Genomic DNA, 57,671 nt, shown 5'->3' with positions numbered 1-57,671 from the left:
ACACTGTAAAAGCAGGTGAAACTTTCCACGTAACATTGTCCGTTGGTAAAGACATTGCACATCCTAACACTGTAGAACATCACATTGAATGGATCAAATTGTACTTCGTAGCTGAAGGTACTCAATTGCCATTCGAAGTTGGTGAAATTTCCTTCAACGTACATGGTGACGGTGCAACTGCAAACGAAGGCCCTGTACATGCAATCTCTGAAGGTTCTTTGGCAGTTTCCTTGAACAAATCTGGTAAATTGATTGCTGTATCCTACTGCAACATCCACGGTTTGTGGGAATCCGAAAAAGAAATTACAGTTGCTTAATTAACTTAATCAACTAATAAAGACCAGCCTTAGGGCTGGTCTTTTTGTATGTAATTTTTTATAATTAACTAATTATTTTAGAGAAAAAACTTGTCCGCACTCAAAAGAGTTTTGTTTTTATATAGTGGATAGATTGCCTTATATCCCTTTACAGTGCTATTTGTTTATGGTAAAGTATATGCATATTGATTTTTAGTAGAATAAGTTAAATGAGGGATTATTGTGGCCTTAATCGTTAAAAAGTTTGGTGGCAGTTCCGTAGCTACACCAGAAAAAATATTTAATATTGTTGATCGCGTCCTTCGTGAGAAGAAAGAAGACGATAAAATCGTTATTGTTGTATCTGCTATGGGCGATACAACAGATGACTTAGTAGCATTGGCTAAAGAGGTAACATCTAAGCCTTATGGTCGTGAAATGGACCGCTTGTTATCTACAGGTGAGCAAGTAACGATTGCATTGATGGCGATGGCTTTCAACGAACGTGGTCATAAAGCGATGTCCTTAACAGGTGACCAAGCAGGTATTACAAGTAGTGATACATTTAATAAAGGCCGTATTTTGGGCGTTGATCCAAATCGCGTGTTTGAAGCTTTAGATGAAGGCAATATCGTAGTTGTGGCAGGTTTCCAAGGTATTACTGAATATGGTGACATGGTTACTTTAGGTCGTGGTGGCTCCGATACAACTGCTGTTGCGTTGGCAGGTGCTATGAAAGCTGATGTGTGTGAAATCTTCACAGACGTTGAAGGCGTTTACTCTACAGACCCTCGCGTTGCAAAAGAGGCTTTCAAATTAGAAGAAGTAACATATGGCGAAATGCTTGAGATGGCACGTCTTGGTGCAGGTGTAATGCAACCTCGCGCCGTAGAAATGGGTTTCCGTTATGGTGTACCTATTCACGTACGTTCAACATTTAGTGACAATACAGGTACTATTATTCGGGAGGATTATACTGTGGAAGCAAATAAACACGTAATTACTGGCGTAGCTGACGATACTAATACAGCAAAAGTAGCCCTTGTAGGCGTTGAAAATAAACCAGGTGTGGCAGCAACTGTATTTAAAGCATTGGCTGCAAAAAATGTGGACGTTGATATGATTGTTCAATCTATCCGTGCCGTAGGCGAACCAAAAACTGACCTTATCTTTACGGTAGCGATGGATGATGTTGTACTCGCTCGTGAAGTATTAGAAGAATTACAAAAAACTGTTGGCATTGAAGCTGTAAATATTGACGAAAGAATGGCTAAGGTTTCTATCATCGGTGCAGGTATGTTAGGTCAACCTGGCGTAGCTGCTCAAATGTTTGATATCTTGAGCCAAGAAGGCATCAACATTGAAATCATTTCTACTTCTGAAATTAGTATTTCTTGCCTTGTTGCTGAAGACCGCGTTAAAGATGCGGTTCGTGTAATTCACAACGGCTTATTGTTAGACCAAAGAGGTTAATCAATTCATGGATAGTCTACGTAGTTTTATGGATGAAATGCTTAATGACCAAGGTCGTAAGGAAGGTTTCATTAGTGATCTACTAGGAAATCTTAAAAATCAGCCTATTCCAACATTGGAGCAAGCTCAAACCGGTTATACTACTGTGAGTAATTTACATGGCATATTTTATGATTATGATAAGGCCGAAGTTACTATTTCTTATAAGGTAGTACCGGATATGTATCCACCATATACATTGAGTTTTGTACAATTCCAAGCTGTGTTAGAAGGCTTATTAACCTTGCGCCGCAATCAAAAGTGGCAAATGCAACATAATAAATAAAATGAACCCCATAGGCGGTAATGCCTGTGGGGTTTTGCGTTTCGATAATTATTCTTAACATCTATATATGGGGTCGTCGATATGTTATAATTAATTGTTAGCATGAAATTAATTATATTTATATAGAAAGAAGGGACAGCATGGAAATAAATAAGGTTTATTCTGGCTTTCGCCTTGACCGTATTGAGCGCATTGATGAAATCAATGGTACCGCTTATGAAATGAAGCACGAAAAATCTGGTGCTCGTTTAATTTATATTGATTCACCAGATTCTAATAAAGTATTCAATATTGCTTTTAGAACAACACCTCATAATAGCACAGGTGTAGCACATATTATGGAGCACTCTGTTCTATGTGGTTCTCGCAAATTCCCATTAAAAGAGCCATTTGTTGAACTTGTAAAAGGGTCTTTAAATACGTTCCTAAATGCTATGACATATCCGGATAAAACAATGTATCCTGTAGCAAGTAAGAACGATAAAGACTTCCATAATTTGATGGACGTATATCTTGATGCTGTATTCTACCCACGTGTTCGTGAAGATGCAGAAATCGTAATGCAAGAGGGTTGGCATTATGAGCTCGAAAATGCAGACGATGAACTTACCTACAAAGGTGTTGTGTTCAATGAGATGAAGGGTGTTTACTCATCTCCTGACTCTGTATTAGAACGCCAAATGATGCGTGAGCTTTTCCCAGATACAACATATGGCGTTGACTCTGGTGGGGATCCTGATTATATTACAGATTTAACATATGAAGAATTCCAAGAGTTCTACCGTGTTCACTATCATCCATCTAATAGTTATATCTTCTTGTATGGTGATATGAATATTGAAGAGCAATTAGTATTCTTGAATGATGAGTACTTAAGTCATTTTGATGCTATCGATGTTCATACGGAGGTAGCGTTACAAGCTCCATTTAGAGAAGGTAAAGTAGTGAGCTATCCGTATAGCGTAGGTTCTGAGGAGCCAACAGATAATCGTACATTGCATTCCTTTGCGTATGTATTGCCTGATGTAACACCTGAACATAGCTTGGCATTTGAAGTGTTAACACATGCTTTGTTAACATCTCCTGCAGCACCTCTTAAACAGGCGTTGGTGAAAGCTGGTATCGGTTCTGACGTAAGTGGCTATTACTTAGATAGCATTCGTCAACCTATGTGGACAGTACAAGCTACAGGTTCTAATCTAGATAAACAAGCTGACTTGCAACGTATTGTAGAGTCTACATTACAAGAGTTATGTGATAAGGGCTTAGATAAAGAGTTATTAGAAGCTTCTTTAAATAGCATTGAATTTGCTCTTCGTGAAAGCGATTTTGGTGGTCGTCCTATCGGTTTAGCCTATATTATTCGTATGATGGATAATTGGCTATACGATAATGATCCATTGGAACTATTACACTATGAAGAAGCATTAGCTAATATTCGAAAGGGCTTAGCTGGTACATACTTTGAAGATTTAATTCGTCATTCCATCTTGAATAATAACCATAAAGTTCTTGTATCTATTTATCCTGAACGTGGTCTTCAAGAACGTAAAGATGAAGAGGTTAAAGAACATTTAGCTACTGTAAAAGCTAATATGACTTCTGAAGAGATTGACGCAATTGTAGAGCAAACAAAACGCCTTAAAATTCGTCAAGAAACTCCAGATAGTGACGAAGCGCTGGCGTCTATTCCTTTGCTCGAATTATCTGATTTAAACCCTAATATTGAAGCCGTAGAACGCCGTGAAAGTAAAATTGGTAATACTACAGTACATTTTGTACCTACTTTCACAAAAGGTATCAATTATGTAGGATTGTACTTTAAATTGAACTGCCTCACTGAGGAGGAACTATTCTACGCTGATATTTTAAGTGATATCCTCGGTCGTATTGATACATCTGAACGCGGTTATGAAGCTCTGGCTAAAGATATTAATATGAATTTAGGTGGATTGAGTTCTGACATTACGGCCATTAGTAAAGATGGTAAGCGTGACGAATTTACGCCTCTTATGATTGTGCGTGCGAAAGCATTACATTCTAAACTACCTGATTTATGCCGCTTGATTAATGAAGTAGTTCAAAAAGCAGATTATAGCGATGATCAACGTTTGACTGAACTTGTTCAAGAAAGCAAAGCTATTTGGGATAATGAAGCATTCCGCCGTGGTAATTCCATCGTAAGTCAACGCGTTATGGCTCAAGTTTCTGCAGTTGGCAAGTTTAGAGATAATGGTAATTTAGGATATTATCAAAAAATCAGTGAACTAGCATCTAATCCTGCAGCATTGCCACTTTTACCAGAGAAATTAGCTGAAGTGGCTCGTAAAATTTTCCGCGCTAACAATGTAGATATTATGTTTGTTGGGGAAGAAGGCGAATTAGAAGCCTTTGAAAACCTAATGAAACCATTGGTGGAAACTTGGGATACTACTGAGTTAAGCAATGATGTATTACAAATCACTCGTCTATCTGGCAATGATGGTATCGTTACTGCTGGTAAGGTTCAATACGTAGCACAAGGTGGTAATTTTATCGATCATGGTTTCAAACATGTTGGTCCAATGAGTGTTCTAGAAACGATTTTACGTTATGAATACCTTTGGATTCGTATTCGTGTACAAGGTGGTGCTTACGGAGCATTTGCTAATTTCTATGACGATGGCAATATGATTTTCTGCAGTTATCGCGATCCTAACTTGTTAGAAACTTTGAATGTATATAAAGAGTTGCCTCAATACCTTCGTGACTTCACATTGACTGATCGTGAAATGCGTAAGTATATTATCGGTACTATGAGTTCTTTAGACTTGCCAATGACACCTGCATTGCGTGGACCACGTGCAATGGGGATGTACTTCAGCGGTGCTAAATTAGAGGACAAAGTAGAGTTCCGTAAACAAGTAATCGCATGTAAGCCAGAAGATATTGTTGCACTAGCAGATGTGGTAGAACCTGTATTGAATGATAATCACATTTGCACAATGGGTAACGAACAAAAAATTAGAGATGCTGGTAATGTGTTTGATAACATTGTGTCTTTAGGATAAATAAGTTTATAACTATAGATGTTATTGCTTTATTGCTTTAGATTCTACTTTGACATATCTTCGGATCTATAAGTGGCATATTCATAATGGATATGCCACTTGTTTTCTACTATAGGAGAGTTCTAATGAAAGGTAGATTTGCGCCTAGTCCAACAGGATATATTCATCTCGGTAACGTGTGGATAGCACTTTTATCATATATCTCCACACGCCAACAAAAAGGAACGTATGTTGTACGTATGGAGGATATAGACCTACAACGGTCAAAACGAGAGCTAGGGGAAGCTTTACTAGATGATTTAGAATGGCTTGGCTTTGAATGGGATGAAGGTCCACGTGTAGGTGGACCAGAAGTATCCTATTGGCAAAGTGAAAGACAAACATATTATGCAGACATATTAGAATATCTCGCATTAGAAAAACTAATTTACCCTTGCTTTTGTAATAGAGCGAGACTACAATCTATAGCTTCTGCACCTCATGTAGGCGAAGTGGTGCATCGTTATGATGGAAAATGTCGACATTTACGTGATTTTGAAATACAAGCGTTATGTAATAGCAAAGATCCATCCTTACGTTTAGCGGTGAATACTTGTGATTTAAATTTTGATGATCGATGGCAAGGCAAGCAGCATATTCATTTGGAATGTGAACTAGATGATTATGTATTACGTCGTGGTGATGGCATGTACGCATATAATTTAGCAGTCGTATTAGATGATATAGCTATGGGAATAAGTGAAGTGATTCGAGGCGATGATTTACTCGATACAACAGGGCAGCAATTATATTTATATAACATATTACAACAATGCTATCCCTATAAACATATAGAAGTTCCTAAGTATGGTCATGCCCCACTTTTAGTGGATACAGATGGCCATAGACTTTCTAAGCGTCAAAAGAGTATTACAATCCGTGAATTACGAGAACAACAATGGTCAGCCTCTAGAATTTTAGGGGAATTAGCTGTTGCAGGGGGTCTTATAGATGGTGCTAAGTATAGTCATCCACAAATAAGCCTTTCTGATCTAATAGATTTAGACTTATCGGTTCCCAGTTTGAGGCAAAAAATAATTGTTATTGAATGATAATAGATACATTGATTTTAGTTCTAAAATGTTTGCTAAAAGAGTATAATTTGATAACTATAAATTTCGATACATTACATTGACAAAATTCGATATTTATTTATAATAGTATATAAGAGGTGGTCGAAATGACAATTCAACAAGCTTTAGATCAAAAGGTGTGGGCCGTTATTGGAGCCACTGATAAGACCGAAAAGTTCGGCTATAAGATTTATAAATGTCTTAAAGATCACGGATATGAAGTATATCCAGTTAATCCTAATATTGCAGAAATAGAAGGAGACACATGTTACTCTAGTCTTTCTGCACTTCCTGTTGTACCAGCTGTTGTGGATTTTGTTGTACCAGAATCAGCGGGATTGGCTGCACTTGATGAATGTAAAGAACTTGGCATTCCAACTGTGTGGTTACAACCGGGAGCGGATAAACCATCTGTTGTTGAAAAAGCACATGCTTTAAACTTGCATGTCATTCAAGATTGTGTATTAGTTCAATTGCCGTAGGAGGGTATAATGAGCGAATTAAAAGAATTAAAAACTGCTGAATATCAAGATTTAGTAAATCAAGGTGGCGTTACTGTTATTGATTTCTGGGCTCCATGGTGCGGTTATTGCGTACGTATGATGCCAATCATCGAAGAAATTGCAGGTGAGCTTGAAGGTAAAGCTAACTTTGTAAAAGTAAATGCTGACGAAGAACCAGAATTAGCTCGTAATTTACAAGTTGAAGTATTGCCTACATTTGTTATCCTAAAAGATGGCGAAGTAGTAGACCGTAAAATTGGCTTCTTGCCAAAAGGCGATCTTCAAGGTGCTATTGAATCTAAATTCTAATAATCGGAATAAATCTATATAATAGAGTAAAAAAAACCTCATCAATGTATGTTAAATACATTGATGAGGTTTTTTTCATATTTTCTATAGAAGCAAATAAAAAGTATCGTATAAATATAAAATTAATTTAAAATATAAAATTTCATTTTACATAATTCAATATTATTAATAACTTAGTATTTAAGCTGATTGAGAGATATTTTTAAATGAGTAAAAAATGAAACATAAGTTTAACTTATTAATTTTTTTATGGAAGTTTAAAATAATATATGGTAGTATTATGTTAAATATTGTGAATATTTAGTGAAAAAGAGTGCAATATTTAATTTATTTCTTCATTGTGGGGTGAGAGCCACAAATGTTGGGAGGGAACTTAATATGAATAAGGTATTCAAAGTTGTTTGGAGTGCAACTAAGCACGCTTATGTCGTAACGTCTGAGTTGGCTAAGTCACATCAAAAATCTGCAACTACAATTGTAGCTGCAGTTATTTTGGCGGCTAGCTTTTCTGGAGGTGTTGCTAATGCATCCAGCCCTGAGGATTGGGCTAGAGCTGATCTTATTGGTAGCCAAAGATGGTTAACACCTGATCAAAATGCTTGGGGTCATATGCAAGATCAACATCAAGTTGATCCACAACAATTAGACCAACAGCAACAACAACAGCAGCAACAATGGCAACAACAAGAGCCACAGCAGCAACAGCAACAACAGCAACAACGACGTCAACGTCCTCAAGTGCCACAACAACAGCAACAATGGCAACAACAAGTGCCACAACAACAGCAGCAACAACAAATCCCTAAAAAAGGCGGTTCCACTGGTAATACAGTAATTAATAACTACTATACAGTTGTAACTACTGATGTTGAAAATGTTAAGAAAAATACACATAACATTAACGTTGTAAATAAAAAGGTAGATATCAATACTACTAATATTAATACTGTTAATAATAAGGTTGAGAGTGTAAAAACTGACATTAATAAAATCAATGCTAATATTACAAATATCAATGCTAAAGTTGATAAAAATAGCAAAGATATTGAAGGATTAAAAGGTAAAGTCGGCACTCAAATCACTAACATTCAACAAGACATCACAAATATTAACAATAATATTGATGCTAAATTTACTAAAATTAATAACGATATTGATGTAAAAATTGATAATAAAATTACTAATATCACAAATAATGTTGTTAATAATGTAAATACTAACATTGATGCTAGTGTAAAAAAACATATTGAAGCTAATAATACTAATATTATTAATCAAGTAAATCAAAATATTAATACTGCAGTTCAAAATAATAACACTACAATTTTGAACAAAGTTGATGAGAAGATTGAAAATAACAACACTACTATTATTAATAATGTTAATAAGGATGTAGATGTTAAGATTAATGATATTAAAACAAATATTAATAATACGAAAAATGAGTTGAACACTAACATTTCTAATGTTAAAAATGAACTCAATCAAAATATCAACAATGTTGATATTAAAGTTAACAACAATAAAAAAGCAATTGATAATCTAACTGTTAATGTTAACAATAATAGTAAATCTATTGCTGATTTAACTGCTAAAGTTGAAACTAACACACAAAATATTGATGCTAATAATACTTTCATCATGGAAAACCGTAAATTTATCGGTGATAACAAAAAAGCTATCAACGATAACAAAAAAGCCATCGATGAATTGAAAGGTAAAGTTGGCACAACAATCAATAATATTAACACTACAATTGATAATAAGATTAATGAAAATAATACTAAGATTATCAACGAAGTTAATCACAATGTAGATGTTAAAATCAACGATAGCAAAACTAACATTATTAGTGAAGTTAACAAAACAATTAATTCTAAAATTGAAGCTAACAACACAACTATTATTAATAAAGTAAACAATGATGTTGATACTAAGATCAATGCCGTTAAAACTGATATTACAAATATTAATAATACTGTAAATAATGTAAGCGCAAAAGTTGATGCTAATACTACTAACATCACTAATAACACTACAAATATCAATAAAAATGCGACTGCAATTACTGAATTAAAAACTAAAGTTGATAATCAAGGTAAAGTTTTAGTTGATCATGAAGGTCGCATCCAGGCGCTTGAACAAGACAATAAAACTATTAAAACTGATGTAGCTAACACTCAAAATCAAGTTAATATCAACACTAAAGATATTGCTGATTTGAAAGGTAAAGTTGGTCAAAATATTGGTAATGTTCAAGTAGATATTAAAGATATTAAAAACAATATCACTAATATCAATAGTAAAGTTGAAGCGAATGCAACTGCAATTAATAATGTTAATGTAAAAGTTGACGGTGTTAAAGGCGACTTGGATGGTCTTAAAGGTCGTGTAGATCGCCATGATCAACGTTTAGACTACTTGCAAGACAACATTGCAGATAACTCCACAAGAATCTCTATTGTTGAAGATGGTGTAAAAGCTAATACAAAAGACATTAATGTAGTTGGCACAATTGCAATGGAAAACCGCACACTTATCGGTGCAAACCAAAAAGCTATCGATGAGTTAAAAGGTCATGTTGGCACACAAATTACCAATATTGAAACTACAATCAATAAGAAGATTGAAGCTAATAATACTACAATCATTAACAAAGTAGATGGTAATATTGATGCTAAGATTGAAAAAAATAACACAGTTATTAACAATAACATTAATAATGTAAATGCTAAGACTGAAGTTAATGCTAAAGCGATTGCAGATAATAGTAAACGTATCGAAGCTAACTCTACTCGTATTTCCAACAATGAAAAAGCAATCAACGAGTTAAAAGGCCATGTTGGTACACAAATCACTAACATCGAAAATACAATTACTAATAAGATTAATGAAAACAACACAGTAATCAACAAAAATATCGATGCTAAGATTGAAACTAATAACACTACAATTCTTAATAAAGTAGACAATAACATCGATGTTAAGATTAATGCTAATAACATTAAAGTTAATCAAAAAATTGATGGTGTTAAGGGCGATTTAGATGGTCTTACTAAACGCGTTGATCAAAATACTAAAGACATCAACGTAGCAGGCACAATTGCTATCGAAAACCGTACACTTATCGGTGCTAACAAAAAAGCTATTGATGAATTAAAAGGTCATGTTGGCAATCAAATCACAAATATCGAAAATACAATTACTAATAAAATCAACGAAAACAATACAGTAATTAATAAAACTATCGATAATAAGATTGAAGCTAACAACACTGTTATCAACCAAAATATTGATAATAAAATCAATAGCAATAACACAACAATCATTAATAAAGTAGATCAAAACATTGACGCTAAAATCAATGCTAATAACACTACAATCATTAACAAAGTTGATAAAAATATTGATATAAAGATCAATGAAAATAACACTCAAATCAACAATACAATCAACAAAAAAGTTGGCGATGTAAATGTTAAGATTGATGGCGTTAAAGGTGATGTAGCTGGTCTTACTGCACGTGTAGATCGTCATGATCAACGTTTAGATTACTTACAAGGCAACATTGTAGATAACTCTACACGTATTAGTGCTAATGAAGATGCTATCAAAGCATTAAAAGGTCAAGTTGGTACTACAATTAAAAATATCGAAACTACAATTAATAACAAGATTACAGAAAATAATGTAACTATTAATAAAAATATCGATACTAAGATTGAAGCTAACAACACTGTTATCAACCAAAATATTGATAATAAAATCAACAGCAATAATACAACAATCATTAATAAAGTAGATCAAAACATTGATGCTAAAATCAATGCTAATAACACTACAATTATTAACAAAGTTGATAAAAACATCGATGTAAAAATCAATGAAAATAACAAACAAATCAACAACACAATCAATAATAAGATTGGTGATGTAAATGTTAAGATTGATGGCGTTAAAGGTGACTTGAATGGTCTTAAAGGTCGTGTAGATCGTCATGACCAACGTTTAGACTACTTACAAGATAATATTGCTGATAACTCTACACGTATCTCCGTAGTTGAAGATGGTGTGAAAGCTAATGCAAAAGATATTAATGTAGTTGGTACAATTGCAATGGAAAACCGTCAATTCATTGGCGATAATAAAGTTGCTATTGCTAACAACACTAAAAACATCAACATCAATGCTAAAGCTATCGATGAGTTAAAAGGTCAAGTAGGTCAATCTTCTACAGTTATCAACGATATTAAGAAACAAATTACTAATATCAATGGTAAAGTAGAAAATAATACTACAAATATTGCTAATAACACAACTAATATTGCTAACAATACAACAGCAATCAACAATGTAAATGTAAAAGTTGACGGCGTTAAAGGTGACTTGAAAGATCTTACTGCTAAAGTTGATAAAAACACTAAAGACATCAACGTAGCTGGTACAATTGCAATTGAAAACCGTAAATTTATCGGCGACAATAAAAAAGCTATCGATGAATTAAAAGGTCAAGTTGGTAATACAGTTAAGAATATCGAAACTACTATTAATAACAAAATTACTGAAAACAATGTAGTTATTAATAAAAATATCGATGCTAAGATTGAAGCTAACAATACTGTAATTAATCAAAATATCACAAATGCAATTACTGAAAATAACAAGGAAATTAACAATACAATTAACAATGTAAATGTTAAAGTTGATGGTATTAAAGGTGATATTGATGGCTTGAAAGGTCGCGTAGATCGTCATGATCAACGTTTAGACTACTTACAAGATAACATTGTAGATAACTCTACACGTATTACTGCAGTAGAAGATAGTGTTAAACTAAATACTACAAATATTGCGAACAATACAACAGCAATCAACAATGTAAATGTTAAAGTTGACGGCATTAAAGGTGACTTAGATGGTCTTACTAAACGTGTTGATCAAAACGAAAAAGACATCAATGTAGCTGGTACAATCGCTATTGAAAACCGTACATTGATTGGCAATAACAAAGCTGCTATCGACAAGAATGCAAAAGCTATTGCTGAATTGAACGGTAAAGTTGGTACTACTATCACTAATATCGAATCTACTATTAATAACAAGATTGAAGCTAACAACACAGTAATTAGAAACGATATCAACACTGCTATTACTAATAACAACACTGTTATTAATAAAAACATTACAAATGCAATCAACGAAAATAACAAAACAATCATTAACAAAGTTGATAAATCTGTAGATGTTAAGATTGCTGAAAACAATAAAACTATTAATAACACTATCAACAAGGTAAATGTAAAAGTTGATGGCATTAAAGGTGATATTGATGGTTTGAAAGGTCGCGTAGATCGTCATGATCAACGTTTAGATTACTTACAAGGCAACATTGTAGATAACTCTACACGTATTAGTGCTAATGAAGATGCTATCAAAGCATTAAAAGGCCAAGTTGGTACAACTGTTACTAATGTTGAAAACACAATCAATGCTAAGATTGAAGCTAACAATACAGTAATTAATAACACAATTAACAACAAAGTTAATGAAGTAAATGTTAAGGTTGATGCTAACGCAAAAGCAATTGTTGATAATAGCAAAGCTATTACTGACATTAAAGCTAATGTGACAAATATCAGCAATAAAGTAGATGTTAACACTGCAGATATCAAAGCTATCCGCACAGATGTAACTAACAACACTACTAACATTGCTAATAACACTGCAGCTATTGCTAATGTAAGCAAACAAGTTACAAATAACACAACTAACATTGCTAACAATGCAACAGCTATTGCAAACATTAGTAAACAAGTTGCTGGTAATACAGCTAACATTACAGATGTAACTGCTAAAGTAAATGCTAATACTGGTCGTATTGAATCTAATACAACTGCTATTAATAACTTAACTGGCAAAGTTGATGCTAACTCTCAAGCTATTGAATCCTTGAAAGGTCAAGTTGGTAAAGGCAATACTACAATCGTTAATGTAGCTCAAAAAGTAGAAAATATTACTCAAAACATTAACGCTCAAAATAGCAACATCCAAGCTAATACTGTAAACATTCAAAATAATACTTCCAATATTAATAACATTAAAGCTAATGTTGTTAACGTTGAAAAGAATGTAAACAATATTAAAGCTGATGTAACAGTAGTAAAAGCTGATATCACAAACATCAATGCTAAAGTTGATCAAAAAATCAATATTGTAAACAACAATATTACTAACGTTAAAAACGATGTGAAGAATATTGATGCTAAAGTTACAAATATTGATAACAAAGTTACTAATATTAACAATAAAGTAACTAATATCGATAGCAGAGTAACTAATATTGATAGCAAGGTAAATGATATTGACGTAAAAGTTAATAACCAAAATACTGTAATCAACAATATCAAAACTGATGTATCTGGCTTGAAAGATCAAGTTGGCAAAAATACTGAAGCAATTAAGAACTTGCAAAATGTAAGTTCTGATGTAAACAAAGTGAAAGAACAAGTTAATGCTAATACTCAAAAAGCAAATGCTAACGAAGAACGTATTAAAAATGTTCAAAGCCAAGTTTCTGTTAATACTGAAGCAATCAAACATAATACTGAAAACATCAATATTAACAAAGCAGCGATCAAGCAAAATGCTGAAGCAATTCAAAATACTAATGTAACTGTACAAAAAGTAATCAACAAAGTTGATGAACATAGCAAAGTTATTAACGACGTATCTAAACAAGTTAATACTAATACAACTAATATTGCTAATATCAATAATGTTGTTAACCAAAATACAACTAATATTACAAATGTAACTAACCAAGTTAATACAAACACAAGTAATATTAGTAAAGTAACTAACCAAGTTAATACAAATACTACAAACATCAACACTCTAAATGCTAAAGTAGATACTAATGTTACAAATATTACTAAAGTAGATAATCGTGTAACTGAAGTAGCTAAACAAGTTAATGAAAATGCACAATTAACTAAAGCTGTTGGTACTCTAGCATTAGAAAATCATGAAAAGGTTAGTGTATTAGGTTTACAAGTAAATAAAAATACTCAAGACATTGCTGATGTAAACACTAAAGTTGATGAAAATGTTACATTAACTAAGAACATTGGTGCTATTGCATTAGAAAACAATGAAAAAGTTAATGTATTGGGCTTGCAAGTAAATAAAAATACTCAAGATATCAGTACATTAGCAGAAGCTGCAAATTATAGCTTGAAAGCTTCCAACATTGCATTACAAGATCATGCAACACTTGTTCAACATGATGCACAAATCGCAGAAAACTCTCGCCGCATTAGCAGCGTAGAACGCGATGTTAAAGTTGTAGGTGCTAATGCAGCAGCATTAGCAGCATTGAAACCTATCGAATACCACGAAGGTCAAAAAGCTCAAATTATGGCGGCTGTTGGTACTTACAAAGGTAAAACATCTACTGCATTGGGTGTAGCACATTATGCAAATCCTGATTTATTAATCCATGCTGGTGCCGCTTATGGTGGTGACCATAGCGTAATGGCAAATGCTGGTGTAACAATCGGTATTGGTAATGCTCCTACAGCTCCTAAAGCATCCCCTGCAACTGTAAAAGTTCTTGAGGATCAAGTGGCTGATTTGCAAGCACAAAACAAAGAAATTCGTGAACTTCTTGATAAAGTGATTGCACAACAACCACAACAAGCGCCAAAAACAGCTGTAAAAACAACTAAATAATATGCCTCCCAACCGATGGGTTAGACTATAATCTATCGTAGGTATAGAAACCGCGTAGCAGAAATGCTACGCGGTTTTCTTTTTGTGTGGATTTGTGGTGATTATATTCCTATATATCGTTTGATTTGAGTGTTATAGAGCTTATGGGGATATTGTGGTGGGGATTGGATACAGATAAAACTAAAATTTGGCTCCTGGTGGTGGGGAGTGGTTTTTATGATTTGATTATTATTTAATTTCGAACATATGTATCTAAGAAAAGAAGAGAAAAATAGAGATTATGAAAGAAAAATATAAAAAAGTGGGATAAAAATGGATTTTTTATTGTGATTGGTGGGGAATTGTGGTAGAATTTACCATATAGTGGTGGATAAGGAATAGTAAAGGGCGGTGATACGTATGTTCATGGGAGAATATAATCACACCATTGATACAAAAGGGCGGATGATTATACCCGCGAAAATACGTGAACAACTAGGCGAAGTATGTATTGTTACTAAGGGCCTAGATAACTGCTTAGCTATTTATACCGAAGAAGCGTGGAAGAAAATTTCTGCAGCTTTACAATCACAATCCTCCACTAAAGCTAGCGTACGTGCCTTGAAACGTTTTGTTTTTGGTAGTGCCGCTGAGCTTGAATATGATAAACAAGGTCGTGTCCTCATTCCTGTACCACTACGTGAATATGCGAGCCTTGATAAACAGGCCGTTATTGTCGGTGCTGGGGATCACGTTGAAATTTGGAGCCGCGAAAAATATGATTACTATGATGCTCAAGTGGCTGAAAGTATGGAAGAATTAGTTGAAGGTCTAGAAGGGATTATGTTATAGGAGGCTATGATGGAATTTAATCATACCAGCGTACTTTTACGCGAAACGGTGGACTCCGTCGTAACTAATCCAAAAGGCATCTATGTGGACTGCACCCTGGGTGGTGCGGGACATGCCCATGCTGTGGGTGAGATGCTAGACCCAGAAGGCATGATTATAGGGTTGGATCAAGATGAAGATGCGTTGAGCGTAGCTCGACAGCGTTTATCTGATTTAACATGTCAGGTGTTAACAATACCGACGAACTTTTCTAACTTAAAAGAAGCCCTTCATAATGAGGGTATCTATGAAGTAGATGGATTTATCTTTGATCTTGGCGTATCTAGCTATCAACTGGATACACCGGAGCGTGGCTTTTCATATATGAATGATGGCCCTTTAGATATGCGTATGGATAAGGATGCACCATTAACAGCAGAAGAGGTTGTTAATGAATATGATGCTGAAGCATTATTGCAAATTATCCGCGACTATGGGGAAGAGCGATGGGCTAAGCGCATTGTTGAATTCATCATTAATGCACGACAAGAAAAACGAATTACCACTACTGGTGAGTTAGTTAGAATTATTAAGCAAGCAATACCTGCGAAGGCGCGTCAAGATGGACCGCATCCGGCAAAACGGACGTTCCAAGCCATTCGCATTGAAGTAAATAGAGAATTAGCTATCTTGCATGATAGTTTTGTAGATGCTGTATCCATGTTGAAACCAAAGGGGAAAATTGGGGTTATCACATTCCACTCCTTGGAAGATCGAATTACGAAACAAACTTTCAAAGAGTTGAGTACAGCATGTATATGTCCTCCAGAATTGCCGATGTGCGTATGTAACCACAAGGCAGTTGTGAAGGCGAAGAATAAGGCTATAGAGCCTAGTGCAGGGGAGATTGAGGTTAATCCGAGGGCTAGAAGCGCAAAGTTACGCGTAGCCGTCAAGTTGTAGAATTGGAAGGGGTTAGTGTTTATGTTAGCGAGAAAGGCTGTTGTGGGCCAAGTTAAAAGCGATGTGTTGGTCGCTTCACAAGGGAGAAAACGTAGTGCAAATGTGGCTCTAGATTTGAGCCCTATGATGTGGCAGGTTGTATATGGTATTGCTGCATTGGTTGCATTTTTGCTTATCATGATGGTTATGAATGCGTACAGCACAAAATTAGGCTACGAAGTAGTTAAAACACAGCAAGCTGTAGTACAATTAACAAAGGATAATGATGCGTTGGATGTTGAAGTGGCTTCTTTGAAGTCTCCTGTTCGTATTCAACAAATCGCAGAACAACAACTAGGGATGGTTTTGCCTGATTCTTTTGTTTATAGTACAAAAAGCGCTGTTACTGAACGTACTGTACAAGAGAAACAGCAAATTATAGACTAGCAGGCAAAGCAGCTCGTATTGGGCTGCTTTCCTTTGCGTGTAAAGGAGATTGTATATGAAACAATTACAAGATATAGTAAAAACTTTGCAAACACCGCATGTAGAAGGTAATACAGCTGTTGAGGTGTTAGATATTACGGCTGATTCTCGTGCAGTAAAAGCAGGTAGCTTATTTATTGCGTTAGATGGTGCCACTGTAGATGGTCATAATTATGTAAATAAAGCCGTTGAAGCTGGTGCTGTGGCAGTACTTGTATCTAAATCAGTAGAGGTAAGTGGTGATGTTTGTGTTATCACTGTAGAGGATACTCGAAAAGCTATGATGGCTTGTGTACCATATTTCTTTGATTATCCAGCCAACTCCATGCGTATGATCGGTGTTACTGGTACTAATGGTAAAACGACTACAACTCATATGATTCGTCATATTTTGAAAGGCCAAGGCCATAAAGTAGGCGTTATTGGTACCGTTCATATTATGATTGGTGATACATCCTATCCAATTCACAATACAACACCGGATGTAGTAGATTTACAACATATTCTTCATCAAATGGTAGAAGAAGGCGTTACCCATTGTGTCATGGAAGTATCTTCCCATGCATTAGCATTAGGTCGAGTTTCTGGTGTTGAATATGATACAGCCGTATTCACGAACTTAACACAAGATCATTTGGACTTTCACAAGACCTTTGAAAATTATTTGGCCGCTAAGTGTAAATTATTTGAACAAGTTAGCGCGCCGAACCAAACTAAATCTGGCAAAGGGGCTGTCATCAATATCGATGACGAATATGGTCATCGTGTAATTGAAAAAACAACGGCGCCTATCATTACGTACAGTATTGATGGTAAAGGAACATTGAATGCTCATGATGTTGAAATGACTCCTAAATCTAGTCGTTATACGGTATCCTATGATGGCAATGACTATACAGTGGCTATGAATACAACTGGTTTGTTTAATGTATATAATACATTGGCCGCTATTGGGGCTTGTCTATTAGAAGGTATCTCTATGGAAGATATCGATAAGGCATTGAAAACATTTAGCGCTGTGCCTGGCCGTTTTGAGCTTATTGAAGAAGGTCAACCATTTGCAGTTGTTGTAGACTATGCACATACACCAGATGGGTTAGAAAATATTTTGCAAACTGCAAAGGCTATTCAAGAAAATCGCATTATTGTAGTCTTTGGTTGTGGTGGTGACCGAGATGCTACGAAACGTCCTATTATGGGCCGTATTGCTGCACAATATGGCGATATAGTATATGTTACATCTGACAATCCTCGCACAGAAGATCCTGTGCAAATTGTGAAAGATGTAGAGGTGGGCGTTAAAGAAGGCCTGCGTGAAGGCTCTCACTATGAAGTTATCGTTGATCGTCGGGAAGCGATTCAACATGCAATACAAAATGCAAAACCTGGGGATATTGTACTAATTGCAGGTAAGGGGCATGAGGATTACCAAATCTTAAAGGATAAAACGATTCATTTTGATGATCGTGAAGAGGCGCGAGCGGCCCTCAAGGAGATCTAATATGGCAGAATTTACATTGTCTCAAGTGGTAGAAGCCACACAAGGGACGAGTGCACATACCGACAATATTAAGTTTTTAGATGTATCTACTGATACAAGAACGATTGAATCAGGCTTTTTGTTTGTAGCCTTAAAAGGTGATACCTTTGATGGTCATGATTTTATTAATACAGCTATCGAAAAGGGCGCTACTGGTGCAATCGTAGAAAAGGGCCGTGCAGTGGACGGCATCGTATGTATTGAAGTAGATAATACATTGGTAGCGTATCAAAATTTAGCACGTTACCATCGTCGTCGCTTTGATATCCCTGTAGTCGCTATTACTGGTTCTTCTGGTAAGACTACAACAAAGGAAATGGTAGCTGCTGTACTCGGCACCGAATTTAATGTTTTGAAAACTGAGAAAAACTTTAACAATGAAATTGGTTTGCCAAAAACATTGTTGCGTTTAACTGCAGAACATCAAGCTTGTGTTGTTGAAATGGGCATGCGTGGCCTTGGTCAAATTGAGGAGCTTGCGTTGATTGCTGAACCAACTATGGGTATTATTACTAATGTTGGTACTAGCCATATTGAGCTATTAGGTTCTCGTGAAGCCATCGCACAAGCTAAAGGTGAGTTAATTCGTTGCTTGCCTGAAAATAGTGTGGCTATTCTCAATGAAGATGATCCATATGTTAAAGCTATGGATAGTCTTGCCAAAGGTAAAACTATTACCTATGGTATCGAACGTAATGCCACATGTATTGGCAGTCATTTGCGTTATAAAAAAGATGGTATTAAATTTACATGCAAATGTTATGACGAAGTATTTGATATCTTCTTGCCTATGATTGGTGAACACAATGTATATGACGCATTGGCAGCAATCGTAGCTGGTCGTGTGCTAGGCATTAAGTCCAATACGATCCGCAAGGGCTTAAGTGAATTTACAGGCACTCCTATGCGCCAAGAAATCGTACCATTTGAAGATATTGTTATCTTAAATGACGCGTATAATGCAAATCCATCTTCTATGGCTGAAGCGATAAAAGCTTTGGGTCAGCTAGAAGGTAAACGTAAAATTGCTATGCTTGGTGATATGCTTGAACTTGGTGATTATACTGAACAAGCGCATCGTGAAATTGGTCAATTACTTGCTGAAGAAGGTTATAGTGTTGTATTCACATTCGGTGATGCTGCTGCCTTTATAGCTAAAGAAGCTAAAAAGGCTGGATTAACTACATTCCGTTGTAATAGCCATTTGGAAATGGCCAATGCCTATAGTGATATTCGTGAAAAAGGGGACGTTATCCTTGTCAAAGGCTCCCGTGGTTTGCGGATGGAACGAGTTGTTGAAGAATTGAAAGATCGTGAATAAAAGGTTACGGCTAGTTATATCTAGCCGTCATCTGTTTATTAATGAGTAGAGGATTCGTATGATATATCACATTCTATTAGCCTTCGTAGTAACCTTTATTATTACGGTAGTGCTAGGTAAATTTGCTATTCCTATGTTGCGTTCTTTGCACGCACAACAAAGTATTCGTGAAGAAGGTCCAGAAAGTCATCAAGCAAAAGCTGGTACACCAACAATGGGTGGCGCTTTCATGATGGTAGCCCTCGTCATTGGGGTTGCTTTATTTGCACCGTGGAATGTGGGTACTGGTATGTTATTATTCTTAACATTAGGTCATTGTTTATTGGGCTTTTTTGATGATTTTGTAAAAGCTGTAAAAAAACGTAATCTTGGTTTGACAGCAAAGCAAAAATTACTAGGTCAATTTATTTTGGCTGCCATATTCTGTTACTGTATTACTGAAATTATGGTTATTCCTACCACATTGTGGATTCCTGTAGCAGATATTCACCTTCAATTAGGTTGGGCTTATTATGTATTGGCATTTTTAATTATCGTAGGTGCTACGAATGCTGTAAATCTTACAGATGGTCTTGATGGTTTAGCTAGTGGTACATCTGCTGTAGCTGCCATTGCCTTTTCCGTTATCGGCCTTATGGCTGCATCCACAACAAATTCTATTGGCGCTGAAAGCGTTGCTTACTATGGCGCCATTGTTGCCGCTGTATGTCTTGGTTTCTTGGTGTACAATGTAAACCCTGCAAAAGTATTTATGGGGGATACAGGTTCTTTAGCATTAGGTGGCGCTTTTGCGGCGATGGCAATTCTTACAAAAACAGAACTATTACTTGTTGTCATTGGCGGTATTTTTGTTATGGAAGCGTTGTCTGTTATTATTCAAGTTATTTCATTCAAAACTCGTGGTGTACGAGTGTTTAAAATGAGCCCTATTCACCATCATTTTGAGTTGTCTGGTTGGGCTGAACAAACTGTTGTTAATCGCTTCTGGTTTGGTGGCGCTGTATTAGCTGTTATTGGTGTCATTTTAGCGACTATAACTTTGTAAGATAATACTTAACGGAAGCCGCAAATAATGGTATGCTTATAAGATAGGAATACATTATTTTTGTTGATAATTTAGGTGATACAGATGGAATACGGAGACAAACATATACTTGTTCTGGGCGCTGGTGCCAGCGGTATAGGCGCGTCTTGGGTATTAGCTCAAGTTGGGGCCCATGTAGTGTTAAATGATTATAAGCCTGTTACACTGCCTACAGATGAGGAAAAAAGACTTGTATCAGCGGGTGTAGATATTATTACAGGTAGACAAGATGAATCCTTGCTTGATGGCGTGGATCGCATTGTTATTTCTCCAGGTATTTCTCTAGATATTCCCATTGTAAAAGCCGCTCAAGCTCGTGGTGTTGATGTGGTTAGTGAAGTAGAAGTGGCTTATGAGTTATCTAAATCGCCAATTGTAGCCGTTACAGGTACAAATGGTAAGACCACTACTACAACATTATTAACTAAGGTATTGGAAGGAACTGGAAAGCCAGTTCGCGTTGGTGGCAATATCGGCGATTCTCTTAGTGAAGTAGCTTATTCTATGCCAGCAGATGGTTTTTTGGTAGCTGAGTTATCTAGCTATCAATTAGAAACAATTAAGCATTTTAGACCGATTGGTGCTATTATGCTCAATATTACACCAGATCATTTAGCTCGTCATAAGACAATGGAAAATTATATTGCTGCGAAGGAACGCATCTTTGAAAATCAATTGAGTACAGATTTTATGGTGCTTAATATTGATGATCCCATTGTAGCAGACATGAAACATCGTGTACCTAGCCATATCCTTGAAATTAGTCAACATCAAGTGGTTTCAAATGGTGCTTACTATGATAAAGGACAATGTTATGTAACAAAGAATGGTACAGCAACACCTGTTATTGGTAGTGCTGATATCCACATTCCAGGTAGCCATAATATTGAAAATATTTTAACTGTTATCGCTTTAGCTTATGCGTTAGGGGTGCCGGTAGAAACTATTCATCGTATTATAAGCGAGTTCCATGGTGTTGAACACCGATTAGAGCGAGTTAAAACTCTTGATGGAATTACATTCTATAATGATTCTAAAGCAACCAATGTAGATTCTGTTGTAAAAGCATTGGAATCCTTTGATCAATCCGTTATTTTATTAGCTGGTGGTCATGATAAAATGACTCCGTTAGAAGACTTTATGCAGCTTGTTAAACATCATACAAAAGCTGTTATCTTTATGGGGGAAGCGGCGGATCGATTTGAAGCTGCTGCAAAAGAGGCTGGTGTTCAGCCTATTTATAGAGCTTCATCTATGAAAGATGCTGTGGAACAGGGTTATAAATTGGCTGCCCAAGGTGATATTGTATTATTATCGCCAGCTTGCTCAAGTTTTGATTGGTATAGCTGTTTTGAAGAACGTGGCGATGATTTTAAAAACTGTGTTCATATGTTGCAAGAAGGGAGACACCATTAATGAAACGTATCATTATTTCAGGTGGTGGCACTGGTGGACATATATACCCAGCAATAACTATATATAAGGAAATTATGAAGCAGAACCCTGATGCACAGGTTTTATATGTAGGAACGGAAAGAGGCTTAGAGGCTACCTTAGTGCCTAAAGAAGGCATTGAATTTACTACATTACCTGTACAAGGTTTGCAACGTAAATTATCTTTTGGTACGTTGGTGACGTTAGGCAAGACTGCTTTTTCTCTTGTGAAAGCTAATACAATCATTTCCAACTTTAAGCCTGATGTAGTTATTGGTACAGGTGGTTATGTTTGTGGTCCTATTCTTATGGCCGCAGCATTGCGCAATATTCCAACGTTGATACAGGAACAAAATGTCATTGCAGGCATTACAAATAAAATTCTAAGCCGTTTTGTTGATGTAGTCGCTATGGGCTACAAGGATGCAGAATCATCTTTTTCAAAGGCAAAACGCGTAGTATATACTGGTAATCCAGTACGTCCTGATGTATTAGTTGATACTAGGGAAGATGGACGTAATTATTTTAATTTAAGTGATGACACGTTCACCGTTCTTATAGCCGGTGGTTCTCGTGGGGCGAGAACTATCAATAATGCTATGATAGATGTACATAAGCATTTTCAAGGAACAGATGGAATTAAATTAATCCATATTACAGGGGATGGGGAATATCAATCTGTGTTATCCCAGCTTGGTATTACTGATAGTGATGGTTTAGGTAATTCCTCATTGATTCTGCCATATTTACACGATATGCCAAAAGCATTGGCGGCAGCTGATTTAGCAGTCTTTAGGTCTGGTGCTATCGGTCTTGCTGAACTAGCAGTTCGAGGTATTCCGTCTGTATTGGTACCATATCCATATGCAGCGGAAGATCATCAAACCTATAATGCCCGTATTTTTGTTCAAGAAGGGGCAGCTCATATGATTGTTGATCAAATGTTAAGTGCCCATGATTTGATAGGGGAAATTGAAATGTTTATGGCCAATCGTGATTTATTGTCACAAATGGGAGAACGAGCGTTGCAGTTAGGTAAACCTAATGCGGCTCATGATATTGCAAAATTAGCGTTATCTATTGCAAAGTAACAAGGAGAGGTTTTATGTTAGACGGTATTCATAAGATTCATCTTATTGGTATAGGTGGGTCTGGTATGCGTGCTATAGCGAATATTTTAATTCAAAAAGGTTATGACGTATCTGGTTCAGATGTAGCTGATTCTGCAGTTATTGAAAAGTTCAGAAGTATGGGCGCTACGGTTCATATTGGTCATAATAAAGATTATGTAAAAGGCGTTGATGCTGTAGTTCGTTCTACGGCTATTCGCGAAGATAACCCTGAAATTGTAGCTGCTAAAGAGCAAGGTATTACAATTTTACACCGTTCCGATATTGTAAAAGCTGTGTTAGACGTAACAGATGGCATTGCAGTAGCTGGTGCTCACGGTAAAACTTCTACTACATCTATGATTGGTCAAATTTTAGTAGAAGCAGAAGCTGATCCAACAGTTATTATCGGTGGTGAAGTAGATTATTTAAAAGGTAGTAGTTGTCTAGGTAAGGGGCATTTCTCTGTAGTTGAAGCAGATGAAAGTGATGGGTCTTTTTTGAAACTACGCCCACATACTATTGTTATTACTAACATTGAAGATGATCATATGGATCATTACAAAACAATGGATAATTTGTTAAATGCTTTTTGTGAGTTTGTCGAAACGTTACCAGAATCTGGCAAAGCAATTGTATGTGGCGATAATGAGAATATTCGTTATGTTATGAGCCGTGTAAATCGTAATTTCATTACATATGGCTTAAGTGATAATAATGACTATGTAGCTAAAAATATTCACTATGTAGACTCTACTTTGGTATATGATGTATACCATAATGGTGTGAATGTTGAGCGCATTCGCTTACGAGTTCCTGGTGAACATAATGTATTGAATTCATTGGCTGCCTTTATTGTTGCTCATGATTGCTGTGGTATAGAAACGCGCATTATTACTAAAGGTTTAGGTAAGTTTATCGGTGCAAAACGTCGTTTCGAAACAAAAGGTCACGTAGCAGGTGTATGGGTTGTTGATGACTATGCTCATCATCCTACAGAAATTAAAGCAACATTGAAAGCAGCAAAAGAGTTGGAAAAACATCGTGTTATCTGTGTATTCCAGCCACATCGCTTTACTCGCACAAGCTTGTTAAAGGATGAATTTGCTACTGCTTTCACAAGTGCTGATGAAGTATATATGACAGATATTTATAGCTCTGGTGAAGATCCAATCTCTGGTATTGATGGCAATACGATTCCAAATGCTATTAAAGCGGCCACAGGTCAAGACGTAAATTATGTACCATCTGTTGACGATTTACCTGAGGTATTAGCGAAAATAGTAAGACCTAACGACCTAGTTATCACCATGGGTGCAGGTTCTATTAATCAATATGGGCCAAAATTATTAGCTATATTGGAGGAAGGCTTACAATGAAAGATAAAAAAATAATCGTATTAATGGGTGGTCCTTCCAAAGAGGCGGAGGTATCTCGCCGTACTGGTGCTGCTATTGCGGAGGCACTTGAAAGTAAAGGTTATAATGCCCAAACATTAGAACTTAATCCACGTACTGTTTTAAAAGATATTGAAGCCCTCGGTGGTGAAGTCGTATTTAATGCCATTCACGGCCGTTATGGTGAAGACGGTGCATTACAAGGCTTATTAGAAATGGCTGAAATTCCATACACTGGGTCCGGTATTATGGCTCATGCAGTAGGGATGAACAAAAAAGTAAGTAAAGATGTGTTTAAAGGTGCCAATATTCCTACGGCGGCGTCCGAGTCCTTCAATGGTAATCTTGAATCTGCAGAGGCTATTATCGAACACATCCGTAAAAATTTTACAATTCCAGTAGTTGTGAAATCTGCTACTCAAGGTTCTAGTATTGGGGTTACCATCGTTCGCGATGAAGCTCAGTTAGAAGAGGCTGTAACAGAAGCTCTTAAATATGACCCTATTCTCGTGGTAGAACAATTCCTTGATGGTCGTGAATTTACAGTATCTGTTTTAGATGGTAAAGCATTGTCTGTTATTGAAATTCGTCCACATTCTGGTGAATATGACTACAAGAGTAAGTATACTGTAGGTGCTACAGAGTATTTAGTGCCAGCACCTATTAGTGAAGAAATGACTGCTGAAATGCAACGCATTGGGGAACTTGTGTATCGCGAAGTACAAGGCAGTGGTGTCATTCGTGTTGATGTTATGACAGATCATGCAGATAAGATGTATGTTCTTGAATATAACACTGTGCCTGGTATGACAGCAACGTCTTTAGTACCAAAAGCAGCTAAAGAAATGGGAATCGACTTCCCAACATTATGTGAGAAAATTCTATTAACAGCTAGTATAGGGAAATTTTAAGGGCTAATAGAAGATAAGGAGTTAACTATGGATGATAAGCAAAACCATCCATCCAACTCTGGGGAGATGCAGTCTTCTACACCTGTTCGTGATGAACGGGCTGTATTTAGAAAACGAGTGTTAAAAATCGGTGGTGCAGTTACTCTCGTGTTGGTGGGGTTGTTTACACTACCTATTCCTTTTGGATCCTTAAAAGTTACTGGATCGGATAAGGTAACTGTACAAGATGTAATGGTAGCAGGTGATATACATGAACCTGTTAATATATTGCAAATTAGTACAGAAAAATTAAAAACTAGATTGTCGAAAGACTTACGTGTCGAAGAGGCTCAAATTAGCTATCAGTTGCCACTTACAATGGTGGTAAATGTGGTGGAACGCAAGGCTGTTGCCGTTGTACCAGCTCAGTTTGGATATTTGACCCTTGATGGTAAAGGTCAAGTGATTGCATCTGAGCCTGCTATTCAAGATACATCGGTGCCTATGATTTCTGGTGTAAAAGCTGGAAATATACTCTTAGGAGATACGGTGGTAGATAAGCCGATATTGGCTGCTCTTGAATATTTGAACTCTCTTGATGAGGAGACATTCAAGAATATTGCAGAGGTTAATATCGGAGATCCTGATGCAATAATGGCATATACTGTTTCAGGTGTGCAGATTCGACTGGGAGATGGCAAAGACTTAGCAAAAAAAGCAGAGCTAACTCAGTCGATGTTACAAGATATTAAAAAGACTCATGGTAATGTACAGTATATAGATGTAAATGTTTCGTCACCGTACATTAAAACCGATGTGATGCCAGAAGGCAAAAAGCATCAAAATGGAGCACCGACTACAGAAAATTCATCTACTAAGAAGGATGAGACAAAAACAAGATAAATAAGGTCATGTTGAAAATAAAAGGTAGATGATTGTCGTGAGACACGAACGGTGGGCAATTGCCATAGTCAGCTGTATATTGGGGTTTATGGTTGTAACCCAATATAAGATGACGCAAGATAATATAGAAGAAAATATTCGCTTACAACGGACTGGTGATTTAGCAGTACAATTGCGAGAGGCCCAGAGTGAACGGGATGCTTTATTAAAGCAAATTGAATCACTAAAAAAAACTGGCGCTAATGGCGATGGTAAAGCTGATGAACAGCTCATGATGAAAGCGGCTTTAACAAATGTTAAAGGTCCAGGTGTTAGCGTTTTGATTGAAGATAGCTTAAAGCCTGTTCAAAGTGGTGAAAATCCCAATTTGTATGTAATTCATGATGAAGATATTCTTAGGATTGTTAATGAATTACGGGCTGGTGGGGCTGAAGCAATAGCTATTAATGATCAACGCCTTATAGGAACGTCTGAAATACGATGTTCAGGACCAACTATTACTGTAAATGGTAAGGTCTTTGGCGCTCCTTTTACGGTAAAAGCTATTGGAGATCCAAAGACATTAAATTCGGCGCTAACTATGCGTGGTGGTGTAGTAGATTCGCTTAAACATTGGGGTATAAAGGTAACTATAAAGCAAGAAGAGGATGTAGCGATTCCTGCTTTCACAGGTACTTTTAGAGAAGAACATATGAAGCCTAATGAGTTAGGAGGTAAAGAATGAATATCTATATCTTTGCCATCATTGGCCTAATTATAGGGGCTATCTTAGGATGGATAGCACCACTTCATATCCCCGCTAGTTATTCGAATTATACTTCTGTAGCTGTTCTAGCAGCTTTAGATGCAGTATTTGGTGGCAGTCGAGCAGCATTGGAAAGAACCTTTGATCTCAGTAACTTTGTCATTGGGTTCTTTTCAAATATGGTATTAGCTGTTATTCTTGTATATGTTGGTGATTTAATAGGCATTAACCTATACTATGTGGCCCTTATTGGGTTTGGGTTGCGTGTATTTATTAATGTAGGCGCTATACGCAAGATAATTATGACTAAGCGGTTCTAATAAATCACATTCTATATAGTGGAAAGTTTTTAAATTTTAGTGTAAAATAAATGTAATTGTTATAAGATAGTCAGTATATAAATCGATACATTGGGACGTATATTGATACGATAGATAACGATAAGAGGAGGAAGTTCAATGTCTGATTTTGCAAATATTAAAGTTATCGGTGTTGGTGGCGGCGGTAATAACGCTGTTAATCGTATGGTTGATAACCAAATTAAAGGTGTTCAATTTTTAGCTGTTAATACAGAAAACCAAGTGCTTGAATTGTCTAAAGCGGATGTAACAATTCAAATCGGTGAAAAAGTTACTAAAGGTCTTGGCGCAGGTGCTAATCCACAAATCGGTGAAGAAGCAGCTCAAGAAAGTCGTGAAGAAATCACTAAAGCACTTGAAGGTGCTGATATGGTATTCGTAACTGCTGGTATGGGCGGTGGTACTGGTACTGGTGCTGCTCCAATCGTAGCTGAATGTGCTAAAGAAGTTGGTGCATTAACAGTAGGCGTTGTAACTAAACCTTTCGCATTTGAAGGCAAACGTCGTCGTGCTGCAGCAGAAAAAGGCATTGAGTTCTTGACTCAAAAAGTTGATACAATCATCGTTATTCCTAATGATAAATTATTACAAGTAGTAGATAAAAAATGTTCCGTATCTGATGCTTTTAGTAAAGCTGATGAAGTTCTTCGTCAAGGTATCAAAGGTATTTCTGATTTGATTCAAATTCCTGGTTTAATCAACCTCGACTTTGCAGACGTTAAAACTATCATGACTAATCAAGGCGAAGCATTGATGGGTATTGGTGAAGGTACAGGTGAAAACCGTGCTGCAGATGCTGCTAAAATGGCTATCAATAGCCCATTGTTGGAAACTTCCATTGATGGTGCAAAAGGTATCTTGCTTAATATTTCTGGTAGCTCCGATTTGGGTATTTTTGAAGTGAATGAAGCAGCTCAAATTATTTCTGATGCAGCAGATCCTGATGCAAATATCATCTTCGGTTCTGTTATTGATGAAAGCTTAGGCGATAAAGTTCAAGTTACTGTTGTAGCAACTGGTTTTGGCAATAACGCTAAAAGCGTACCAGAATTCGGTAAAACAACTACAACATCTCGTCCAGCATCCACTACAACAACTAACAGCGGTATCCCAGATATCCCTGTATTCATGAAACGCTAATTTATAGAATGTATAATAAAAACATTCGTAAATAAGTAACTTAGTAAGACATATCTTGAGATATGTGTATAGGAGGTACAAATGAAGAAATTAGTATTATTAACTCTAGCAGCAACAGTTGTAGCAGGTAGTGCATTCGCTGCAGCACCTGTAACAAAAATTAGCGACGGTTCCACTAAAGTACAAGCTGATTATGCATTTAAACAACATGTATCTAAAGGTGGCGGCAATAGCAACGACGGTTTTGGTGTTTCTTTGCAACACGATCTTTCTGATAAAACTGCAGTACAATATTCTTATGATAAATTAAATGCAAAAAATGGTGACATTAAAAATCATCAATTAGCATTAGTTTATAAAGTGCATCCAAATGTTAACGTATATGGTGCTGGTACTGCAATTCGTACAAATGATACTGAATTAGGTTTCCAAGTTGGTGTTATTGGTCATGTACCATTGACAGAAAAAGTTAACGGTTTTGCTAAAGCTGGTTGGGGCAATGATATTAAGCAAACTTACCAAGTAGGTGCTCAATATGAAGTTCGCCCTGATGTAGACTTGAATGTATACTATGGCTATGATAAATATAGCGTAAATGATAACGATAAAACTGCAAATGGTTTACACGCTGGTGTAGGCTACTCCTTCTAAGGATACTAAAGACCACTCAAATGAGTGGTCTTTTTTTATATACAAAAAATGATATATTATTTATAAATATTTTTTGTATGAAATCTCTTATTATGCTATACACCTTAATTTTATAATATATTTTTTAGTAGTTAATATTATTTCTTATGTATACAATATATTTTCTAAATACACATTGTATAATTAAATAAGTTTAGGTATGATAAATATGTAATAATTCATTTTAGATAGGATGGTGTAAGTTATGACAAGTGTTGCTGCAAAACATGCGAAAGGGAAAAAACTTAAAGATGTGATCTTCGTAACTGCTGGACAAGCATTAGCTGATGCTAAAGAAAATGGTCGAGAGAACGTTGTAAATGGTACTTTAGGTGCTATTCACGATGAAGATGGCAAATTAGTTTTCCTCAAAACCGTTAAAGAAGAATATTTGGGTCTTAATGACACTGAACATATTGGTTATGCCCCAATTGCAGGTATTCCAGAGTTTTTAGCAGCTGCTGAGAAAGAATGTTTTGGTAATTCTCGTCCAGAAGGTCACATCCGTAGCATCGCTACAGCTGGTGGTACTGGCGGTATCCATCACTTAATTCATAACTATACAGAACCTGGTGATGAGGTATTGACTGCTGATTGGTTCTGGGGTGCCTATCGTATAATTTGTAGCGATGTAGGTCGTACACTTGTTACGTATTCTTTATTTGATGAACATAATAACTTTAACCATGAAGCGTTCCAAAATCGTGTAAATGAATTAGCTGCGAAACAAACAAATGTTTTAATTGTGTTTAATACACCTGGTAATAACCCAACAGGTTACTCTATAGAGGATAAAGATTGGGAATCTATCCTTAACTTCTTGAAAGAACTGGTTGCTATAGGCCGTAATAATGTAATCATTGGCATTGATGTAGCATACCTTGATTATTCTGGTGAAAAAGAAGAGGTTCGTGCATTCTTTAGTAAATTCAGTCATTTGCCAAAAGAAATCCTTACATGTGTTTGCTATAGCTTGTCTAAAGGATTCACTATGTATGGTCAACGTGTAGGTGCCTTGATTGGTATTTCTGATGATGAAGAAATTGCTGATGAATTTTTAGAAATCAACAAATCTACAAGCCGTGCTACATGGTCTAATATTTGCCGCCCTGCAATGCGTACAATGGCAAATATTGTAGCTGATCCAGCTAAGTTTAAAGCTTATGAAGATGAACGTAATTGCTATTATCAATTGATTCGCGATCGTGCTGATATATTTAAACAAGAAGCAGCACAAGTTGGTCTTCCTATGTTACCATATCGCGGTGGTTTCTTTATTACGATTCCTACAGATTCTGCTAATGCTATTTGTGAAGAGTTGAAAAAAGAACATATCTATGTTATCGCTTTAGCTAATGGTATTCGCGTAGCTGCTTGTGGTATTCCTAAATTCCAAATGACAGGACTAGCTGAAAAAATTTATAATGCTATGAAACGCTTTGGTAAATTATAATAGATAAGTAAACCTTATGTGAAAAGCCACTTGATCCATGTATCAAGTGGCTTTTCTTGCATTAGTGAATGTCTTTATGTTCTTTAATATCTTGGTCAGCTTCTTTAGCCAAGTCTTCAAGTGCTCGTTTAGGAGCTGTACGTTCACCTGTTTCTGGATCCACGAATTCAACACGGTCCAATGTATCTGTGATTTGGCCTCGAATGAAGCTTAAGTAAATCTCATAAAGTTCTTTTTTTTCTGCTAATTCCTCTGGTGTGAGTTGTTGCCCAGATTTTTTCTTTGCTGCTAGTTCATTTATACGTTTTAATGTATCGTTAATATTGCTCATATTGACCTCCTGTATTCTATATTAGAATAACATGATTTATTATAACATAGAACTAAATGAATACGTATGGTAAGATATAAGTTGTACGCGACTGTACTTTCACAAGTGAGAAAGGAGAGCTGTATGCGTGTAACAAAAGCAATAAAGGCAGAGCAATTGAAATTATTGGAAGAGCATTATTTTGATGCAAAACCTGCCCTTGAGTATACAAATGAATTTGAATTATTAGTGGCAGTTGTATTATCTGCACAATGTACGGATGAGAGAGTTAATATCGTTACTAAACGGTTATTTCCTGAACTAAATCATCCGGCTAAGATGCTAGCAGTTGGGGTTACCAAATTAGAAACTCTGATTAAGGACTGTGGCCTTTATAAATCTAAAGCCAAAAATTTGATTGCAACTTGTCAGATTCTAGTAGAACAATACCATGGGGAAGTGCCACGGGAGTTTGATCAACTCGTTGAATTACCTGGTGTAGGTCGTAAGACTGCAAATGTGGTAGTATCTGTATTGTTTGGTACGCCAGCGATTGCTGTAGATACTCATGTATTCCGTGTGTCTAACCGATTAAAACTGGGAATTGCTAAAACACCAGAAGAGATGGAATTAAAGTTGCAGAAGGCAATTCCTAAAGAGGATTGGGCTGCTGCCCATCACTGGTTGATTTATCATGGTCGTAAACTATGTAAGGCTCGTAAGCCATTATGTGAAGAATGTTTTTTAAATCACTTATGTCCTTCAGCTGGAAAGGTTTAATATGAAAGTAAATAACGAAGAATTTATTGCCCTTTGTGCTACTCATGGCATTGAAGGTATTGATATTGTAAATGAGTTAATGCGTTTTAAAGTGTTAGATCAATTAATTTCTAGTAATGCTAGCTCCCGTGAGTGGGGCGTTACGGCTGATGATTTATATGCGTTAGCGGAAAAATCTACAGTAGAGTCTTTTGGCCCTGTTCCATATGATTTGAATACATTCCAAGCTCTATATGGTCCTTCCTTTAGAGTCGAATTATTTGATTTTATTAGCGACACAGGTATTTTAGATGGTCTAGATGTTGGTACTATCTGGGAGACTCCTGTTCGTGAAAGTATCGAAGCCCATAGTAAAACGGGCGAACTCGTTCTATATGCTTATGTAGAAGAATACACAAGTATGATTGAAGAAATCCTTCAATCTTATGAAGATAAAAAAGTTGTGCTTTATACGGCATCTCCAGTGTGTTATAGCATTTTGACACGTTTATATCCGATGGCGCAAATTATTAATCAATGGCCTCATCGCAGCTATTTTGATCATATCTTTACAGGAACGGTTGGCATGTTCCAATCCTCTGAAGATATTGTGGAAGAAGTGGCTAATGGTTTACATAATCTTGTCCCGGAAGGAACTGCACAATTATTCTTACCTGCAACGATGGCTCAAAATCAATTAGGTTTGAATAATATGGCATTGCAATTCTTCTTGAATCAAAAGCGTGTGGAAGCTATCCGTGAGTGGACTCCATTAGGAGCCTATGAAATTGTATATGGCAAATATGATGTTAAAAAGATGCGTGTTGGCCTTCGTGAACGCGTTGGCGAAGAATGGAAAACGATTAATTATATTCCATTGCCTCATGGTGTATTTGCGCAATTGCCCGTCTTTACCGTATTAAATTATGGCTTGTCGTTGCGTTCTATTTTGCTACCAGGTGGTCAAACTGATGTAGCCTTAGGACAAGATGGTATTTACTGTATCGACAGCCGAGTTTCTGAATTAGGTCGTAATGCTCTTATTGAAAATGGCGCTTATTTCCTTACATTTAAACGTCATACAGACCATGTAGATGTAGATATTACTACAGAAGAACCAAAAGAAGACATCTATTGGATGTTCCCAGATGCTGAATTAGCCTATATGTGGTATGCATACTTCTGTAGCACTATTGGTCAAACATTGATTCAAGAAGTTTCCATGCTCGTTCAAACAGATGAGTCATTCGGTTATATGCTTAGCAGTGTACGTCGACGCGTGTTAGATGTTAACAATGAGGCTCAACTAATCACATCTGTTCAAGCAGCTGATGAAGCGTATATCAAGGCTGTGACAGAAGCGACAGAGGATTGGAAATCTATAGTAGATGAATTAGGCGCTCAAGTTATGCCACCAACAACATCTATTGATATTGAAGATTATAGCGATTATAAAAACTAATTGTAAAAGTCTAATATTTAGTTTAAAATATATCGTATCCTAAAAAATATAAACTACTAAATATAGTAGGTATGAAACATACTACACGAATGTGTAAGAAAGGAGGACCCATGGCTGTTATTAATTTTGAAATCTTCAAAGTTATTGGTACTTTATCTGAAGATAAAGACGGTTGGAAAAAACAATTAACATGCACTAGCTGGGGTAAATATAATCCTAAGTTTGACCTTCGTGCTTGGGATAGTGAATATACAAGCATGAAAAAGGGTATTACCCTTTCCTTAGAGGAGCTCATCGCATTGCGTGACATCCTTAATGAAAGTGACTTAGAGACCATCTTAGCTGAGTCTATTGAAGAAAAACAAGCATCCAAGGAATAGTATTGGCAACTTGCATTTGTGCATATGTCATGCTATAATCTATAAGAATAATATTGATTGTCGGAAAGAGGTGTATAGAATGAAACAAGGTATTCATCCAGACTATAAAGAAGCTACAGTAACTTGCGGTTGTGGCAACACATTCAAAACTGGCTCTGTAAAAGAAGACCTTCGTGTAGACGTTTGCTCCAAATGCCATCCGTTCTTCACTGGTCAACAACGCGCAGCTCAAGCTCGTGGTCGTATTGAACAATTTAACAAACGTTACGGCAAATAATTTGTCATGTAATGTAGCATCTATTGGCAGGGCTATGGGCTCTGCCTCTATTTGTTTATGAGAGGAGCTCTTGTGAACACAGAACGTATTAAAAAGTTTGTCGGTGGACAAGCTGTGATCGAAGGTGTCATGATGAGGGGACCTGGTGTTACAGCAACAGCTGTACGAGAACCATCAGGAACCATTGTAGTTCAAAAAGAGCCTACAAAATCTATTGCTGACACATATCCAATTTTGAAAAAACCATTTCTTCGGGGCTGTGTAGCCCTCTATGAATCTTTAGTTATTGGCATGAAGGCATTGTCCTTCTCCGCTAAAGCCGCTGGCGATGAAGAGGAAGAAATGTCTAATAGTGAAATTGCCATTACTATGGTTATTTCCACCATATTTGCGATAGCTGTATTTTTGGCATTGCCTACATTTATCGTAAAATTTATTCCTGGTGTACAGGATAATCATGTAGTATTAAATCTCATTGAAGGTGTCATTCGTTTAGTTCTTTTTCTACTCTACATTTGGGGGATTGGGCTTACGAAGGATATTCAACGAGTTTTCCAATATCATGGGGCCGAGCATAAAACGATTCATACCTATGAATTAGACTTGCCTCTTACTGTAGAAAACGTTCGTAAACAAAGTCGTTTACATGCTCGATGTGGTACAAACTTCTTACTCATCGTTATGGTAGTGAGTATCTTTGTATTTGCCTTTTTAGGTTGGCCTAATCTGTTAGAACGTATTCTGAGCCGCGTACTGCTTATGCCTGTGGTAGCAGGTATTGCATACGAGGTTATTCGTCTTGCTGGTCGTAGTGAGCATTCCTTTGTGAAAGCTCTTATCAAACCAGGTCTTGCATTACAGTACATGACCACACGTGAACCAGAAGATGATCAAATTGAAGTCGCTATACGAGCTCTTGAAGAGGTTCGCCCTTCTGAGAGTGATGCATATGAAGAGGAATAAACATGTTAGTAGATAAATTACAAGTTATTGAAGATAAATTTATGGACCTGGAGCAGCGCATCAGTGACCCTGAAGTGATTGCACGCCAAGATGAATGGCGTAAATTAACACGTCAACATGCTCAATTATCTGAAACAGTTGAAACATTCCGTACTTATAAAAAAGTATTAGCTGGTATTGATGAAGCTATGGAAGTTATTGAAGATAAATCCATGGATGAAGAATTCCGTGAAATGGCACAAGAGGAATTAAAAGAGCTAAAACCTCAAAAAGAGGAATTAGAAGAGAAATTACAAATCCTTTTACTGCCTAAGGATCCTAATGATGATAAGAACATTATCATTGAAATTCGCGGTGGTGCCGGTGGTGATGAAGCGGCACTATTTGCAGGCGATTTGTTCCGCATGTATACAAAATATGCGGAAAGCCAAGGCTGGCGTTGCGAGATTATTGATGCCAATGAACCTGAACTAGGTGGCTTTAAAGAGGTTATTTTCTCCGTAGATGGTGAAAATGTATACTCCAAGATGAAATTTGAATCTGGTGTACACCGTGTACAACGTGTACCTGCTACGGAAACACAAGGCCGTGTACATACATCTACCGTTACAGTAGCGGTGTTGCCAGAAATGGAAGATGTTGATATTGAAGTTAATGAAAAAGACTTAAAAATCGACACCTATCGTGCAAGTGGTGCGGGTGGTCAGCATATCAATAAAACTGAGTCTGCTGTTCGTATTACCCACTTACCATCTGGTATCGTTGTAGCATGTCAAGACCAACGTTCTCAATTACAAAACCGTGAAAAAGCTATGCGTGTATTGCGTGCAAAATTGCAAGACCAAGCTGAACAAGAGGCTATTTCTAGCATGGCAGCAGACCGTAAGAGCCAAGTTGGTACAGGTGACCGTAGTGAACGTATTCGTACCTATAACTATCCACAAGGTCGCGTAACAGATCATCGTATTAACTTAACATTGTATAAATTAGATGCTATTTTAAATGGCGATCTAGATGAAATCATTCAAGCCTTAAATGCTGCTGACCAAGCAGCAAAAATGCAGGAGGCTAATACAAATGTATAAGGAGATTTGGACAATCGGTCGTATTCTCCAGTGGACAGAGCAGTACTTTCAAAGCAAGGAGATGGATACACCTCGACTTGATGGGGAAGTACTGCTTTCTCACGTTTTAGGCAAGGATCGTATTTATCTATATACCCATTATGACCAACCGCTTATCCAAGAGGAACTCGATGCTTTCAGACCTCTCGTTCAAGAACGAGCTAAGGGACATTGTGTAGCGGCTATTATTGGAGAGAAGGACTTTATGGGATTGACCTTTAAGGTTAATGATAAGGTATTGATTCCACGACCTGATACAGAAACGTTGATTGAGCATGTACTAGGCACGTATCAAAAGGATAGTAATATTCGCATCCTTGATGTATGTACGGGCCCTGGCACGATATTATTAAGTCTATTACACTATTTGCCGAATGCGTGTGGCATGGGTATTGAAATATCTACCGATGCTTTGTCATTGGCTAAGGTAAATAGTGAAAGATTTAACTTAAATGATCGTGTTCAATTGTTAGAGTCTGATATGTTTTCTGTTCTAGATGGTAAAAATGAACAGTTTGATCTCATCGTATCAAATCCACCTTATATCCGTACTGGGGATGCTAAATTATTGTCTCAGGACGTATTAAATGAGCCCCATATTGCCTTGTTTGGCGGTGAAGATGGACTTGATTTCTATCGTATTTTGGCTAAAACATGTGGCACATATTTAAAATCACAAGGCCATATTGCCTTTGAAATTGGTTTTGATCAAGCTGAAGCTGTAAAGGCTTTATTAGAAGAAACAGGGCAGTACTCTAATATTCGATGTATTACTGACCTCGGCGGAAATGACCGCGTTGTAACAGCTGTGTATGAGGGATAATATGGATACTCAAATTATTACAAATCCATCAGATCAAGAACTAGATATGCTTGCTCGCGCTTTGCGTAATGGCGAATTAGTGTCCATTCCTACAGAAACTGTATATGGACTTGGCGCTAATGGGCTTGATCCGGAGGCAATGGATAAAATCTACGCCGCTAAAGGTCGCCCATCCGACAATCCACTTATTTTACATGTTCCTAATAGTGAAAGTATAAAACCTTTAGTAACAGAGGTTTCAAATACGGCACAATTATTAATGGATACATTTTGGCCTGGTCCATTGACAATCACATTGCCTAAATCAGATTTAGTGCCAGATCGTGCTACAGGCGGTTTATCTCGTGTTGCTTTACGTTGTCCTGATCATCCAATTTGTCGAGCTTTATTAGAGCGTACCGGTGTACCGGTAGCAGCTCCTAGTGCTAATATATCTGGACGTCCAAGTCCGACAACGGCACAAGATGTTTACCATGATATGAAGGGCCGTATTTCCTATATTTTAGATGCAGGACCATGTATGATTGGTGTAGAGTCTACTGTTGTGGAAGTACATGATGACAAGGTCATTATATTGAGACCAGGTGGAATAACAAAAGTACAACTTGAAGCTGTTGTATCTACGGTTGAGTATGATATTGCTCTCGTTAATGCAACAACTAAGCCTAAAGCTCCTGGTATGAAGTATACCCATTATGCTCCTGATGCACCTATGACAGTTGTTGTAGGTAGTCCAGAGCGGGTGGCAAGTACTTTTAAAGAGCTATCAAAGGGGATAGAAGGTCCGATAGGTTGTTTAGTGAGTCATGAAACGTATAACCTTATGAAAGAGGATACACGCTTTATATTCCATTGTTTTGGCAATTATGGTGATGCCTTATCATTAGGCCATGACTTTTATAAAAGCCTATTATATTTTAACGAAAATCATGTTACCTTAATCTTGGCAGAAGGTGTTGATGACGACGGTTTTGGTGTTGCCATTATGAACCGCATGGAAAAGGCATCGAGTCATCATATCATTTATAAGTAAATTTACTGAAATAAAAATGTCCACTGATAATAGAAATATGTCTTTACATATTGGATGGATTTGCTATAATGTATAAAGTAATCACAAAATGTGATTAAGTAAGGATGTTATTATGAATATTTTATTTGTGTGTACTGGTAATACTTGTCGTAGCCCTATGGCTGAAGGTATTACACGGGCCCTTGCAGCGAAGCAACATAAGGATGTGACGACTGTATCGGCTGGTCTATTTGCCGCTTATGGAGCAAAGCCGACTGAACAAGCCGTTGAAGCTGTCCGTTCCATTGTTGATATTTCTAATCATGAATCGAGACCATTGACCATGGAACTCGTGAATGCAGCAGATCTTATCATTGGTATGACGAAAGATCACAAATCTGTACTACTTCGCCAATTCCCGTTTGAGGAAGGTAAAATCAAAACGATTTCCGAGTGGGGTGGTCAAGATGGTGATGTTACGGACCCATATGGATCTGATCAAACCGTATATAATCAATGTGCGGAACAAATTTATCACTTAGTAGAGGCTGGTCTTAGATCAGTGCCTCAGAAGGCGTAGGAGATGAAATTATGAAAGTTGCAATCGGTTGTGATCATGGCGGATTACATTTAAAAGCATCCGTTAAGGAATTATTAAATGCATTGGGACATGAAGTAGAGGATTTTGGCTGTCATACAGCTGATTCTTGCGATTATCCTGATATTGCTGTACCTGTGGCAAATGCAGTTGTATCTGGTCAAGTAGACAGAGGTATTTTGATTTGTGGTACTGGTATTGGTATCGGTATTGCAGCAAATAAGATTGCTGGTATTCGCGCTGCTCTTTGTCATGATACATTCTCTGCTCATGCATGTCGTGAACATAATGACGCTAATATTCTCACTATGGGGGAACGCGTTATTGGTCCTGGCCTAGCTAACGATATTGTAGCCATCTTTATGGAAACAGAGTTCGAAGGTGGTCGTCACGCACGCCGTGTAGAGAAAATTAAAGCACTAGAGAAGTAATACATCATTACCTATATATATTCGTTTTGCACGAGGAGGATACTCATGAGTTTCTTAGAAAAACAAGACCCTAATATTCAAGCTGTTATCAATCAAGAATTAGCACGCCAACGCGATAAATTAGAAATGATCGCTTCTGAAAACTTTGTTTCTCAAGCAGTAATGGAAGCTCAAGGTAGCGTATTGACTAACAAATATGCAGAAGGGTATCCTGGTAAACGTTATTATGGCGGTTGTGAAAATGTTGATGTTATCGAAACATTGGCTATTGAACGTGCAAAACGCTTGTTCGGTGCAGAACATGCAAACGTACAACCTCACTCTGGTTCTCAAGCAAACTTTGGCGTATATTTCGCATTATTACAACCAGGCGACACTATTGTAGGTATGAACTTGTCCCATGGTGGTCATTTAACTCATGGTTCTCCAGTTAACGTATCTGGTACATATTTCAACGTAGTACCTTACGGCGTAGATACAGAAACTCAACAAATCGATTATGATGAGTTCCGTAAAATCGTATTAGAAGCAAAACCTAAATTGATTATCGCTGGTGGTAGTGCTTACAGTCGTCAAATCGACTTCAAAAAAATGGCTGATGTAGCTCATGAAGTTGATGCTATCTTCATGGTAGATATGGCTCACTTTGCTGGTCTTGTAGCAGCAGGTTTACATCCAAACCCAGTAGAATATGCTGATATTGTTACTACAACAACTCATAAAACATTGCGTGGTCCTCGTGGTGGCATGATTCTTTGCAAAGAAAAATATGCTAAAGCAATCGATAAAGCAATCTTCCCTGGTATTCAAGGTGGTCCATTGATGCATGTTATTGCTGCTAAAGCGGTTGCATTTGGTGAAGCATTACAACCAGAGTTCAAAGTATATGCACAACAAGTTATCGATAATGCAAAAGCATTGGCTGCTGCATTGCAAGAAAAAGGCTTAACAATCGTTTCTGGTGGTACAGATACTCACGTTATGTTGGTAGACGTACGTAATACTGGTTTAACAGGTAAAGAAGCAGAACATTTACTCGATGAAGTAGGTATTACATGTAATAAAAATACAATTCCATTCGATCCTGCTAGTCCATTTGTAACAAGCGGTATCCGTCTTGGTACACCAGCTCTTACAACACGTGGCTTACAAGTAAAAGACATGGAAGAAATTGCAGATATCATTGCAACTGTACTTAAAAATCCTGAAGATAAAGCAGTTCATGAAGCAGCAAGTAAACGCGTAGCAGCACTTTGTGAAGCGTATCCATTGTACTAATCTTTGGATTTAGTTTATTAGAATTACATAAGACTCAAATACAATAAAAGGGATGTGTATTATCACATCCCTTTTAATATTTTTATGGCATGATTTATGAATCTGTGATAGAGTAAATATGAAAGTTATATGGATACCAATAGGGTACGTATATTGTATTATAGGAGGACAGTCATGAAAGTTAATGTTATGACACATCCATTGATTCAACACAAAGTTACATTGATGCGCGATGTAGAAACAGGCTCTAAAGATTTCAGACAATTACTTGATGAGATTACGATGTTGATGGGCTATGAAATTACACGTAGCTTACCATTAGAGGATGTAGAGGTTCAAACACCTTTAACTAAAATGACTGGCAAACGTATTGCAGGTAAAAAATTGGGCATTATTCCAATTCTTCGTGCTGGTTTAGGTATGGTAAATGGTATGCTTAACTTGATTCCAACTGCAAAGGTTGGTCATATCGGCTTATACCGTGATCCAGAAACATTAAAACCAGTAGAATATTACTGCAAGTTACCTTCTGACGTAGGTGAACGAGACTTCATTGTAACAGACCCAATGCTCGCTACTGGTGGTAGTGCTGCAGCAGCTATTACATTGCTAAAAGAATTAGGTGCTAAAAACATCAAATTAATGTGTCTTGTTGCGGCTCCTGAAGGTGTAGAAGCAGTAAATAAAGAACATCCTGAAGTTCCTATTTACGTGGCTGCCCTTGATGAAAAACTTAATGATCATGGTTACATTTTGCCTGGCTTAGGCGATGCTGGTGACCGTATCTTTGGTACAAAATAAAATAAAATTATATAAACGACATAATTTAGGTACAAAGCTGTATAAATTCCCTAAATTATGTCGTTTTCTACGTATAAAGTCTTGAATAAAATCTACATAGGGTATACAATACAAATGTAAAAGTATTTTTTTATTTTAGGTGGGACGAATTTTGTTCACATGGGACGAAAAACGATTCATGCAATCCTAACGGGTAAAGGAGGGACCCGATGAACGAGTTTCTAATGATATGTGAACGTATTGTTCCTGAAATCGTTAGTGTATTAAAGGAGCGATACAAAATATTAAACCACCTAGTTTATGAAGAACCTATAGGCCGTAGGACCTTAGCTACTGCAACGGACCTTCCAGAGCGAACCGTACGAAGTCATATTGAGTTAATGCGTGCTAATGGACTTGTAGACATTTATAAACCAGGGATTTTTCTCACTGATGAGGGACATGCAATTGTTCCAAAGTTGCGAAATTTTTTAAATGAATTAGATCGTATTAACGAGCTAGAACATCGATTGACTGAAGCACTTCATATCGATAGGGTTATCATCACTCCTACAGAAGGAACATTGATGGTAAAAAAACTAGGCTTTGCAGCAGCAAAGTTATTACAGGAATTATTAGAACCGGACTCTGTAGTTGCCATCAGTGGTGGTAGTACAATGGCTGCAGTAGCTGAGGAAATGCCTGTATTACCATTTAATCCTATTGTTGTACCGGCCCGTGGTGGCGTTGGTGAGGTTGTAGAATATCAAGCTAACGTAATTGCTTCGGTGCTTGCTGAACGGCTTCGCGGTACCTATAAAATGCTCCATTTGCCTGATGGACTTTCACAAGACTCATTACACATGCTCATGACTTGTGAACCTCAAATCAAGGAAATTGGAGATCTTATTAGTAGGACTGACGTACTCTTGTTTGGTATTGGCACAGCTATGCGGATGGCGGATCAACGCCATATAGCTGATGATGTGCGCAAGCAGTTAGTAGATAATCAAGCTGTTGGCGAAGCTCTTGGTCAATATTGCGATATAGATGGTAAGTTGATTTATTCCACTAATAATATTGGTTTATCACTTCCTGATGTTGCAAAAATTCCCAATGTGATTGCTGTGGCTGGTGGACAAGATAAATCGAGTGCCATTATAGGTGTTATGAGAGCTTGTCAAAAAGGCATACTAATCATCGATGAGCAAGCTGCAGAAGGTATGCGTCAATTGTTACAAATTTCAGCATTATAAATGAAGTTGGTAGTTAAATATTTTGTTAGAATATTTTTGTTATTAGGAGGATCTAACAATGGCAGTAAAAGTTGGTATTAACGGTTTTGGTCGTATTGGTAAATGTGTAGTACGTGCAGCGATTAATAATCCTGACGTAGAAGTTGTAGCAATCAATGCTACTGGCGATAATGAAGGTACTGCATTATTGTTAAAATATGACTCTGTTCATGGCACAATTCCTAATGAAGTAACATTTGATGATGACAATATCTATGTTGACGGTAAAAAAATCCGCGTATTCCATGACCGCGACGCTTCTAAATTGCCTTGGTCTGAAGAAGGCGTTGAAATCGTTATGGAATGTACTGGTAAATACCGTGACGCAGAAGAAGCAAAAGTTCATTTGAATCAACCTACTGTAAAAAAAGTATTGATTTCTGCACCTGGTAAAAACGAAGATTTAACTATGGTTATGGGCGTTAACCAAGACATGTATGATCCTGCAAAACATCACATCATCTCTAATGCATCTTGTACAACAAACTGCTTGGCTCCATTTGCTAAAGTTTTATGCGATGAATTCGGTATCAAACGCGGTATGATGACTACAATTCATTCCTATACAAATGACCAAAAAATTCTTGATGCACGTCATAAAGACCCTCGTCGTGCTCGTGCAGCAGCAATGTCTATCATTCCTACAACAACTGGTGCAGCAAAAGCGGTTGCAAAAGTATTGCCTCAATTAAAAGGTAAATTAGATGGTTTCGCATTGCGCGTTCCTACTCCAGACGTATCTGCTACAGATCTTGTTTGTGAACTTGAAAAACCAGCTACTAAAGAAGAAATCAATGAAGCATTCCGCAAAGCAGCAGCTGGCGAATTAAAAGGTATTCTTGGTGTATCCGATGTACCATTGGTATCCTGTGATTTCAGCTCTGATCCTCGTAGCTCTATTGTTGATGCTGATTTAACAATGGTTATGGATGGCAACATGGTAAAAGTTGTTTCTTGGTATGATAACGAATGGGGTTACTCCGAACGTCTTATCGATATGGCAGCATTCGTAGCAAGCAAAGGCTTATAATCGGGAGGCTTTGATGAAACTAACAATCGATGGTTTACAAGTAGACAACAAAACAGTATTTGTTCGTGTTGATTTTAATGTTCCTATGAAAGACGGTGTCATCACTGATGACACTCGTATTCGTAGTGCATTGCCTACTATCAATTATTTAATTGAAAAAGGGGCAAAGGTGATTCTTGCTTCTCACTTTGGTCGTCCAAAAGGGGAACGCAAACCGGAAATGTCTTTAGCACCATGTGCAAAACATTTATCTGAGCTTATCAATAAACCAGTAGCATTCGTAGATGACTGCATTGGCCCTAAGGTTGAAGAAGCTGTAAAAGCATTACAACCTGGCGATGTATTGATGCTTGAAAACTTGCGTTACCACAATGAAGAAACTAAAAACGACCCTGAGTTTGCTAAACAATTAGCATCTCTTGCTGATGTAGCCATTAATGATGCGTTTGGTGTTTCTCACCGTAATGCAGCGTCCGTAGTCGGTATTGCTGACTATATTCCTATGGCAGCAGGCTTCTTGCTCAAAAAAGAAATTGAAGCATTAAGTGCAGCGGTTGTACATCCTAAAACACCTATGGCAGCTATCATCGGTGGTGCTAAGGTAACAGATAAAATTTCTGTAATTTCTAATTTATTACCTAAAGTTGATGTTATGATCATCGGCGGCGGTATGGCTAATGCTTTCATTAAAGCACAAGGTTGCAATATCGGTAGTTCCTTATTCGAAGAAGGACAAGAAGCTATTGCTACAGACCTCGTTATGGAAGCGCGCGTAGCAGGAGCTAAATTATTGACTCCAATCGATGCTATAGTAGCTGATGCTTTCAGCAACGATGCGAATACTAAAATCGTTGACGTTGAAAATATTGAAGATGGTTGGATGATTCTAGATATTGGTCCTAAAACACGGGAGCTCTATGTAGAAGCATTGGCGCCAATGAAGACTATCATTTGGAATGGTCCTATGGGTGTATTTGAAATGGAAAACTTTGCAGCTGGTACTAATGCAGTAGCAAAAGCTGTAGCTGAATCCGATGCGATGACTATCGTTGGTGGTGGCGACTCTGTAGCGGCTATTGAAAAAAGTGGCTTAGCAGATAAAATTAGCCATATCTCCACAGGTGGTGGTGCATCTTTAGAATTCTTAGAAGGCAAAATTCTACCAGGTATTGCTGCATTGTCTGAGGCATAATATGAGAAAACCCATTATTGCAGGGAATTGGAAAATGAATGGCACCATTGCGTCTGGATCTATTCTGATCGAAGCGTTTAACAGCGTGTTACAAGATATGGAATTATCCTGTGATGTAGTTGTTTGCCCGCCTTTCACAGCTATCGAACGTGCTGTAGCACTAACACGAGATACAGCTATTGAAGTAGGCGCACAAACTATGGATTATCATGATGCTGGTGCATTCACTGGTGAAATTTCACCACTTATGCTTACAGAGGTAGGCGTCAATTATGTTATCATTGGTCACTCTGAACGCCGTGAATATTATGGTGAAATAGATGAGACTGTAAATGCAAAAATTAAAAGTGCATTCCATCATAATTTGACACCTATTGTCTGTGTTGGTGAAAGTTTAGAACAACGTGAGTCCGGTCATACTCTTGACTGGATTACGTCTCAACTTAAAGGTGCTTTGGTTGACGTTCCTAAGGAACAAGTTAGCCAATTGATTGTTGCGTACGAACCAATTTGGGCTATCGGTACAGGGAAAACAGCAACTGCTGATCAAGCTGAAGAAGTATGTAAAGAAATTCGCGATTACATACGCTCTTTATACGATGATGAAACTGCTGATGCTGTACGTATCCAATATGGTGGTAGTGTTAAATCTGAAAATGCTCTCGAAATTCTAGGAGAACCTAATATTGATGGGGCACTCGTAGGTGGCGCATCTTTAGTAGTTGATGAATTTATTGATATTATTAAAGCGGCGAATCAAATAGGCGCTTAATATGAGGTTAAAAATGGCTAAATTAAAGGCTCCCGTAATGCTAGTCATCTTAGATGGCTTTGGCATGGGAGATCAATCAGATACAACCAATGCTGTAGTACAGGCGAAGCCGCACTGTTTTAATCAATTATGGGATACGTATCCACATACAAAATTAGAAGCATCAGGACTAGCGGTAGGCCTTCCAGAAGGCCAAATGGGGAATTCTGAGGTTGGCCATTTAAACCTGGGCTCTGGTCGCATTGTGTACCAAGATTTAACTCGTATTACTAAAGACGTTGAGTCTGGTGAGTTTTATAATCGCCCTGTTATAAAGGAACTATATGAAGTAGGCAAAAAACAAAGCTTACATCTTATCGGCCTAGTTTCTGATGGTAATGTGCATTGCTCCTTAGAACATATCAAGGCTGTTATTAAAGGCGCTCATGACAATGGTATTGAACATGTATATGTACATGCATTGCTCGATGGTCGTGATGTAGCACCTCAATGTGCACAAGTTTATATCAAAGATTTAGAAGCATATATGGTAGAGCTAAACTGTGGTAAAATTGCCACCGTAAGTGGTCGCTATTATGCAATGGATCGAGATAATCGTTGGGACCGTGTGGAACTTGCTTACAACGCTATTGTACATGGTCAAGGTGAAAGTGCCGCATCAGCTTGTGAAGCGGTACAACAATCCTATGATAAGGATGCAGCTGATGAGTTTGTTCTTCCTACAGTGATTGACTCTGAAGGAACTATCAAGAATGGCGATGCTGTTATCTTCTGTAACTTCCGTCCAGACCGTGGGCGTGAACTTACAAAAGCTTTAGTATTGCCAGAATTTGATGGCTTTAACCGTGAACCATTATCCTTGTATATGGCGACCATGACCAAATATGAAGATGGCTTACCAGTTCATATTGTGTACGAAAAAGACATCTTGTCAGAAACATTAGGCGAAGTACTCAGTGTAGGTGGCTATCGTCAATTGCGTATTGCTGAAACAGAGAAATATGCCCATGTAACGTACTTCTTCAACGGCGGTAAAGAGGAACCATTTGAAGGCGAGGACCGCATCCTTGTAAAATCACCTCAAGTGGCAACTTATGATTTACAACCTGAGATGAGCGCTTATGAAGTGACTGATAAGGTTGTACAAGCTATTCAAGATGAAACATATGACATGATTATCTTGAACTTTGCAAACCCAGATATGGTCGGTCATACAGGTAGCTTTGAAGCAGCTGTTAAAGCAGTGCAAGCTGTAGATACTTGTTTAGGTCGTATCGTAGAAGCTATACGCAATAAAAATGGTCATTTGTTGATTACCGCAGACCATGGTAATGCAGAGCTTATGGTTAACCATGAAACAGGTAAGGTGCATACGGCGCATACAACGAACTTGGTACCGTTAATTTTAATGAGTGATACTCTAAAATCGGCTACATTAGAATCTGGTAAATTATGTGATATTGCGCCCACATTATTAGACTTGGCTGGCATAGATCAACCAAAATCTATGACTGGTCATAGTTTGGTAAAAAAAGCATAATATAGAGTTTTCACTATATTTATAGTTAATTAGAGTTATAACCTATATGGTTAGCTTAATATATAATGGCTGTCAGCTGACAGTTGTTTTATTAGATTTTATGAGGTGAAGAAATGGCAGTAATTGAACAAGTCATTGCAAGAGAAATTTTAGATTCCCGCGGTAACCCAACTGTTGAAGTTGAAGTATGTTTAGAAGATGGCACTATTGCAACAGCAGCGGTTCCATCCGGCGCTTCTACAGGTAAGTTTGAAGCTGTAGAATTACGTGATGGTGATAAATCCCGTTACTCTGGTAAAGGTGTATTAACAGCTATCGACAATGTAAATGCTAAAATCGGTCCTGCCATTATTGGTTATGATGCGACTGAACAAGTAGCAATCGATAACTTGATGTTGAAATTAGATGGTACAGACAATAAATCTAACCTTGGTGCTAATGCAATTCTTGGTGTTTCTATGGCTGTAGCTCGTGCAGCAGCTGAATCTTTAGATTTGCCATTATTTGCATACCTTGGCGGTTTCAACGCAAAAGAATTACCAGTTCCTATGATGAACATCTTGAACGGTGGCGCACATGCGGATAATAACGTAGATATTCAAGAATTCATGATTATGCCTGTTGGCGCTACTTCCTTCGCAGAAGCTCTTCGTAGCTGTGCAGAAGTATATCATACATTGAAATCTGTACTTCATGATAAAGGCCTTAGCACTGCCGTAGGTGATGAAGGTGGCTTTGCACCAAACTTGGCATCTAATGAAGAAGCATTAGAAGTCATTTGTGAAGCTATTAAAGCGGCTGGCTATGAACCTGGTAAAGACTTCAAATTAGCTCTTGATTCTGCATCTTCCGAATTCTATGAAGATGGTAAATACAATCTAGCTGGTGAAGGTAAAGTTAAAACAGCTGCTGAAATGGTAGAGTTCTACGAATACTTAGTAGGTAAATACCCAATCGTATCCATCGAAGATGGTCTTGCTGAAGAAGATTGGGATGGCTGGAAATTGTTGACAGAACGCCTTGGCGATCGCGTACAACTTGTTGGTGATGATTTATTCGTAACTAACACAAAACGTTTGGCTCGCGGTATTGAACTTGGTGTGGGTAACTCCATTCTTGTAAAAGTTAACCAAATCGGTACTTTAACAGAAGCATTCGATGCTATGGAGCTTGCTAAACGCGCTGGTTATACATGTGTAGTATCTCACCGCTCTGGTGAAACAGAAGACACATTTATCGCTGATATTGCGGTAGCTGTAAATGCCGGTCAAATTAAGACTGGTGCACCTGCTCGTTCTGAACGTGTAGCAAAATATAACCAATTGCTTCGCATTGAAGAAATGTTATACGAAACAGCTCAATATAAAGGTAATGACGTTTTCTATAATTTAAAATAAGATACGTTATATCTAATAGTCCAATAAGGGCGCCCTTCGGGGCGCCTTTTTTGTATGCCTAAAATAAAAAGTTTTCGCTTCGTGGATTTTCAAACATAAAAGAGGAATTAAAGGTATGATGGCGAATCATATAACGCCATACGCTAGTGTGAGGTAAAAACATACCGCAAGATATTGGAGGTGACCATGTATGTAGATGTAACATTAGACGATATTATTCTGTATGCATTAGAGCATCATGTCAGTGATATTCACTTTGATCCTACTAAAAGTGGTGTACATATCAGATTACGGCAAGATGGATTATTAGAGACGCATATGACTATATCAAACGAAGAGGCAGAACTTATTATTAACCGTATCAAGGTATGTAGTACGTTAGATATTAGTGAAAAGAGATTGCCTCAAGATGGTCGTTGGGCATGGAGTCATAAGGATACATCGGTAACAATGCGCGTATCCACAATGCCTAGCTTATATGGTGAGACATTAGTATGTCGGCTCATGGGTAACGAAGGAAGTCATAAAGATCTAAAAGCGTTAGGAATGCGTACAGATATTTTTGAACATATTGAAGGGCTATTAAAACGTCCTTATGGGTTGTTACTTATCTGTGGACCTACGGGAAGTGGCAAGACTGCTACCTTATATGCGATGCTCCGCATGTTGAATTTAGAGGAAACAAAGCTAATTTGCCTTGAAGATCCTGTAGAGGCAGAAATAAAAGGAGCCATTCAAATTGGTATTAACGAAAAAATCGGCTTTACCTTTGCAAAAGGGTTAAGATCTGTGCTGCGTCAAGACCCAGATACGATTATGATCGGTGAGATTCGGGATAAGGAGACGGCAGAGCTGGCTGTTAAATCAGCTTTAACCGGACATCGTGTATTATCCACCATTCATACTAATACAGCTATAGGCGTTGTAACGCGGCTCATGGATATGGGGGTAGAACCGTATTTAATACGGGCCACCTTAATGGGGGCTATTGCACAGCGTTTAGTGCGTAAATTTGATGGTACATCGTATCACGGACGGACTGCTCTGTTTGAATACTTAGAGATACCTACTAATTCGGCCCAGTGGGACCAATTAGAAAGACACTTACTACTATCATTAGAGGAATCTGCTCGTGAAGCCGTATCTCAGCATGTTACATCTATAGAGGAGGTGCATCGTTGTGGACTCATGCTGTAATAGTGAAAGTTTAGAAACCATTGTTGAAGAGGCTATACACTTATCATCAACAGATATTCATCTACAATGTGGTGAGCCTATCTATTTGAGACATGGTGATGGATTAAAGGCTACTCAATTTGTATGTACCACTACGTTGATTGAAGATATTTTACGACGTTGTGGCATAGCATCCTATGAATGGCAATCTCTTGATGAAGCTTGTTCCTGTTGTGGTGTACGCATTCGTGTTCATCTGTATCGAGCTAATCAAACTATATGTGGCACACTTCGCTTATTGTGTCATCAACAACTTAAACTAGATGATAATAGTGAAGGCCAACTGCTACAAAAATTATGTGAATCTCATGATGGTTTATTGCTCGTTTGTGGGCCTACAGGCAGTGGTAAAAGTTTTACCTTAGCTTGCTGTATTGATTATATAAATCAAACAATGGAGCGTCACATCATCACCTTAGAAGACCCCATCGAATTTGAGTTTAAACCTAAGAAATCCTTAATTCATCAACGCCAATTAGGTGCAGATATTAAGTCTATGTCTGATGGTATTCGGGATGCATTGAGGGAGGATCCAGATGTCATTATGGTAGGAGAACTCCGAGATCGAGAAACCTTAGAGGCTGCTCTTCATGCAGCCGAAACAGGTCATCTTGTGATGGCAACCATGCATACACAGCGGGCTGTAATGGCTGTTCACCGTATGATTTCATTATTCCCTGGTGAACAACAAGAGGAGGTGCGTAGTCAAATATCTCAAGTGCTACGTGCCGTTATATGTCAACGGCTCCTTCGATGGAATAAAAAGTTCATTACCATTCGGGATATTTTGCTAAACACGCATGCGGTAGCGAATTTGATACGTACTCGTAAGGAACCACAAATCATTTCTATTCAAGAGACACAACTACCTATGAAAACACTAGAGATGGCCGTACGAGATGCGAAGGTACAATATGGCTCTCAGCAACAACTACATACATTATTGGATCAACAATTATCGTAGGTGAAGGTATGGAGGCTTATGAATATGTCGTAAAAGATGAGAATAATGAAACGATAAAAGGTTTAATATGGGCGGATTCAGAACAGGAGGTTGGCACACGGTTAAAACGAGATGGCTATAAGATTTATAAAATCACTTTACAAGTACATAAGAAGAAACATAAGTGGAATCATACTATGGTGGTAGATGTAACCTATCAATTAGGACTACTCATCGAATCTGGCGTGCCTTTACGACGAGCATTACAGTTATTATGTCATGGAAAGAGAGGCCTTTTGTATACCGCCTTATATGAATCGATTGAGCGTGGTCAAACGTTGTCTCAAGCCTTGCGAAGTGAAGGTTGCCCTGCCATTGCACTGGCCTTACTAGAAAGTGGAGAGGCCGCAGGTACATTAGGAGAAAGTTTGCAATATATATCACGTCACTATGATTGGGAGCGACAGGTACGGCAAAAGGTTATCAGTGCTATTTCCTATCCATTATTTTTACTTGTATTAATGAATATCTTTTTTCTTGTTACCATCTTGTTTATTATTCCATCCTTTGAAAAGGTTTTTACTACCATGCATATTACATTACCAGTGATGACGCGAGCCCTCTTTGCATTAGGACAAGGGCTAAAGAATCATCCCTTAGGGGTTGTTATTCTGCATTGTGTAGTCCTAGGGGCTATGGTCTTTGCATATCATCAACATAGTATAAAACGCAAAGTACATCGTTGGCTTTGGCAGTTGGCTCACCGATACCAATGGATGACCTGCATTTACTATACAAGTATGTTAAAAGTTTGGGCGCTTTTGTTAGATTCTGGAATTTCTATTATTCACACTATGAATATTACAAGACCTTTATGGGGCAATATGTATGGTGCCGAATGTAGTAAAAAGGTAGAGGCAAAATTATTATCAGGCCATTCTTTTGAAGAGAGTCTGAGAACTGAGAATATTGGAAATTCCTTTATATGGCAAATGATCTCTATTGGAGAGGAAAGTGGGGAACTCGTAAAGATGTTAGAACATTGTGGACATTATTATGAATCTATACTTTCAAAATATATTGCCCGTCTTGAGAGACTATTAGAACCAATTTTACTGACCTTGATGGGGATCGGTGTAGCTGTTTTGGTTGTATCTGTTATGTATCCGTTGTTCACGTCTATTGCTAAATTGGGAGGGCAGTAGGCATTGTTATCAAGCTATTTTACAGAATTAATAATGATAAAAGGAGGATATTATGAGTTCTGTTATGCACCTAGTTCATGGATTAAATCATAGATTAGAAATATGTAGTCAATGGATTGTAGAACATCTACAAATTAATCATGTTCGAGAAAACCTTAAAAAGTCGAGAAAAGGTGGATTTACTCTAGTAGAACTGATGGTTGTCGTTGCAGTTATTGCCATATTAGCTGCCATTGCGATGCCGCAATTTTTATCTGCTGCTGATCGAGCACGAACTGCGAAGGAAACAGCAGATATTCAAATTATTAAAAATGCAACACAGCTCTATATGATCGACAAGAATGTAGATACACCACCAACTGTAGAAAATCTATATAAAGAAGGCTATCTTACAGAACATGTTAAAACTGCAAAAGATAAAGAATATTCCATTACTTATGAAGCGGTCAATGGTGGTACTGCGAAGGCAGTTGTAGTTAAAGCCCCTGATGCACCTTAAACGTAAGCGCTATCTAGTATTTAGTATTTAGTACTTAATATTTAATATTTAATACTTAATATTTATTATTTATTATTTAATATTTAAGTCTTAATAGTTAATGTGCATGGATTGATGATTAGAATGTAGATTTTTATTTGCATATACATATGTAGTTCTATAAATAGTTACAGTTACATATGTACAGTTGATTTTATGGAAGGACAAGGTATGAAAGGGACACATTATGTGATAGCACTGATCGTGTATATAGCATCCATAGTATTGCCTATTATGATTTCATCACGAGCAATATCCTTTATTCACGTTGCTTTGTATGCTGTATTTTCACTCATCATCATAGCAGGTGCTACCATCGATATGCATTACTATATATTGCCTGATGAAGGGGCGTTAGTGCTTGTTTTAGGTGGTATCGTGTATAGCTTTATAAATGATAAGTCTATGCTTATAACAATTATAAGTGTTATGAGTGTAGGTGCTATTACATATGGACTTCGTCTTATGAGTCATAAAGGTTTTGGACTAGGCGATGTGAAATGGTTTTCTGCTATTGCCATGTGGCTTACGCCCTGGGAGATTGTATGTTTCTTTTACGTAGCCTTTTGTGTTGGTTCTCTCTATCTCTTACTAACAAGCTATCGTAATCGATACATTCCATTTGGTCCCTTTCTATGCTTTGGTGGGTGGTGTGCCTTACATGGCGGATCCTATATGGAGGTGTTGTACCAATGGTTAAGGCACAATTTGTACATCATCAATACGGCTCTTTGTTAGCTGAATGGATTATTGCGATTAGTTTATTTTTACTTCTTATTTCTATGTCTTTGCCTATTGTAACAACGCCTAGCCGTTACACTCTAAATGGAAGTACTCAAGAAGTAGTATATATGTTAAAAAAGGTGCAACTTTGGTCTATGCTTGGGCATAAGTCTAATGGAAAAGGGCGCATGTTATTCATATTAAATAAAGACAGCTATACCTTAGAGGAGGATGCTCATCATCATACAGTTAATATATCCTTACCTGCAGGGATTGAAAATGTACAATCCTTAACGGTTATCTCTTTTTCTTCTCTAGGATTACCTTATGATGGGACGGAACTTATTTTACGGGATCGAGAAAGTGGTGAGAGAAATCGTATATGGATATCTGTACAGACGGGACGTATTCGATGGGAAGAAGTACACTAAGGGCTTTATGTATGGAGATGCCCTAGTATCAACAGCTATTATTATGTTTATCTTACCTGTTATATTATCTGTATTTTGGATGGCTACCTTAACAATCTATAAGGCTTACTATTGGGATCATATATTACAAGACACCATAACATATGTAGAGGAAAGTAAGTCTATGTATTATCAAACGGGTCATATTCAAGAAGGTATACATAACTCTCAATTTATTATGAGGCACAGTGAATCTATTATTTATAAAACACATGTAGAGCCTATCGTAGAAAATGGTATTGTCCTACAACGATTAACTGTGCAGGCCATAGATAATGAATCTGTTGTGTATACCTTATCTCTCGACTTGGAGGAAATACGGTGAGGACTCATGATGCACAAAGAGGTTTTATTTTGTATTCCACACTCATCAGTATAACTATTTCTACCATCGTTTTAACCTTATTGTTAAGCATAGTTTTTTATGGGGTTATATGGAATGCAAAATTAGTAGATAGCGTTTCTATGATGGAGGATGGTCGTTATACGCGGCGCATGGTGGTGGCTCAAATTATATGGAATCCTGTACAGATAACGGTAGAGGATCAAAATAGGACTTTATATATTCACGACACTAAACGGACTACACTAACATTACAACGCCATGCTCTCTATAGAAAGCTTACAGATGGTAGCTTACAACCGGTCAGCGGCAGCCGTATTATCGGCACAAAGGATAAACGAAATGTTGGATACACACAAGAACATCCATTTAGTATGGATGAGAGCGGAACAGTCCATATGCGCTGGTATATTACGAATCGATTTACTGGTGATAAACAATATACTGCCGGATACGGAGGATTAGCTATATATGAAGTCGCTATAGGTCAAAGTAGTATATATGATTGGTATAAAGATAATGAGGAAACAAGTCATGAACATGGGCGCCCATAATGCAGGGTTTATTACATATGTAGCCATATTTACAATGTCCTTTTTATTAGTATTGGCCTTTATGGGACTGCGTATTGGTCAAATTTGTGAAAGTAATGCAGTAGATGAATTGCATTTAGAAGAGGCTCATTATGCAGCGCAAAGTGGAGCACATTGGTTTGTAGGCTACTGTAAGGCCGGTAATACATGGGACTTTCAGGAAAAGCTAATTGTAGCTGATGATGCGGATGTGGAAATCACCATTGAAGCCGATCCATCCCGTGACAATCCTCGTCACGTTATGAGTTATGGAAAATTGAAACATCAGGAAATAGTAAGTCGTGTACATATGTATGTGACAGTAGATACAGATCATACTATGCATGTTATGAAGGTAAAACCATATTGAGGTGAATCTATGAAACGGAAAAAGAAAATACATACTGGTGTATGTATTACAGATGAACGTATTGTATGTGTGACAGCTCATGTAGAAAATAAAACGATGGTCATTACTGATGCATTGGAAATGAAACGTAGTGCATCTATAGATGAGGATGTTAGAAAATTTATAGAAATGTATGATTTAGATGATGGAGCTTACAGCATGGTAGCTAATATTGATACACAAATGCATGTAGCGCCTTATGATCCTCACGATTTTGATATGAAAGAGTTCATCAAATGGAATGTAGAGGATTACTTTACCTTTGATGGCGACAGTTTCCAAATGGATGCATGTCGTCGAGAATATCCAAGACATAATTACCATATGTTTATGGTTGCCGTAGAGCGTCATTCATTAGAACTTTTAAAACAAGGTATACGAGACACCTATGCACCGGTGGATGTAATCGATTTCTGGCCTATTCCTATTTGTTACAGCTTGATGCGGCGTAGTGGTACCGTGACAGGTGTCGTAGAAAAGGATAATCTACACTTATGGCTGTGGTGGAATGATATATGTATTCAAGAACGGATTGTCCCTATTAGTGGCAGTGATGTATCAGGAGCTATGGAGGTGCTAGAATCTAGGCTGCAAGAATTTGGTGTAGATGAAATACAAGGAATTAAGCTGTATGGGTTAGACCGATTAACCGATGAGGAACAAAAGGATATGGAAGCTATTATTTCTATATATGGAGAAACAGAGTATATTCCATTATTATTCTTAGGGCGTGGTCGTAATCGATGTAAACAAGGACAATTAGATTGGGATATGGCCATTGGTATGGCTGCAAGGGGGCTTAAATGGATTGGCTTGGGATGGTAGATATATTAATCTAATGCCTCGATCGTTACGTTGGCATAGTTTATGGCATAAATATCGTTATTATCTATATGGCATGAGTATTGTATACGGAATAGTAGGATTAATAGCTATAGGTTGGTGTTGGTCTGGTTATAAACAGTATAAGACTGAAAAGGCAGAACTATTGACGCTATTGGAAAATTCGCAGTATCAGTCAATTGGAAAACAGTATGAGGATATCGCATCAGTTAAAAATAGAATACTTAAGAATAGTTCTGGAAAAAATAAAGAAACTATTTTTCAAAATACTATCGTTTTATATGTTCTTGATATAGCTATGGAACAAGGGATCAGTTTACAACATCTCAACATAAAGGATGAACATATTAGTGTAGATGGTATAGGCCATAGTGATGAAGCATGCCGTAAATTTATAGCTAGTCTTCAACAAAGGTTAATTGGAATGGATTGTCATGGAACAGTTAAAGCCGATCAAGGTATGTATATATTCCATATGGAAGGATCTAAAGGCGAGCACAACATATCCAGTAGAGAAGATAGTAATGAGCATACTAGTGTGGGGCATCATCATTAGTATCTCACTATATGGATATATAAGGTTAGATCACAAAGCGACTCATTTGAAAGAACGACAAGAAAATTATGTTATCCAAATGCAGGTTGAGTCAGATTATATCGCATCTAAGGAAGCAAAATTACTAGCGTCTTTTACAGAAAATAAGCTGTCGAACACAAGTTCTAATACTAGTGTTTTTGAGTCTTTGCAAGGAGAACCATTAATGATTGTTAGTACTGATGAGCATGAAGGTGTATTAGAGTTAAATTTATTAGGAAGCACAGAACGCCTAATCAACTGGATTAATACTGTTGAAGCAAAAGACCCTTCACGCCGTATAGAAATAGAGGACATAGAACGAAAAGGCAATGTTGTGTATGTACATTGTGCAGTAAAACCGACTATGAGGTCTTAATATATATTCTTTTATAGTAATATTAATAGAGACAGATTATAGATTGTTATCCTATAGTCTGTCTTTGTTTTTGTTGCATTTTATAGTACAATGAAGGATATGAAATAATAAGGGGCACATAACAGATGATAATAAAACGAAATATTATGCTCATCGGTTCTATGGGGAGTGGCAAGAGCCATTTCGGTCGTAATCTTGCGGAACGCAAGGGGTGGCAATTTGTAGATACCGATCGCGTATTAGAAGGTCGTTTTGGGTTGCCTATTGCTGAAATATTCAAGAAAATTGGGGAAAAAGCATTCCGACGTGCAGAAATGGATGTACTGAAAAAGGTTTGCTTATATCACGAAGCAGTCATCTCCGTAGGTGGTAATTTCCCCATTGAACATCGCACATTAAAGGTATTGAAGAAATATTCTTATATCATTGGTATCCGAGCTGCACAATTTCGCATTGTCAGTCGTGTGAATCGCCGTATTGGGAAACGGCCAACCATGGATTATAACAATGTTCATGCCTTTGTACATGCTATGATACAATCCTGGAAACCGGTGTATAAGCAGTGTGATTTTGTACTAGATACAACAAATGGTAGGACCTATGATTTTATGCAACGTATTGAGGATGAGTTAGTAACCTCAGGTGTTCAATTTAAAGCAAGACGTCAACCCAATGATACGGAAAATAGAGATGGTAAACAGTCATCTCAAGAATTACAATTTAATAATTCTCTAAGAAACAAATTAAATAACCCTAGATTATCTAAAACACAACGCTTTAATAAAAAGATTTCTAATGATACAGAAACTATATCCAAACAACGTACACCACAAGGGGGTAATGGATATGAGAAGAATCGCAATACTAACAAGCGGCGGAGACGCACCTGGAATGAACGCCGCCATAAGAGC

The 57,671-nt window shown here is 37.3% G+C and carries 57 protein-coding genes (3 of these 57 only partly in view); 56 read left to right on the top strand and 1 reads right to left on the bottom strand.

The window, feature by feature from the left end:
* The 24 genes from ACDF53_RS09265 to ACDF53_RS09150 form a co-directional block, all read left to right on the top strand.
* On the top strand, positions 1–317 hold the 3' portion of the coding sequence (locus ACDF53_RS09265) for a class II SORL domain-containing protein (protein WP_005386220.1). It extends 73 nt beyond the left edge of the window; only the last 317 of its 390 coding nucleotides appear in the window; its start codon lies beyond the left edge, outside the window; its stop codon occupies positions 315–317.
* Between the two features lie 222 nt (positions 318–539).
* Complete coding sequence (locus ACDF53_RS09260) at positions 540–1,769, top strand: aspartate kinase (RefSeq protein ID WP_295781507.1); 1,230 nt, start codon at positions 540–542, stop codon at positions 1,767–1,769.
* A 7-nt stretch (positions 1,770–1,776) separates the two neighbouring features.
* On the top strand, positions 1,777–2,094 hold the full coding sequence (locus tag ACDF53_RS09255; protein ID WP_005386222.1) for a hypothetical protein: 318 nt from the start codon (positions 1,777–1,779) through the stop codon (positions 2,092–2,094).
* 140 nt (positions 2,095–2,234) lie between these two features.
* Positions 2,235–5,144, top strand: a complete 2,910-nt coding sequence (locus ACDF53_RS09250; protein WP_370816151.1) for an insulinase family protein — start codon at positions 2,235–2,237, stop codon at positions 5,142–5,144.
* Positions 5,145–5,269: 125 nt separating this feature from the next.
* On the top strand, positions 5,270–6,235 hold the full coding sequence (gene gluQRS, locus ACDF53_RS09245) for a tRNA glutamyl-Q(34) synthetase GluQRS (protein WP_370816149.1): 966 nt from the start codon (positions 5,270–5,272) through the stop codon (positions 6,233–6,235).
* 128 nt (positions 6,236–6,363) lie between these two features.
* The gene (locus ACDF53_RS09240; RefSeq protein ID WP_296007402.1) at positions 6,364–6,738 is read left to right on the top strand and encodes a CoA-binding protein; all 375 of its coding nucleotides are present in this window, start codon (positions 6,364–6,366) and stop codon (positions 6,736–6,738) included.
* 9 nt (positions 6,739–6,747) lie between these two features.
* Positions 6,748–7,068: a thioredoxin gene (gene trxA / locus ACDF53_RS09235; RefSeq protein ID WP_005386226.1), complete on the top strand. Its 321-nt coding sequence runs from the start codon at positions 6,748–6,750 to the stop codon at positions 7,066–7,068.
* A gap of 378 nt (positions 7,069–7,446) precedes the next feature.
* On the top strand, positions 7,447–14,799 hold the full coding sequence (locus ACDF53_RS09230; protein ID WP_370816147.1) for an ESPR-type extended signal peptide-containing protein: 7,353 nt from the start codon (positions 7,447–7,449) through the stop codon (positions 14,797–14,799).
* Positions 14,800–15,198: 399 nt separating this feature from the next.
* Positions 15,199–15,630, top strand: a complete 432-nt coding sequence (gene mraZ / locus ACDF53_RS09225; RefSeq protein WP_370816145.1) for a division/cell wall cluster transcriptional repressor MraZ — start codon at positions 15,199–15,201, stop codon at positions 15,628–15,630.
* A 9-nt stretch (positions 15,631–15,639) separates the two neighbouring features.
* Positions 15,640–16,572: a 16S rRNA (cytosine(1402)-N(4))-methyltransferase RsmH gene (rsmH, locus tag ACDF53_RS09220; RefSeq protein ID WP_227720166.1), complete on the top strand. Its 933-nt coding sequence runs from the start codon at positions 15,640–15,642 to the stop codon at positions 16,570–16,572.
* A 21-nt stretch (positions 16,573–16,593) separates the two neighbouring features.
* Positions 16,594–16,998, top strand: a complete 405-nt coding sequence (ftsL, locus tag ACDF53_RS09215; RefSeq protein WP_005386230.1) for a cell division protein FtsL — start codon at positions 16,594–16,596, stop codon at positions 16,996–16,998.
* Positions 16,999–17,053: 55 nt separating this feature from the next.
* Entirely contained in the window at positions 17,054–18,538 is a 1,485-nt protein-coding gene (locus tag ACDF53_RS09210; protein ID WP_370816143.1) for a UDP-N-acetylmuramoyl-L-alanyl-D-glutamate--2,6-diaminopimelate ligase, read from the top strand.
* A gap of 1 nt (position 18,539) precedes the next feature.
* Complete coding sequence (gene murF / locus ACDF53_RS09205) at positions 18,540–19,898, top strand: UDP-N-acetylmuramoyl-tripeptide--D-alanyl-D-alanine ligase (RefSeq protein ID WP_295215093.1); 1,359 nt, start codon at positions 18,540–18,542, stop codon at positions 19,896–19,898.
* 58 nt (positions 19,899–19,956) lie between these two features.
* Positions 19,957–20,943 carry a phospho-N-acetylmuramoyl-pentapeptide-transferase gene (mraY, locus tag ACDF53_RS09200; RefSeq protein WP_005386234.1) on the top strand — a complete coding sequence of 329 codons (987 nt, stop codon included), beginning with the start codon at positions 19,957–19,959 and terminating at the stop codon, positions 20,941–20,943.
* Positions 20,944–21,027: 84 nt separating this feature from the next.
* A complete protein-coding gene (murD, locus tag ACDF53_RS09195) occupies positions 21,028–22,398 on the top strand; it encodes a UDP-N-acetylmuramoyl-L-alanine--D-glutamate ligase (protein ID WP_370816142.1) in 1,371 nt (456 codons plus the stop codon).
* Positions 22,398–23,507 (top strand): undecaprenyldiphospho-muramoylpentapeptide beta-N-acetylglucosaminyltransferase, encoded by a 1,110-nt coding sequence (murG, locus tag ACDF53_RS09190; RefSeq protein ID WP_370816140.1) that lies wholly within the window; start codon positions 22,398–22,400, stop codon positions 23,505–23,507. Before murD ends, murG begins: the two co-directional genes overlap by 1 nt.
* Before the next feature lie 14 nt (positions 23,508–23,521).
* Positions 23,522–24,904 (top strand): UDP-N-acetylmuramate--L-alanine ligase, encoded by a 1,383-nt coding sequence (murC, locus tag ACDF53_RS09185; RefSeq protein ID WP_370816137.1) that lies wholly within the window; start codon positions 23,522–23,524, stop codon positions 24,902–24,904.
* Entirely contained in the window at positions 24,901–25,833 is a 933-nt protein-coding gene (locus tag ACDF53_RS09180) for a D-alanine--D-alanine ligase (protein WP_370816135.1), read from the top strand. Before murC ends, ACDF53_RS09180 begins: the two co-directional genes overlap by 4 nt.
* A gap of 27 nt (positions 25,834–25,860) precedes the next feature.
* Positions 25,861–26,715 (top strand): cell division protein FtsQ/DivIB, encoded by an 855-nt coding sequence (locus ACDF53_RS09175; RefSeq protein ID WP_105089334.1) that lies wholly within the window; start codon positions 25,861–25,863, stop codon positions 26,713–26,715.
* A gap of 28 nt (positions 26,716–26,743) precedes the next feature.
* Positions 26,744–27,439: a DUF881 domain-containing protein gene (locus tag ACDF53_RS09170; RefSeq protein WP_295805331.1), complete on the top strand. Its 696-nt coding sequence runs from the start codon at positions 26,744–26,746 to the stop codon at positions 27,437–27,439.
* Entirely contained in the window at positions 27,436–27,780 is a 345-nt protein-coding gene (locus ACDF53_RS09165; protein WP_005386246.1) for a small basic family protein, read from the top strand. The genes ACDF53_RS09170 and ACDF53_RS09165 overlap by 4 nt, the downstream gene beginning before the upstream one ends.
* Positions 27,781–27,918: 138 nt before the next feature.
* Positions 27,919–28,959: a cell division protein FtsZ gene (ftsZ, locus tag ACDF53_RS09160; protein WP_005386247.1), complete on the top strand. Its 1,041-nt coding sequence runs from the start codon at positions 27,919–27,921 to the stop codon at positions 28,957–28,959.
* A gap of 81 nt (positions 28,960–29,040) precedes the next feature.
* Positions 29,041–29,610, top strand: coding sequence for an outer membrane beta-barrel protein (locus ACDF53_RS09155; RefSeq protein WP_370816131.1), 570 nt, complete (start codon positions 29,041–29,043; stop codon positions 29,608–29,610).
* 244 nt (positions 29,611–29,854) lie between these two features.
* The gene (locus ACDF53_RS09150) at positions 29,855–31,102 is read left to right on the top strand and encodes an aminotransferase class I/II-fold pyridoxal phosphate-dependent enzyme (RefSeq protein ID WP_370816130.1); all 1,248 of its coding nucleotides are present in this window, start codon (positions 29,855–29,857) and stop codon (positions 31,100–31,102) included.
* Between the two features lie 61 nt (positions 31,103–31,163).
* Here ACDF53_RS09150 and ACDF53_RS09145 read toward each other — a convergent pair whose 3' ends face one another.
* Complete coding sequence (locus ACDF53_RS09145; protein WP_370816128.1) at positions 31,164–31,433, bottom strand: DUF896 domain-containing protein; 270 nt, start codon at positions 31,431–31,433, stop codon at positions 31,164–31,166.
* A gap of 123 nt (positions 31,434–31,556) precedes the next feature.
* Here ACDF53_RS09145 and nth point away from each other — a divergent pair, with 123 nt between their 5' ends.
* Positions 31,557–32,192, top strand: a complete 636-nt coding sequence (gene nth, locus ACDF53_RS09140) for an endonuclease III (RefSeq protein ID WP_370816127.1) — start codon at positions 31,557–31,559, stop codon at positions 32,190–32,192.
* Position 32,193: 1 nt separating this feature from the next.
* On the top strand, positions 32,194–33,633 hold the full coding sequence (locus ACDF53_RS09135; protein ID WP_370816126.1) for a hypothetical protein: 1,440 nt from the start codon (positions 32,194–32,196) through the stop codon (positions 33,631–33,633).
* Positions 33,634–33,743: 110 nt separating this feature from the next.
* On the top strand, positions 33,744–34,013 hold the full coding sequence (locus ACDF53_RS09130; RefSeq protein WP_005386267.1) for a YdbC family protein: 270 nt from the start codon (positions 33,744–33,746) through the stop codon (positions 34,011–34,013).
* A 79-nt stretch (positions 34,014–34,092) separates the two neighbouring features.
* Positions 34,093–34,290 (top strand): 50S ribosomal protein L31, encoded by a 198-nt coding sequence (gene rpmE / locus ACDF53_RS09125; protein ID WP_004696185.1) that lies wholly within the window; start codon positions 34,093–34,095, stop codon positions 34,288–34,290.
* A 57-nt stretch (positions 34,291–34,347) separates the two neighbouring features.
* Positions 34,348–35,253 (top strand): DUF1385 domain-containing protein, encoded by a 906-nt coding sequence (locus ACDF53_RS09120; RefSeq protein ID WP_370816205.1) that lies wholly within the window; start codon positions 34,348–34,350, stop codon positions 35,251–35,253.
* Between the two features lie 2 nt (positions 35,254–35,255).
* A complete protein-coding gene (gene prfA, locus ACDF53_RS09115) occupies positions 35,256–36,338 on the top strand; it encodes a peptide chain release factor 1 (RefSeq protein ID WP_005386269.1) in 1,083 nt (360 codons plus the stop codon).
* Complete coding sequence (gene prmC, locus ACDF53_RS09110; protein WP_370816124.1) at positions 36,331–37,200, top strand: peptide chain release factor N(5)-glutamine methyltransferase; 870 nt, start codon at positions 36,331–36,333, stop codon at positions 37,198–37,200. The genes prfA and prmC overlap by 8 nt, the downstream gene beginning before the upstream one ends.
* A gap of 1 nt (position 37,201) precedes the next feature.
* Positions 37,202–38,233, top strand: a complete 1,032-nt coding sequence (locus tag ACDF53_RS09105; protein ID WP_370816123.1) for an L-threonylcarbamoyladenylate synthase — start codon at positions 37,202–37,204, stop codon at positions 38,231–38,233.
* A 112-nt stretch (positions 38,234–38,345) separates the two neighbouring features.
* Positions 38,346–38,792 carry a low molecular weight protein arginine phosphatase gene (locus ACDF53_RS09100; RefSeq protein WP_370816122.1) on the top strand — a complete coding sequence of 149 codons (447 nt, stop codon included), beginning with the start codon at positions 38,346–38,348 and terminating at the stop codon, positions 38,790–38,792.
* An 11-nt stretch (positions 38,793–38,803) separates the two neighbouring features.
* Positions 38,804–39,241 carry a ribose 5-phosphate isomerase B gene (gene rpiB, locus ACDF53_RS09095; RefSeq protein ID WP_303884080.1) on the top strand — a complete coding sequence of 146 codons (438 nt, stop codon included), beginning with the start codon at positions 38,804–38,806 and terminating at the stop codon, positions 39,239–39,241.
* A 45-nt stretch (positions 39,242–39,286) separates the two neighbouring features.
* Positions 39,287–40,519, top strand: coding sequence for a serine hydroxymethyltransferase (glyA, locus tag ACDF53_RS09090; RefSeq protein WP_370816120.1), 1,233 nt, complete (start codon positions 39,287–39,289; stop codon positions 40,517–40,519).
* Positions 40,520–40,693: 174 nt separating this feature from the next.
* Entirely contained in the window at positions 40,694–41,320 is a 627-nt protein-coding gene (gene upp / locus ACDF53_RS09085) for a uracil phosphoribosyltransferase (RefSeq protein ID WP_370816118.1), read from the top strand.
* Positions 41,321–41,529: 209 nt separating this feature from the next.
* Positions 41,530–42,555 carry a sugar-binding transcriptional regulator gene (locus ACDF53_RS09080; RefSeq protein WP_370816117.1) on the top strand — a complete coding sequence of 342 codons (1,026 nt, stop codon included), beginning with the start codon at positions 41,530–41,532 and terminating at the stop codon, positions 42,553–42,555.
* A 58-nt stretch (positions 42,556–42,613) separates the two neighbouring features.
* Positions 42,614–43,624 carry a type I glyceraldehyde-3-phosphate dehydrogenase gene (gene gap / locus ACDF53_RS09075; RefSeq protein WP_005386278.1) on the top strand — a complete coding sequence of 337 codons (1,011 nt, stop codon included), beginning with the start codon at positions 42,614–42,616 and terminating at the stop codon, positions 43,622–43,624.
* A 13-nt stretch (positions 43,625–43,637) separates the two neighbouring features.
* Positions 43,638–44,816, top strand: coding sequence for a phosphoglycerate kinase (gene pgk, locus ACDF53_RS09070; protein WP_370816116.1), 1,179 nt, complete (start codon positions 43,638–43,640; stop codon positions 44,814–44,816).
* A gap of 1 nt (position 44,817) precedes the next feature.
* Positions 44,818–45,588 carry a triose-phosphate isomerase gene (gene tpiA, locus ACDF53_RS09065; protein ID WP_370816115.1) on the top strand — a complete coding sequence of 257 codons (771 nt, stop codon included), beginning with the start codon at positions 44,818–44,820 and terminating at the stop codon, positions 45,586–45,588.
* Positions 45,589–45,601: 13 nt separating this feature from the next.
* Positions 45,602–47,128 carry a 2,3-bisphosphoglycerate-independent phosphoglycerate mutase gene (gene gpmI / locus ACDF53_RS09060; RefSeq protein ID WP_370816113.1) on the top strand — a complete coding sequence of 509 codons (1,527 nt, stop codon included), beginning with the start codon at positions 45,602–45,604 and terminating at the stop codon, positions 47,126–47,128.
* 113 nt (positions 47,129–47,241) lie between these two features.
* Positions 47,242–48,525 (top strand): phosphopyruvate hydratase, encoded by a 1,284-nt coding sequence (gene eno / locus ACDF53_RS09055; RefSeq protein ID WP_105089317.1) that lies wholly within the window; start codon positions 47,242–47,244, stop codon positions 48,523–48,525.
* A 186-nt stretch (positions 48,526–48,711) separates the two neighbouring features.
* Positions 48,712–49,722 carry a GspE/PulE family protein gene (locus tag ACDF53_RS09050; RefSeq protein ID WP_370816111.1) on the top strand — a complete coding sequence of 337 codons (1,011 nt, stop codon included), beginning with the start codon at positions 48,712–48,714 and terminating at the stop codon, positions 49,720–49,722.
* Positions 49,706–50,725: a type IV pilus twitching motility protein PilT gene (locus ACDF53_RS09045; protein WP_227720206.1), complete on the top strand. Its 1,020-nt coding sequence runs from the start codon at positions 49,706–49,708 to the stop codon at positions 50,723–50,725. The genes ACDF53_RS09050 and ACDF53_RS09045 overlap by 17 nt, the downstream gene beginning before the upstream one ends.
* Positions 50,726–50,733: 8 nt before the next feature.
* A complete protein-coding gene (locus ACDF53_RS09040) occupies positions 50,734–51,909 on the top strand; it encodes a type II secretion system F family protein (protein WP_370816109.1) in 1,176 nt (391 codons plus the stop codon).
* Between the two features lie 52 nt (positions 51,910–51,961).
* The gene (locus tag ACDF53_RS09035) at positions 51,962–52,408 is read left to right on the top strand and encodes a competence type IV pilus major pilin ComGC (protein WP_370816107.1); all 447 of its coding nucleotides are present in this window, start codon (positions 51,962–51,964) and stop codon (positions 52,406–52,408) included.
* Positions 52,409–52,618: 210 nt separating this feature from the next.
* Positions 52,619–53,185: a prepilin peptidase gene (locus ACDF53_RS09030; protein ID WP_370816105.1), complete on the top strand. Its 567-nt coding sequence runs from the start codon at positions 52,619–52,621 to the stop codon at positions 53,183–53,185.
* Positions 53,140–53,601, top strand: a complete 462-nt coding sequence (locus ACDF53_RS09025) for a hypothetical protein (RefSeq protein ID WP_370816103.1) — start codon at positions 53,140–53,142, stop codon at positions 53,599–53,601. Before ACDF53_RS09030 ends, ACDF53_RS09025 begins: the two co-directional genes overlap by 46 nt.
* Positions 53,602–53,608: 7 nt before the next feature.
* Positions 53,609–53,965 carry a hypothetical protein gene (locus ACDF53_RS09020; RefSeq protein WP_370816102.1) on the top strand — a complete coding sequence of 119 codons (357 nt, stop codon included), beginning with the start codon at positions 53,609–53,611 and terminating at the stop codon, positions 53,963–53,965.
* Between the two features lie 29 nt (positions 53,966–53,994).
* On the top strand, positions 53,995–54,537 hold the full coding sequence (locus ACDF53_RS09015; protein ID WP_370816101.1) for a hypothetical protein: 543 nt from the start codon (positions 53,995–53,997) through the stop codon (positions 54,535–54,537).
* Positions 54,518–54,925: a hypothetical protein gene (locus ACDF53_RS09010; protein ID WP_370816100.1), complete on the top strand. Its 408-nt coding sequence runs from the start codon at positions 54,518–54,520 to the stop codon at positions 54,923–54,925. The genes ACDF53_RS09015 and ACDF53_RS09010 overlap by 20 nt, the downstream gene beginning before the upstream one ends.
* Before the next feature lie 9 nt (positions 54,926–54,934).
* Complete coding sequence (locus ACDF53_RS09005) at positions 54,935–55,789, top strand: hypothetical protein (protein WP_370816099.1); 855 nt, start codon at positions 54,935–54,937, stop codon at positions 55,787–55,789.
* Positions 55,773–56,363, top strand: coding sequence for a fimbrial assembly protein (locus ACDF53_RS09000; protein WP_370816097.1), 591 nt, complete (start codon positions 55,773–55,775; stop codon positions 56,361–56,363). Before ACDF53_RS09005 ends, ACDF53_RS09000 begins: the two co-directional genes overlap by 17 nt.
* Positions 56,332–56,760: a hypothetical protein gene (locus ACDF53_RS08995; protein WP_370816095.1), complete on the top strand. Its 429-nt coding sequence runs from the start codon at positions 56,332–56,334 to the stop codon at positions 56,758–56,760. The genes ACDF53_RS09000 and ACDF53_RS08995 overlap by 32 nt, the downstream gene beginning before the upstream one ends.
* A gap of 125 nt (positions 56,761–56,885) precedes the next feature.
* Positions 56,886–57,671 carry the 5' portion of a shikimate kinase gene (locus tag ACDF53_RS08990; RefSeq protein ID WP_370816093.1) on the top strand. Its footprint extends 9 nt past the window's final position, so the window shows 786 of its 795 coding nt (coding positions 1–786); the start codon lies at positions 56,886–56,888; its stop codon lies off the right edge, out of view.
* Positions 57,652–57,671: the beginning of an ATP-dependent 6-phosphofructokinase gene (locus tag ACDF53_RS08985; protein ID WP_370816203.1), read on the top strand. Its footprint extends 895 nt past the window's final position; only the first 20 of its 915 coding nucleotides appear in the window; it begins with the start codon at positions 57,652–57,654; the stop codon falls past the right edge of the window. Before ACDF53_RS08990 ends, ACDF53_RS08985 begins: the two co-directional genes overlap by 29 nt.

Source organism: Veillonella sp. (assembly GCF_041333735.1).
Lineage (GTDB): Bacteria > Bacillota > Negativicutes > Veillonellales > Veillonellaceae > Veillonella.
The sequence above is the reverse complement of the archived record's forward strand: the minus strand, read 5'-3'. Positions and strand labels throughout refer to the sequence as shown.

Bases quoted from the DNA above. Each gene is read 5' to 3' on its own strand.
- ACDF53_RS09100 (WP_370816122.1), top strand. From the start codon at position 38,346: ATGAATATTTTATTTGTGTGTACTGGTAATACTTGTCGTAGCCCTATG.
- ftsZ (WP_005386247.1), top strand. From the start codon at position 27,919: ATGTCTGATTTTGCAAATATTAAAGTTATCGGTGTTGGTGGCGGCGGT.
- rpmE (WP_004696185.1), top strand. From the start codon at position 34,093: ATGAAACAAGGTATTCATCCAGACTATAAAGAAGCTACAGTAACTTGC.
- murC (WP_370816137.1), top strand. From the start codon at position 23,522: ATGTTAGACGGTATTCATAAGATTCATCTTATTGGTATAGGTGGGTCT.
- ACDF53_RS09255 (WP_005386222.1), top strand. From the start codon at position 1,777: ATGGATAGTCTACGTAGTTTTATGGATGAAATGCTTAATGACCAAGGT.
- ACDF53_RS09145 (WP_370816128.1), bottom strand. From the start codon at position 31,433: ATGAGCAATATTAACGATACATTAAAACGTATAAATGAACTAGCAGCA.
- ACDF53_RS09050 (WP_370816111.1), top strand. From the start codon at position 48,712: ATGTATGTAGATGTAACATTAGACGATATTATTCTGTATGCATTAGAG.
- pgk (WP_370816116.1), top strand. From the start codon at position 43,638: ATGAAACTAACAATCGATGGTTTACAAGTAGACAACAAAACAGTATTT.
- murF (WP_295215093.1), top strand. From the start codon at position 18,540: ATGGCAGAATTTACATTGTCTCAAGTGGTAGAAGCCACACAAGGGACG.
- ACDF53_RS09020 (WP_370816102.1), top strand. From the start codon at position 53,609: ATGTATGGAGATGCCCTAGTATCAACAGCTATTATTATGTTTATCTTA.
- gpmI (WP_370816113.1), top strand. From the start codon at position 45,602: ATGGCTAAATTAAAGGCTCCCGTAATGCTAGTCATCTTAGATGGCTTT.
- rpiB (WP_303884080.1), top strand. From the start codon at position 38,804: ATGAAAGTTGCAATCGGTTGTGATCATGGCGGATTACATTTAAAAGCA.
- tpiA (WP_370816115.1), top strand. From the start codon at position 44,818: ATGAGAAAACCCATTATTGCAGGGAATTGGAAAATGAATGGCACCATT.
- ACDF53_RS09010 (WP_370816100.1), top strand. From the start codon at position 54,518: ATGAACATGGGCGCCCATAATGCAGGGTTTATTACATATGTAGCCATA.
- ACDF53_RS09040 (WP_370816109.1), top strand. From the start codon at position 50,734: ATGGAGGCTTATGAATATGTCGTAAAAGATGAGAATAATGAAACGATA.
- ACDF53_RS09240 (WP_296007402.1), top strand. From the start codon at position 6,364: ATGACAATTCAACAAGCTTTAGATCAAAAGGTGTGGGCCGTTATTGGA.
- trxA (WP_005386226.1), top strand. From the start codon at position 6,748: ATGAGCGAATTAAAAGAATTAAAAACTGCTGAATATCAAGATTTAGTA.
- ACDF53_RS08995 (WP_370816095.1), top strand. From the start codon at position 56,332: ATGAGCATACTAGTGTGGGGCATCATCATTAGTATCTCACTATATGGA.
- ACDF53_RS09175 (WP_105089334.1), top strand. From the start codon at position 25,861: ATGGATGATAAGCAAAACCATCCATCCAACTCTGGGGAGATGCAGTCT.
- glyA (WP_370816120.1), top strand. From the start codon at position 39,287: ATGAGTTTCTTAGAAAAACAAGACCCTAATATTCAAGCTGTTATCAAT.
- ACDF53_RS09180 (WP_370816135.1), top strand. From the start codon at position 24,901: ATGAAAGATAAAAAAATAATCGTATTAATGGGTGGTCCTTCCAAAGAG.
- nth (WP_370816127.1), top strand. From the start codon at position 31,557: ATGCGTGTAACAAAAGCAATAAAGGCAGAGCAATTGAAATTATTGGAA.
- ACDF53_RS09155 (WP_370816131.1), top strand. From the start codon at position 29,041: ATGAAGAAATTAGTATTATTAACTCTAGCAGCAACAGTTGTAGCAGGT.
- ACDF53_RS09080 (WP_370816117.1), top strand. From the start codon at position 41,530: ATGAACGAGTTTCTAATGATATGTGAACGTATTGTTCCTGAAATCGTT.
- ACDF53_RS09105 (WP_370816123.1), top strand. From the start codon at position 37,202: ATGGATACTCAAATTATTACAAATCCATCAGATCAAGAACTAGATATG.
- ACDF53_RS09005 (WP_370816099.1), top strand. From the start codon at position 54,935: ATGAAACGGAAAAAGAAAATACATACTGGTGTATGTATTACAGATGAA.
- ACDF53_RS09150 (WP_370816130.1), top strand. From the start codon at position 29,855: ATGACAAGTGTTGCTGCAAAACATGCGAAAGGGAAAAAACTTAAAGAT.
- murG (WP_370816140.1), top strand. From the start codon at position 22,398: ATGAAACGTATCATTATTTCAGGTGGTGGCACTGGTGGACATATATAC.
- prfA (WP_005386269.1), top strand. From the start codon at position 35,256: ATGTTAGTAGATAAATTACAAGTTATTGAAGATAAATTTATGGACCTG.
- ACDF53_RS09120 (WP_370816205.1), top strand. From the start codon at position 34,348: ATGAGAGGAGCTCTTGTGAACACAGAACGTATTAAAAAGTTTGTCGGT.
- ACDF53_RS09170 (WP_295805331.1), top strand. From the start codon at position 26,744: ATGATTGTCGTGAGACACGAACGGTGGGCAATTGCCATAGTCAGCTGT.
- ftsL (WP_005386230.1), top strand. From the start codon at position 16,594: ATGTTAGCGAGAAAGGCTGTTGTGGGCCAAGTTAAAAGCGATGTGTTG.
- ACDF53_RS09135 (WP_370816126.1), top strand. From the start codon at position 32,194: ATGAAAGTAAATAACGAAGAATTTATTGCCCTTTGTGCTACTCATGGC.
- murD (WP_370816142.1), top strand. From the start codon at position 21,028: ATGGAATACGGAGACAAACATATACTTGTTCTGGGCGCTGGTGCCAGC.
- eno (WP_105089317.1), top strand. From the start codon at position 47,242: ATGGCAGTAATTGAACAAGTCATTGCAAGAGAAATTTTAGATTCCCGC.
- gluQRS (WP_370816149.1), top strand. From the start codon at position 5,270: ATGAAAGGTAGATTTGCGCCTAGTCCAACAGGATATATTCATCTCGGT.
- ACDF53_RS09025 (WP_370816103.1), top strand. From the start codon at position 53,140: ATGGTTAAGGCACAATTTGTACATCATCAATACGGCTCTTTGTTAGCT.
- ACDF53_RS09030 (WP_370816105.1), top strand. From the start codon at position 52,619: ATGAAAGGGACACATTATGTGATAGCACTGATCGTGTATATAGCATCC.
- mraY (WP_005386234.1), top strand. From the start codon at position 19,957: ATGATATATCACATTCTATTAGCCTTCGTAGTAACCTTTATTATTACG.
- ACDF53_RS09230 (WP_370816147.1), top strand. From the start codon at position 7,447: ATGAATAAGGTATTCAAAGTTGTTTGGAGTGCAACTAAGCACGCTTAT.
- prmC (WP_370816124.1), top strand. From the start codon at position 36,331: ATGTATAAGGAGATTTGGACAATCGGTCGTATTCTCCAGTGGACAGAG.
- rsmH (WP_227720166.1), top strand. From the start codon at position 15,640: ATGGAATTTAATCATACCAGCGTACTTTTACGCGAAACGGTGGACTCC.
- ACDF53_RS09130 (WP_005386267.1), top strand. From the start codon at position 33,744: ATGGCTGTTATTAATTTTGAAATCTTCAAAGTTATTGGTACTTTATCT.
- mraZ (WP_370816145.1), top strand. From the start codon at position 15,199: ATGTTCATGGGAGAATATAATCACACCATTGATACAAAAGGGCGGATG.
- ACDF53_RS09210 (WP_370816143.1), top strand. From the start codon at position 17,054: ATGAAACAATTACAAGATATAGTAAAAACTTTGCAAACACCGCATGTA.
- ACDF53_RS09035 (WP_370816107.1), top strand. From the start codon at position 51,962: ATGAGTTCTGTTATGCACCTAGTTCATGGATTAAATCATAGATTAGAA.
- gap (WP_005386278.1), top strand. From the start codon at position 42,614: ATGGCAGTAAAAGTTGGTATTAACGGTTTTGGTCGTATTGGTAAATGT.
- upp (WP_370816118.1), top strand. From the start codon at position 40,694: ATGAAAGTTAATGTTATGACACATCCATTGATTCAACACAAAGTTACA.
- ACDF53_RS09250 (WP_370816151.1), top strand. From the start codon at position 2,235: ATGGAAATAAATAAGGTTTATTCTGGCTTTCGCCTTGACCGTATTGAG.
- ACDF53_RS09165 (WP_005386246.1), top strand. From the start codon at position 27,436: ATGAATATCTATATCTTTGCCATCATTGGCCTAATTATAGGGGCTATC.